The organism is Secundilactobacillus odoratitofui DSM 19909 = JCM 15043, from assembly GCF_001434895.1.
Taxonomy (GTDB): domain Bacteria; phylum Bacillota; class Bacilli; order Lactobacillales; family Lactobacillaceae; genus Secundilactobacillus; species Secundilactobacillus odoratitofui.
In genome coordinates, this window is the sequence record NZ_AZEE01000030.1 from 1 (window position 1) to 57,671 (window position 57,671).

The window sequence follows — 57,671 nt, forward strand, 5'->3', positions numbered from 1 at the left end:
AAGACCATGACGCAAACGGGTCCAGCACTTTCAGTTGATCCAAAGGATTACTACGTCATCACACCAACCAAAGACCCTGATGGTGGGACAACCATCACCAAGACCGATGGTTCCGGTGCAATCACCCAAATCGTCAAGAACTGGCCTGACGGCGACAAGACGGTAATCGACATCGATACAGATACGAACGTCGTTACCACGACTGAGACACCAAAAGGTCAACCAAGCTTGACACCAGTTAAGATCAACCCAGGCGATACAACTACGACTGGCAAGACCACGATTACCAACAATGAACCAACCAGTATCACGATCATCCACAAGACGACTGGTACGGACACAGAAGGTAATCCAACAACTGGTACAGATGGTGAGACGGTGACAACTCCAGAAGGAACGCGGACTTACAGCAAGTCTGGCAGTCCGGCACCTGTATTTACCACTAAGGACGGTTACTACGTCAACACCACAACCAACGATCCTGATGGTGGTACTACAATCACCAGAACCGATGGTGGCGGTGCGGTAACGCAAGTCACGAAGAACTGGCCTGATGGTGATAAGACAGTGGTTACGATTGATAAGACCGGTAACGCAGTCTTTACCGAGACGCCTAAAGGGAAACCAAGCTTACCTAGTCAAACCGTTGCGCCTGGTGGGACAACCACCATTGGCAAGACCACGTTGACGAACAATGAGCCGACTGGTGCGGTCACCTTAACGCATCAAACGACGACTGGTAAGACGATTGAAACCGTTGATCACGATGGTACTATTACGGTAACAATGGTGACTAATCCAGTTTCTGGAAATGGTGAGAACACCACTACGACTGGAACTGATACGGATACCACGACGACCAACAACGAAACCGGCACTGATGTAGACGGTGGCACCGCGGTTGCACAACCAACACAGACTACTGGTACTGAAACAACCGGTACTAAAGTTGAAGCAGGTCAAGCAGTCGCAGCAACCAACAATGATCAAACTGCTTCAGTGAGTGAGTCAAACGCAACTGTTTCAACTCACAATGCTAAAGCAACTGATCAAGGTAAGTTGCCACAAACTAACGAGCAAGAAGGTGCAGAGGGTGCAGTTATTGGCCTTGGCTTACTCGGCGGCTTGTTAGCAGCACTAGGATTGAAGCGCCGTAAGCGTGATGATGAGTAATCAACGCTAAACAATCTTCAATTTAGTAACACAAAAACGACTTATCGACATCCTATTCACAGGATGTTGATAAGCCGTTTTTTGTTTGAATATTGATTACTATTTGACCATGTAGGCACTCTTATAATCGTTCACGACACCACTGATATTATGCACAACACCGTTTAATTTGGCATCGGTGAGGTAGCTGTCGGCTTGCTGATAGAGTGGCGTGATGGCTTGCTGGGTCATCAGCAGCTTTTCTGCCGTTAGCATCTGCTCCCAACGGGTTTGGGCGTTGCCGTTTTGGCTATCACTGATTTGATCCACGAGCTCGTTATAGGTTTGATTTTGCCAATGGCCGTAGTTGTGACGGCTATTGTCCGTCATGATTTGGAGGAAAGTGAGCGGATCTGGGTAATCGGCACCCCAGCCACTTAAGAGTAGTTCATAGTGCCCCTGGGTGGCCTGTTTGGTCAGTTGCTTGGACGGGATGGTGTTTAAATTAATGGTGAGGCCGTTAAGCCGTTTCATTAACTGTTGCTTGATATTGGTACCCACTTTTAGACTGACGAGGTCGTTTGGAATCGTCAGCGTGAGGGTGAAACGAGATTGCTTGAGTTGGTTACAAGCTAGTTGCCATTCCTGCTTAGCGACACTGGGATTACCCTTGACGTAGCTTGTACCGCGCTGTTGATCAGCAAAATCTGAGTGGGTCAAATTATTCTTGCTCAGGCCAACTGTGACAAATCCTTTTGGTGGTAATGAAGCATTTTGCAAGGCGGTGTTGATCAGCAGCTTGCGGTCGATGGCGTGGGAGATGGCTAAGCGGGCATTACGATTATTGATCAGTTGCTTAGCCGACTTGTTGGCTGTGTTAAAATTGTAGTTGATGTCTCGCATCAAAGAGAAGGGCCGGACCACGTAATCAGTGCGGTCCTCATTGGCTGGAATCTGAGCGCCAATCAATTGTGTTTCAGCAATCTTACCCGCGTTAAATGCTTTGAGGCTGGCCGCTGGTGATTTTTGCGTGGTAATCGTTAATCGCTTAAGGTAGACGTGGGCCTTGTCCCAATAGTAAGGATTTGGTACCAGGGTTCGTGTTTTACTGTCCGCTTTCCAGTGAACCAGTTTAAATGGGCCACTGTAGAGTTGCGTATCAGCACTCATCCCGTAACGATTACCATATCGGTCGACCATCGCTTTGTGTTGCGGTGCGAACAGTGGGTAAGCCAGCAACGTTTCGAAGTAGACAATTGGGTGCGACAAGGTGACTTGCAGGCGGTGTTTTGATAACGCCTTGACACCGAGTTTGGAAACGGGTAACGTGCCTTTACGAACCTGAGTGGCGTTCTTGATACCCGTAAATAAACCGGCGTTCACTGACCGAGTTTTTGGGGCAACGCTGCGTTGCCAAGAATAGACAAAGTCACTAGCGGTGATTGGTTCACCGTCGCTCCAGCGTGCGTTTTGGCGCAAGTTGAAGGTATAGACCTTGGCGTTTTTACTGACGGTATAACTTTTAGCCAGTCCCGCATTGACATGACTGTTTTTCCCTAACCGAAACAGCCCTTCTGTGGAACTTCGCAGCTTAGTAAAACTGGCCACTTTTGAAATATCGACAGTGCTGAGTGGCGACTGTTCTGTAATCGTCACGGTTTGGTTTTGCGACATAATGCCTTTACTGTCAGACGTTTTATTTGAATTTGCGAGTTGACTGGTGCAGGCTGTAAGCGTCGTAAGCATGACCAGCAACCCTAAGAGTCCCAATTTGGATTTCAAGAAAACTTCCCCTCGCCTTCCGGATTCTATCTGACTTGATGATATAGTAGTCATGCAGATGGTGCAAGAACCGGCGAGCATTTTACACATCATTTTAATTACGAGAGGTGACGCGTTTTGCATGAATCGCAACGACTTTCCGCAGGTCAATTTGCCCAATTGCTGCAGATTGATCGACACGAATTAGATCACTTAGACGTTCTGGGGTGGTTCGTCCCAGCAGAGCGGGATAAAAATGGCAGACGGACCTATTATTTATCACAAATCAATGAATGGTTATCGCTGCAAACGACGCTCAATCTAAAACGAGATCTACGGCTAGACACGACGACTAAACCAAACGAAGCAGACCACTTAGCGGTGCTCAAACAACAACAGGCACTGGTTGATCAATTACTTGGACAGTTAAACGTGGCTCAGAGTCAAATTGCCCAGGAAATTACCGGCCATGAAACTGCACAGCGAGCGATTGCGGACGAAGTCACCATTGTTAATCGGCCAACGGTGGGACTGTTGACTACTGACGTACCAGAGGCGACGCCAACGTTAACCGCCGTTATGCAGCAACATGTGCAGCACGTGTTAAAAACAATGCCACAACCGCCCGTCAATTTAACAATTGGTCGGGTGCACCCGAAACACGCTTTAATGGAAGGGGATGCCGACCAGTTGACCACTTTGTACACGCCGTTGACGTTTGGTAGTCAGACGCAACCGGACCAAACTTTGACAACCGGTCGCTATGTGATTGCCTACCACCATTTGGATCAGCCACTATTACACGGGTATGATCAACTGATGACGTTCGCCAAGGCCCATGGTTTGACCCTGGGCGCTGCGATGTATGAGCAACCAATTATCTCAAGCTGGCAGGCTGCTGATCCTGCGCAACAGGTGGTTCGCTTGTTAATGGCAGTTAAGGAGGGGTGACGGCATGATTGAATGGTCACAAACTCAAATCAAGGCCTTCCGAAAAACGCTACTCGACTGGTATGACGCTCATGGTCGTGATTTACCGTGGCGCAGAGATCACGACCCGTACCACGTCTGGATTTCAGAAATTATGCTACAACAGACGCAAGTTCAAACGGTGATTCCCTACTATGAACGTTTCATGGCGACTTTTCCGACGGTTGAGGCATTGGCTGAAGCGGATGAAGCCGTGTTGATGAAAGCCTGGGAGGGGTTAGGCTACTACTCACGGGCCCGTAATTTACAACGCGCTGCTAAGCAATTGGTTGAGGACTACCACGGCGTCTGGCCTCAAACAGTAGATGGCTTGAAGGCCTTATCTGGTATTGGGCCATATACGGCGGGCGCAATTGCCAGCATTGCCTTTGATCAACCCGTACCAGCTGTGGATGGCAACGCCTTTCGGGTGTTTGCCCGCTTGTTAAAAATTGACGCCGATATCGCACAACCAAAGACCCGCCAATTATTCGAACAAGTGATCAGTCGCATTATTGATCCGCAGCGACCTGGCGATTTCAATCAGGCCATTATGGACTTGGGGTCCAGCTATATGACCGCTAAGCAACCTGATTCAGCCAATTCACCAGTGAAGGCCTTTAATCAGGCTTATTTGGACGGTGTTGAAGAACGGTACCCGGTTAAGGCCAAAAAGCCGAGACCAGTTAAGCAGTATTTTTATGGTCTCGTCATTCAACACGACCAACAGTTTTTGATGCAACAGCGGCCAAGTAACGGCCTATTAGCCAACTTCTGGACGTTTCCCTTGGTGGCGCAAGAAGAGGCCTTAAAACTAAGTGAAACGCCCGAATTAGTCACACCCGAGGAGCAACTTCAACTAGTCGAGCAATTGGTTCAACAATCGTATGGGCTAACTGTCCACGTTGTGCCGATGGGTGGCCGACCAGTAACCCATACTTTTACTCATCGTCAATGGCACGTGACATTATTGAACGCGACGCTTGATAAAGACGCTGACCTAAGTTATTTTCCAGGCAAGTGGCTCAGTCGAGATGAATTGGCGCAAATTGCATTACCCAAGTTACAGGAAAAATTGTTTAATCGAATCGATTCAATCACGAAAGCCTAGTAGATGACTTGTTTCTTTTTTAAGATGTGGTCTATAATAAGGTGATGTCTTTGTTAGGAAGCTAGCAAAGTACGGCCAATCACCGCCTTTGCGAGTAAAACAGACAGTCAGTAACCATTAGTTGGACGAAGATGTACAACTAATGGTCTACGTGGCTGTTTTCTTTTGGCAAGAAATTGCGTTAACAAGCACATAGTTTACGATTCAAAATTTATTTAAGAGGTGACACATATGGACAGCGAAGCACTTGAAACTGGTCGGCCAGTTGATCAAAACGGTCGACCGTATAATCGGTTAGCACTTGTGCTGACCCTTTTGATTGGGACGTTTAGTACCTTTTTAACATCAACCATGTTGACAACGGCGTTTCCAACTTTAATGAAATCATTTTCAATCTCAGCTAACACGGTTCAGTGGCTCACCACTGGATTCATGTTGGTGATGGGGATTGTGATTCCGATTACCGGATTTTTCTTACAACGATTCGATTCACGTAAATTGTACTTATCAGCTATTTTAATTTTCTTTGCCGGTACGGTTTTGTGTTATTTTGCGACGAGTTTTTGGACGATTTTGATTGGTCGTTTAATTCAAGCGTCAGGGGTGGGGATTACCGCGCCGGTTTATCAAACCATCATGACGTCGATTTTTCCACCATCGAAACGTGGTGCAGCCATGGGGTCCGCCGGGATCGTGATTGGATTGGCGCCAGCGATTGGGCCAACGTTTTCCGGCTGGTTACTGATTCACTATTCGTGGCAGATGCTTTTTTTGTCGATCATGCCAATCTCCATGGTTGTCTTGGTCATGGGCTGGTTTACACTGCGTAAGGTGTTGCCGACTAAAAAAGCCCCAATTGACTGGTTATCCGTTTTAATGTCAGTCGTTGGGTTTGGGTCAATGCTGTTTGCCTTCTCGTCAGTTGGTGATTATCAGTGGACGGACCCAATCGTCTACGTCACACTAACGGTCGGCGTGATTGTTGTCGGACTGTTTGTTTGGCGGTCACTCAAAATTAAGAACCCACTCTTGCAGTTTAAAGTTTTTGAACACCCTGAATTTACGTTGTCAGCGATCTTGGTGGCGGTATCGTTTATGTCAATGAACGGCTTTACGCTGGTGCTGCCGTTGTACTTACAAACGGTTAGAGGCGAGTCACCGCTGGCTTCTGGGTTAACGCTTTTACCTGGTGCCATCGTGATTGGGGCGATGAACCCAATCACCGGTCGCATTTTTGACCGCTTAGGGGCGCGTAACATGGCAATCACTGGTATGTTATTGCTGACGGTGACGACTGCAGCCTTCATTCCGATTACGGCAACAACGCCAGTTATTGATATTGTTTGCCTGTACACGGTTCGAATGTTTGGTATTTCGATGGTTATGATGCCAGTGACGACTACTGGGATGAACGCCTTACCCCTGACTTTGATTGGTGACGGAACGGTTGTCAACAACACTGCCCGACAAGTATTCGCTTCCATGGGGACCGCTGTTTTGGTTTCAGTCATGTCAAACGTCACGGCAAATCACACGCCGGAACAAGTTGTTGCACATGCAACACCAATTTTATTTAAGAAATTAGCGTTGCAAGCTAACGTGGTTGGGTTTCGGTACGCATTTGCGATTGCCACGGCTTTTGCAGTGCTTGGACTTTTGTTGACCTTCTTCTTGAAGGAACGTCGGGAGGTGAACTAAGATGGTCGCTATTTTACTATTTGTGGGGGCAATCTTATTTGCCTCAAGTATGATTTTTATGCACTCAGGTACGGCTAAAGTCGTCTGGGTCACCGTGGGCCTGGTGCTGACATTGGGCAGCATTGTCTTGATTATTCTCAATTATAATCAGTACCTGGGTATGAAACAGGTGACAACTACTACAACGGTGCCCTTAACGTCTAGTTCACCGAAGCAAAAACAAGTGTTGTTATACCGACAGTTAGGCACTAAAAACGAGCGGGTTTATCTGTACCGAACTAATCCACTTGATAAAACGATGAAACGCACGAATCCAGCGACTGGAAAAGTGATCGTTAAACATGGTGCACGCTATAATCGAGTGGTTATCAAGAAAACTTATCGCGTCTATCGCAACGAAGAGTATCGATTATTGTTTAGTGCAGGCGTTCCCAATCACCAATTTATCAGTCAAACTTGGCAGTTTAATTTACAGTCAGGTTGGCTGGTTAAACCGGTGTAAGTTAGTGTATAATGGGCTCAACGAAAATTAGGAATTGGAGGAGCCGTTGATGGATAACGTATTCGATGTACTAAAGATGATGACGGTCAATCACAATGGAATTGCAGGAACACAGATTGTGGTGACCGACCTTGAGGGAAAGCCCAATGGTCTGCTGACGGATCTTTTGAGAGACACAATTGGCAATATGCGTTTATTCATTGATATGGCTTCGGTAGATTCAGCGGATGAAGTTCTAGCTGAGTTGGGGGATTGCACACCGTTACCTGACGATGTTTTAGATGAATACGCTAAGATTTTGAAGGAACCAATTGCGGGCATTAATTTTGCGCCTCAAAAACAGATGATTGAAGTTTTGATTCGTTAGAAAAAGGTAATCAACGATTAATCAAATGATAATGAAAAACAGTTTGAATCTTGTGTGTGATTTGACGGTCAATCTAGAGATGAACGATGATGCTGAGAGCGCTTTACATCAAGTGGCAGTTGGTAAAACGTTCAACGTGAAAATTGATGGAAATGTCGATTTTTTGGTTGATAATGGTTGCACTTTTTGGGATTTGCTGTTATTGTAATGGTAATGTATTTATGCTTCGGATTAAGGTACAACGTTCTTTTTAGAATGGCTCCTTATTCAAAAGTTTCAAATGCAAAATTTATTTGCGCATGGCGCATGGAGGTTTCATTCTAATGGAACAAGGTACTGTTAAATGGTTCAACGCTGACAAAGGTTACGGTTTTATCACTCTTGAAAACGGCTCAGATGTATTCGTACACTTCTCAGCTATCAACTCAGAAGGCTTCAAGACTCTTGAAGAAGGCCAAAAGGTAACTTTGGACGTTGAAGACGGCGACCGCGGCCCACAAGCTGCTAACGTTACTGTTGCTTAATTTTAAATTAAGCCCTGAAAAAGCACCGATCATTTGATCGGTGCTTTTTTGTTGTGTTGGTGGTTTTGAGTTTTGAAAGTATGATGGCCATTAGGATGATAGAACGCTCAATTGGAGTCTCTCGCAAGTATGTTTTACTAGGTTTTGCAGTTCGGCTTTGACATATTAACAAGTCCTGCTGAGGTGTGTTATAGCCGTGCTGTCCGATCATAAACTTTTTAACCTAATAACACATTGTGAGCCGTAGTGCAGCTGGGATTTTTGGTCCGTAGCAGTGACAAGACCTTGTTAGCGCCTTTGGCGGTTACAAGGTCTGGACGACTCAGAGACTCACGGGCTTGGTGAGGCTCTGAGTCGAGGCGAAAGACGAGGCACTCGGCTGAAGCCGGTCCCACAGCAACGGACCAAAAATCCCGGCTGCCGGAGGCGGCAGAAAAACGCAATGAACTATTGAACTGAAACTTTACGGAAGCAATACAAGGACAACATCATTCCGTTACAAATTAAGGTTAGACTGTATTCGAATAGCAAATGGCCCTACGTGAGCGATAGGGGTGTCAACTTGCTATTTGCGATGGTTGGTCACTATCGTGCAATACTCTCCCTATATCCATGTTTACAGGGCTGAAATTAAGTTGCTTGATTTCAGTACAGCAAAAAGTGATTCGAGACTACCCGTTGTTGGTGATCTCGAATCACTTTATGTCTATCACGTATAAAGGTTAACTTTCCGGAATTGCGAGGTGATGTTCTAACGCAGTTTGTCCAATCGTGATCAGCCAGCAGAAGAACCAGTAAATAATGGCAATCATGATGTAGATGGTCATGTAGTCTTGATTGGCACCAGCAACGATTTTGGCTTGCATAAACATCTCACTCACCGTAATCATGGCAGCTAATGACGTACCTTTGAAGAGGTCTAATAAGATGTTGCCTAACGCTGGAATTGCAATTCTAAAGGCTTGTGGAAAAATGACGCGTCTAACCACCTTTGAATACGGCAACCCCACGGAATAAGCCGCTTCCCACTGCCCCTTATCAACTGCTAAAAACGAGGAACGAAAGACCTCGGATACAAATGCGCTACAGTTGACCGTAAACGAAATAATGGCTGCAGGCAACGCATCGGTACCGAAACCAAAGTAAACGATGAACAGAACTACTAGCATTGGCACACCACGCATAAATGAGATAAAGGCCCGTGCAGGCCAGTGCAACAGCTTGAAATGACTCATCTGCGCCAAGGTTAAGAACAGGCCTAAGATCAGCGACAGAATGAAGCTGATTGCAGTCAGACCAATCGACATTGGAAAACCCATCAAAATCTTTGGAATCGACGAAAACGCTAAAGGTGCGTTAAAAAAATTGGGAATCGAAAAATGACTTAAAAACGACATTTAATCGCCTACTTTAGCGTTTGATGGTGAAGTTTTTCGAAATCTTCACGTTGGGTTGCTTGGAGACGTCAGCACCGTAGAATTTTTCAGAGATTTTCTTTAAAGTACCATCTTTTTTGAGACTGGCCAGAGCTTGATTTACCTGTTTAGCCAACTTTGTGTTACCTTTTTTCATCAGTATCCCAACACCTGAACCATCTTCGTTGGTGGTGAAGTACATGTTCTTTTGAATTGTTAAACCACTGTTTGGCGTAGCAGCCAGAGCGAGTTTTTGGAGATAATAATCGTTCATGATCAGATCAGTTTTACCGTTCTTGACGTCTTTTAAATAAACATCGTTTGAAACGTTGTCGTAGTTAACGACTTTAGCGCCAAGTTGCTTGGCTAATGCTTGGTAATTGGTGCCAGCTTCACCGGCTGCCTTTTTACCTTTAATATCTGCCCATGAGTGAATACCAGAATCATCCTTTTTACGCACAATGATACTGTTGAATGAATGCTTGTAAGGCGTTGAAAGGGTGTATTGTTTCTTTCGAGCAGGGGAGATACCAAAGTCATTCGCAGCCATGTCGGCCTTACCAGTTTTAACCGCTGTTAATTGGCCATCCACGTTCATCTCGGTGAACTTGACCTTGCGACCTAGTTTTTTACCAACGGCCTTGACGATTTCAACATCAAAACCAGTTAACTTGTCGGTCTTTTGATCATGATACGAAGTGGGATACAACGTACCCGACGTTGCCACCACAATTGGTGATTTATCTGCGGATGAAGAAGACTTCTTTTGACCGCACGCAGTTAACACCAGACCTAATACCAAAACTAAACCAAATAATTTAACCCAACCTAAGTTCCGTTTAATCATAAAATTAAACTTCCTTTCCCATAGAATAGTCTAAGTATAAGTTTGTGAAAACGCTTTAGCAAGCAAATGTTGCGCGTTAAACGATTAAAAAATGATGTGAATGAAAACAGCGTGCATCAAGCGTTACGCCACGATTAACTTGTGATAAGATGAAAATAATTGAAAGTAAGTATGTGAATTTTAGGGAGGTTGGGACAATCAAAACACTCGTTGTGGTAGGACACCCGCAGTTGGCAGATTCCGGTACTCAGCAATTTTTAAAGGTGGCCGCTGAATTACCCTTAGTTACTTGGCACCCAGTATCAGAGCCAGTGGCCATTGAACAAGAACAGCAATTGTTACAACAGGCTGACCGAATTATTTTGCAGTTCCCACTATACTGGTACAGTGCGCCAGCGTTATTGAAGAATTGGTTGGATCAAGTGCTGACTCGTCAATTTGCCTATCCAGCTGCAGGGGGGAACTTGGTTGGCAAGTCACTCGGCATTGTGGTCACTTTGGGTTCACCAGCTCGACAATTTAAGGCGGGTGGTGACGAGCAGTTCACCATTTCAGAGCTCATGGCACCGTTTCAGGCCTTGGCTAATAAGTTAAAAATGAACTATTTGCCGACTTTCGTGGTTGATCAGTTTGGTTATCAGTCAGAAACTGAAAAGGCTAAATTATTGATCGACTACCAACGTTATTTAACGCAGGCACCTTTGGGGCATTTTAAAGCTAAAAGTGACTGGTTGATTGAACAATTGCGTTTGCAGTTGGCGGTTGCGCCAGCCGAACAGCAACAACAACTTAACCTGATTTTGACGCAATTGCAGTCGAATCAGGATGAACTTGATGATTTACAAGCCAATTTAAAACTCGTACAGGATATGGAGGACGACTAATGGCAGAACAGACGTGGGCAACACAGCAGTTATTATCATTGGCGGCCCAGACGCCACAGTTTAAAACGCGCGCGCTTTACCTCGCACTTGCAGAACTCAGTGAAGAGCAACAGCGGCGATTGACGATTGCCCAAAATGAGTTGGACGGGCGCACTTGGAATCCCTCCCGGTGGTAATTTATTTTCACCCAACGGGCTATTTCGCGTTACACTAAAAGTAGTTAACTTTGGGAGAAATGGGATGGTATCTTGGCGTTAGGATATGGCTTTTTGGTGGCAGCAATTGTCTTTGAAATTATTAGTAGCTCTTTGCTGAAGGAAGCGGATGGTTTTCGACGCTGGCGGCCAACGGTCCTGCTGGTGATTGGTTATACCATTACGCTGTTTCTTTTCGCCAAATCACTGAATTGGCTCGATTTGGGCGTTGCATATGCACTCTGGGGCGCTGTTGGAACGCTATTTACAACACTTATCGGCATTTTGTTTTTCTCCGAACAACTTAACCGCACCAAAGTAGTCGGTGTGTCCTGCATAATCGTTGGCACCGTGCTATTAAACGTGTTGTGAGGAGGAATTGACATGCTAAAATACTACGTAGCTCTCGGTATCGCTATTTTAAGTGAAATTGCCGGGACCTTATCACTGAAACTTTCAGTTGGTTTTACTCGTTTGAGTTGGACATTATTTAGTATTGGACTGTATTTAATCATGCTGTATTGTCTTTCCTACGCAATGCGGGTGGTGCCACTAAGCGTTGCTTACGGATTGTGGACTGGCAGCGGGACTTTTTTGACGGCTATTTTAGGCGTCGTGGTTTTTCACGAAACTCTGACGATTGGCCAAATTTTTGGGCTTGTGCTACTTGTGATCGGTGTAGTTGCGCTAAACTGGTCTGGTGAGGCTGAAGAAGAACTCGATTATGAACAACTCCAAATCGACGAAAAATTCGATATCCGCTAAATAACTGGTAGTGTGTACATACCCGCCTTCGGCCGCCAGTTGACTTTTTGGCTGAGTAGCTGTGGGGCCGACTGCAACCGCTTCGCGTTTTCCGTCTCGTCTCTGAGCCTCGAAACCCGCGAGTCTCAGAAACGTCCAGTACCACTAAGTGCTTCGCACAAAGTGGTACTAGTCACTGCTACTCAGCCAAAAAGTCAACTTCTGGCACTGCGGCTACATACTGGTAAAAGTTTCTTTTGGGTCGATGCAAAAAACGATAAGCTGATGACGTCAAAGAACTGGTCAAAATTTAGCATTTTGTAACGAGAACGGAAGGCAATGTGCTTTTTTAGTTGCAGTGACAAGTTCGAGTTTGCGGTTTACCGCTTACTCGAACTGGACGTTTGTGAGACTTCGGGTTGTGAAGGCTCACAAACGAGGCGGAAGACACGTGGTTTTCGTGGCTGAAGCTGGTCCCACAGCAACTGAAAAAGCGCATTGCCTGGAGTGGCAGTGACATCCAAAAACGACATGATTACTAACATTCACGAAATAAAAAGCTCAGTCAACGAACCAGTAGTGGTTGTTGACTGAGCTTTTTAACGGATTAGACCGAATTATATTTGTTCCTGGGCTGCCCAGTGGTTAATTGGGCCAAATTTATGACCGACGTCGATTGGGGTTCCAATCGCAATGTTCACAAACCGTTTCGCTGTTCGGATGGCTTCTTCAACGGACGCGCCCTTCGCCAGTTCAGCCGCAATGCAGGCTGAGAGTGAATCGCCGGTACCATTGACGCGATCAGTATGGTGATAGGGCTCAGTGAGCCAGAAACCGTCACCAGATTCCAGTAGCACGTAATCGCGGACTTCACGTTGATTTTCATCTTGGTGATAACCTTTAGCAATCACGTTTTTGGCGCCTAAATCTTGGAGTTTATGGGCCGCTTTAACCAGGTCATCGTCACTTTTTAGTGGCATTTCGGCTAGTTTTTGCGTTTCATAAAAGTTAGGGGTGAGCACCGTTGCCAGCGGAATGAGCTCAGTCCGCATGGTTTCAAATGCAGCTTCTTCTAAGAGCATGTTGCCATGCTTAGTCATGATGACCGGATCGACCACCATGGGGCCGAAGTCATACTGGTTGTAGTTTTTGACGACGTTTCGAATTAACTCGCTATCAGCAAGCATCCCCGTTTTACAAGCGCCGACTTTAAAATCGTCAGCGATGTCCTTAAATTCTTGATCAATAAAGTCAGTTGGCAATGAATGGGCTGCGTGAATGCCGTATGAATTTCCTGCAACACACGCCGTCATGACAGAAATACCGTAGACGTCACGCGCAAAAAAAGTGTGCAGATCAGCTTGCATCCCGGCGCTACCATCACTGTCAGAACCGGCAATTGTCATTGCTTGTGGAAAGGTATTTACCATATTCTCACTCCTCTGGATGTTATGCAGACAGTTATCTGTTTTAGAATACCACGCTTTCACTAAAAATGGGGATTTGATGTGAGTCTAGTTAAGACTCGCTCGGGTTACGTTAAGAGAGTTGCGCATCACCGTTAAAGCGGTTGACGTCGACCGTGTTGCCAACGACCGAAATTAAATCGTTGAGCTGCAAGGTATCGGTTGCTTTGGGTGAGAGGTTAACTTTGCCATCGGTGGTAATTGCAATGATGTTAATGTGGTATTTGTTTCGAACGGACAACTCGGCAAGTGAGTGCCCGATGAATGCCGGGTTATCGACCTTAATTTCAGCCATGGTCACTTGATCGTTTAAAATGAGGTAATTCACGATATTAGGTTGGAGCTGGTGAAAGACAATTCGGCGTGCCATATCGCGTTCCGGCCGGACAATTTGATCCGCGCCAATTTTTTCAAGCACCCTGGCATGACTTTCGTTTTCGGCCTTGCAAATGACGTCCTTGGCACCAAGTTCTTTGACGAGTAGGGTGGCCATAATGCTGGCCTGAATGTTTTGGCCAATGGAGATGAAAACGTGGTCAAAACTACCAATTTCAAGTTCTTTTAACGTGTCTTCATCCTGAGCATCAGCAATCACCGCCCGCGTCACGATGTTGGTGAAGTCGTTGACCTTTTCTTCATCGAGATCGATTGCCAGCACTTCTTGCTTCGCTTCAACTAACGACTGACAAATGGCGCTACCGAACTGACCTAATCCGATCACGGCGTAGTTTTCACGTTGCTTTGGTTTAACCAATTAAAACACTCTCCTCTGGATACCGATAGCCAGGTTGCTGACGATCGGCGTTTAAAATTGAGAACATCACGGTGTAGAGACCAACACGACCAATAAACATTAAAAACATGATGATGAGTTTACCTAGGATGGTGAGGTGTGGTGTGAGCCCAAGTGAAATACCGGTGGTCCCGAACGCGGCTAACACCTCAAACGTCACGTATTCTAAGCCGCTATTTTTGGGAATCGGTTGCGTCGCACATAAAATGAGTGTGGCGGATGCCAGGATAATCAGTGCGACGAAAATCAAGGTTAGTGCTCGAAAAACGTTGTCTTGTGTAAAACGACGGTGGCCAAAGGTGGCATCCCGTTGACCCCGAAGAGTTGCGAGACTTTGAATCGTCAGTAAACCAATCGTCGTGGTCTTCACACCACCAGCGGTTGATCCGGGTGTCCCACCGATAAACATCAGCAGCATGGTAAAGGCGATCCCCGCAATTGAGAGGTGTTGGTAGGGAATCGTAATCAGGCCAGCGGTTCGCGGCGTTATTGCCATAAACACGGTATTAACGAGTCGTTGGAAATAGGATAATTTACCACTGAGTTGAGCCAAGTTGTTTTCACTTAAAAAGTAAACAATAATGGAGAGCCACATGATGGTGCTACCAGTGCCTAGGGCTAACTTGGTGTGTAGTGACAGTCGGCGGCACTTGGGGAATAGCAGAAGGTCTTGCCAAACTAAAAAACCGAATGAACCGGCAATAATCAGGACCGCCATCACGCTGAGTAAATAGGTATCGCCGGCATAACTTTCAAGACTGTTACCAAATAAATCAAAGCCGGCGTTACAAAAGGCCGAAACTGCGTGGAAAATACTGAACCAGAGGCCTTTACCAAATCCGAAGCGTGGATAAAAGTCGATAAATAAGAGTCCAGCACCCGTTAATTGAATAATCAACGACAGTAATAAAATCAGTTTGATGACGTTGAGTTGCGACAGGTTTTCAAGGTTTAAAGATTCCTGAGCTAACAACCTGGTGGAAAGCCGCATGCGACGTCGCATGAACAAGAACAGCATGACGGTAAAGGTCATAAAGCCAAGGCCACCAATTTCCATTAACAATAAAATCACAGTCTGACCGAACACAGACCAGTGTAGCGCGGTGTTGACCAGTGTCAGCCCCGTAACACAGGTCGCACTGGTCGCTGTAAACAACGCATCCAGTGTGGAGGTTGCGTGCCCGCTTTGGGTGGCCACAGGGAGCCGCAGTAAGAGCGTGCCAATCAAAATGATCACTAAGAACCCCATTGTCAGTGTTTTGGGGAGTGAGAGATGACGTTTATAGATACTGAACACGGCTGGGCCTCTTTTCCGAAAGTAATCTTACGATAACTATATCAGATATCTTTGTGGAATTAAAAGCAATGTGCAGTTGGTAACGATATTGTGTTTGTTACCCCACCGGATAATCGGAATGAAGGTGGGACATAACGGGTTACTCAAATTAAACAGATGTTTCAGATAAATACACCGTTGCGCAATGTTGCAATGCATAGTGTTATAATTAAACTATCTAAACTAATTCGTTGGAGGTAGTAAGATGCTGATACGGCAAGTGTCAATTGAAAACTCGGAAACGTTGAAAGACGTACGAATTGAAGATGGCAAATTTAAAGAAATCGCGGACCACATTACACCTGGACAAAGTGAGGGCTTAATTGACGGTCGCGGTAAGTTGCTCTTACCGCCGTTCGTTGACCCACACGTTCATTTGGACGCAACGCTGACTGCTGGGGATCCGGAGTGGAATCAGTCAGGGACGCTGTTTGATGGCATTCGAATCTGGTCTGCCCGGAAGCAAAAGTTAACGATTGAAGACGTTAAATCGCGTGCTACTAAGGCGCTTAAGAAGCAAGCCAGTCATGGTACCCAGTTCGTCCGTTCACATGTGGATGTCACTGACCCAGACCTCACCGCGCTCAAGGCGCTGCTGGAAGTCCGTGAAGAAGTAAAGGACTTCATCGAGCTGCAGTTGGTTGCCTTTCCTCAAGAGGGCATTTTATCGTTTCCTCATGGTAAGGAGCTGATGACTAAGGCGGCTGAAATGGGCGTCGACGTTATCGGTGGTATCCCACACTTTGAATTTAACCGTGAGTATGGGGTGGAATCATTGCACTTTGTGAGTGATTTAGCCGAAAAATACAATAAGCTCATCGACGTTCACTGTGACGAAATTGATGATCCAGCCGCCCGTGGCCTCGAAACATTAGCGACACTGGCTTACGAAACCGGGATGCATGATCAGGTCACGGCCAGTCATACAACCGCACTGGGATCTTACAATGATGCGTACGCGTACAAGCTGTTCCGCTTACTGAAAATGTCTGAGATTAATATGATTGCCAATCCACTGGTGAACACCTTCTTGGGTGGCCGTTTTGATACTTATCCGAAACGCCGTGGTATGACACGGGTTAAGGAATTAACTGAAGATGGTATTAACGTGGCCTTTGGTGAAGATGACATCAAGGATCCGTGGTACCCAATGGGTGACGGAAACATGCTTGACCCATTACACCTTGGCCTGCACGTGGCGCAAACCATGGGCTACGACCAAATTATGAAGTCATATGAATACGTCACTAAAAACGGTGCCCGGGCCATGCACATTTTGGACCATTACGGCATTGAAGCTGGCAAGGAAGCTAATTGCATTATCCTAAACCGCGATAACTTCTATGATGCCTTAAATGAACGTGCCGAAGTATTGTACTCGATTCATCATGGTCGAGTCACTGTTAAGACCCAACCACAAGAGGTTGAAACCTACTTTAATTAACTCAAAAAGGCCGCGTCCCAGTACTACGGGTGACACGGCTTTTATTATGGATTATACCTTTAGAAGGTCAAAAGAACCGACTCCTAACAGGAATCGGCTCTTTTAGACAACTTATTTAGTGGCTTTTTTCTTCGGCCGGTGGGCAGCTTGCTTTGCCTCCAAGGCTTTTTTCTTAGCTAAACGCGCTTTGTGAAGGTCGCGGAGCTGGTCTTTGAACTCTTCAATTTCATCAGCGTGATTATCCTGCCAATCTTTGAAGGTAAACTGGCTATCGGTATCGCCGGGTTTAAGGCCGGTTTGAAGCCAAAATAGTGCTTGAGTCAAACTGGAAAAGTTATGCATCCAAAGGGTTTGACCATTTTCTGAATCAAAGGCTACGTATGACTTGTAGTGCTTTTTCAGGAAAATGTGCTTACGAATTTTGAACGCTTCCCGTTTACGAGTCAGTCGGTAATCTGGTAGGATATATTGACCGGTCAATGTGAGTTCTGGGAATGATTCATTGGCTTGTGTATGTTGCTCTTTTAATAGGGCGTGGGCTTGGTCGCTGTTTATGAGCTGGGCGCGGATTTCAGACATCGATGTTCCTCCTCTAGTGGACATCAAAACAATCAGGTATGAAAGTTTGGTTGAATTCGTTCATAATTTAGAATACATTATAAATTTTAGCATAATATACCTTAAATGAGAATTATGACGAGCCGAATTATTTGGATTGTAATAAGATATTACTAAACTTAAACAGAACTTAATTTTATGAAGTGAGGCGCATCATGGGAAAGTACTACGCAGTGAAAAAAGGACGCAAAACCGGCATTTTCACCAGTTGGCCGGAAACCCAACAACAAGTGACGGGGTTTCCAGGTGCTGTTTTTAAAGGCTTTAAAACGCAGGCAGAGGCCCAGCAGTTTCTAAGTGGTGATGTCCAACCGGCGAAACACTTATCAAAAAGTGTTGCACATACAGACAATGACAGTTTAATTATCGGCTATACAGATGGTGGTACTCGCAATACTGGTAACGTTAAGGGCGGTCACGTCAAATCGACTGATAAAGCGGCCTGGGCATTTCGCCTTGAATTACCCGATGGTGTCATCAGTGATTCTGAAGGGGAGTGGGGCGCTACCAATAACCGGATGGAGATCATGGCCCTCATCAAGGCCCTTGAAGCATTGATTCAACGTGACCAGCAGCAAGCCGACATTACCATGGTGTTGGATTCCAAGTACGTGCTAAATGCAATTGAGAAGCACTGGCTGGCAGGCTGGAAACGTCGTGGTTGGCGTCGTAGTGGTGGTGAGTTATTAAACGCTGAACTGTGGCGACGGCTAGACAGTCTATTGTCACAGTTTACCCAGCTGTCATTTGTTTGGACCAAGGGGCACGCTGATAATGACGGCAACGTCTTTGTTGATGAGTTACTTAACAAAACCATGGACCACATGAAGCCCGGTGTCGCACAAACCAAACATGCACCCAAGCATTCAACGGAACTTAGTCAACAACCAAGGGTGAAAAAGACGCCAAACCAGCCGGCCACAACAAAGGCAACGCCATCAACGCCTAAAATGACCACTTCAGAAACAAAGCAATCGGTTAATGACATTCAAAAAGCACTCGAACAACTCGACCTCTTCAAAGATCTGTAATTCGAGTGCTCGGCTTAGTTTTTATGAGCCACTTTTCTAAAGCGTCGTTCAACTTCCTTACTCCAAAAGCCACCAGACATTTGTGTGGGTTCATTGACCATCACAAAGGCGTCGGGTGCGAGCTCATGAATCAGCGTCATCAGTCGATGGTCAGCCTTTCTAGGCGCCAAAATATTTAAAATCAATCGTGATCCGTCACGACCATAACCCCAAGTTTCCGTCACACCGTAGCCGTTATCACGCAGTGTTTCTGGAAGCTTTTTATTATGTTCATAGTCTGGATCACCTTGGTCAATTTTAACGGTGACTTGAAAATTAACGTAGCCTAAGGCAACGTGATCTTCAATTAAGATACCGAGGTAAATCCCGATCCCAAAGCCGACGGTGTAAGCTAAAACGTTAACTGGTGAGTTGATATTTTTTAAGGCAATCGCTAAGGCAATCACGTACACAAATTCCTCTAAAACGGCTAGCAATGGCGCCCATAACCGCTGACGTCGCACAACTAGCATGGTCCGAAAGGTATTTAAGGTAATGTAACAGGCATTGAGAATAAAAATCGTTAAAGCAAGTTTCAAACAAATCGCCCCTTTCCCAAATTAACAAGATAACACCTCCAGTTTAGTGCAATTATATTGAGATGAAAGTAATTCAACTCGCTGGGTCGGATTATTGGCATTCGTTAGTGATAGTTGCTATAATTTTTTTGGCCAGTAAATGGTTAATTAAAATAGAAGGTTAGTACAGGATATGATCATTTATTTTGATGAATTCCGACAATTTATCAGAATTTAACGCCAATAACGTTTAAACCAGTGACTTTTAAGTATAATAGTCATACTGAAATAGTTGTTCATAAATTGACCAATCTTTTTTGAAATTATCCAAAAGTTTACCGGCTCATATGTAAAATGTGTGGTATAATGTATTTACTCATCGCAGAGATGTGGTGATTAACTAGATTTATCCCCGTACTTGTCAAATCTGGTCAAGAAGTCATCTTATTTAATCCCCCAAGATGAAAAGATACTTCTCTGTTGGAGATCCCCTAGAGTCTCCAAACGATTTATACAATCCTAACTCAGTTAAGTAGATCCCCCATTATAATCTGCTTAACGCTTGCTAGTTGATCCTGTTGGAGAAACAGATCAGTTAGTGATAAAAACACAACCATCGTTGAGACGGTTGTGTTTTTATTTGGCCTTTTTTAACCCATGGCCATTTGTGCTATGCTAAAAGGGAAGAAGGAGCGTGCAATATGACAACAGAACGAGAGAAGATGACTGCCGGTGAGCCATACCAGCAGTTTGATAAAGAATTGATTGACCGGCGGGTGTACATTCGCCAGCAGCTAGAAGAAATTAACCACATCACGGATAATCAAAATCGTAATGACCGGTTTAAGGCCTTATTGGCGGATGTTGGTGATGACTTTTTCGTGGAAACCGACTTTAAGTTTGATTACGGCTTTAACATTCACATTGGTGATCACTTCTATGGCAATTACGATATGACCTTTTTAGATACTTGTCCGATTACGATTGGTGAGCATTGTTACTTTGGCCCTAACGTTGGCCTATACACCCCCGTTCATCCCTTGGACCACGTTCAACGGGATGCGGATGTCGAGATGGGTAAGCCCATTACGATCGGTAACAGTGCTTGGCTGGGTGGCCGCGTTACCATTTTGCCCGGAGTCACTTTAGGCAATAACGTCGTCGTTGGCGCGGGTTCAGTGGTTACAAAATCATTCGGTGATAACGTTGTGATTGCCGGTAATCCGGCTCGTGTCATTAAAACTATAGATTAATATGAATTCACTTATCATTTAACTTGATTTTACTTATTATCTCTACGGTGTATAATAGAAAATGTAAATTCAATCGGGTTACTTTGGAAGTGGCAATTTGTTGCAGAAAACGCTGTTGCAGGTGGTCTTGGACGATCTCAATGGCGTTTTTGCGTTCTCTTTGCTAACCTGACTGAAAATACGCTGAATTTTATGAAAATACGTCTGTAAAATTTCAGTATGTAATATTATAAGAGGAGGATTATTATTTTAAGAAGCAAGTTAATCAACAAGTGGGTCTTTGTACCGACTGTGGGATTATTCTTACTGGCAACATTGGTTTTAATGGTTGGTGGACAGGGGCTTCAAGCGCCGCTGTCTAGCCTGTTAAGTTGGATGAATCTCAAGTTGGGTTGGCTGTACCTTGGTATTTACATTGTCAACTTTGTCTTCTTAATCGGATTGGCATTTAGCCGATATGGGAAAATTAAAATTGGAAAACCTGATGACAAACCAGTATACAGTGGTTTTAAATGGGGTGCGATGGTCTTTGCGACCGCAATCGATGCAAGTATCATGATGTTATCGATTACGGATCCACTGACAGTGATCCAAAACCCACCGTTTCACTTCAAAGCCTATTCACACGCGGCGTACATTTCCGCAACGATGATGGGTCAGTTTAACTGGGGGCCAATGGCGTGGATGATGTTTGCGCCGGCTGCCGTTTTGATCGGTTACCTGATGTATCGTAAGGGGCAACCAGTTCAAAAGTTAAGCGATGGCATTGGCATGTTGGACGGTGAAAAGCACCAAGTCATGAAGCGTTTCTTTGCCGGATTGATCAACGTGCTCGTTGTGGTTGGTATTATTGGTGGTGTTGGCTCCTCAATTGGGATGGAAGTCCCAATTACAGCGAAGGCCTTCTCCAGCGCAACGGGTGTTAAATACGGGCTACCGCTCGAAATGGGCTTGTTTGTAATCTTGTTCATTTTGTTTGCGGTCACCGTCTTTAAAGGATTAAACGGTGGTATTGATCGTTTAAGCATGGCGCACATCTGGTTAGCGATCGGTTTTCTGGTGTTAATTTTATTCTTTGGCCCAACCCGCTACATTATTACGAATGAAGCACATAGTTTAGGGATGTTGGTTCAAAAATTCGTCCCAATTGCAACGAACGCAACGCCAAGTACGACCCAACAAGATACGATCTTCTACTGGGGCTGGTGGTTATCATACATGCCTGTCATGGGCTTGTTCATCGCCAAAATCTCTCGTGGTAAAACGATTCGTCAAATGTTGATGGGAATGCTCTTATACGGGTTTACCGGGTGTGCCTTGTTTTACGCCGTCATGGGTGGCTACGCACTTTGGCTGCAACAAAATGGCGTGATCAATTTGGTCCACATTTTGAATACGCAAGGCCAGGCGGCTGTAATTGCAACCGTGATTGGGACGCTGCCAATGAAGCAGGTTATGACATTGCTATACTGTGTGTCATGCTTTATCTTCTTGGCCACAACCATTTCAGGGTCAGCCTACATTCTATCGTCATTTACGAGCACGCCGTTGAAGCATCGTGAACCAACTCGCTTTAACCGGATGACTTGGGTAGTTGTCTTTATGATTTTTGCCTTCTCACTTGTCATGGTGGGTGGCTTCCAAGTTATTCAGACGATTTCAGTTCTAGCTGGTTTTCCACTGATTGGTGTTTGTGCGGTGATCTTGATGTCGATTAGACGATTGGTCAAGCACGATCACGAGTTAGTCTTTACGCCAACACCTGCTGTAGTTGCCGAGTCAGAACGGCCAGCAACGGTTGAACGTAAATCGGCAATTCGGGGTAAATTGATTTTATCACCGAACCACTTTGCTTAATTGAATTTATAAAATTAAATGCATAAACGATGATTCCAGAATTGGGACCATCGTTTTTTTGTGGGTTATTTTAGTTGTTTTGTGTTATGCTGGAAATGAGAATGAAAACGTTGATATATTAACGTTTATAGCACATCAAATGTTATAACAATTTCATAATTGTGTTAAAAAAGGGGGTAAACAGAGTGCTAGCTTGGGCAATTAGACTTGTAACTTTTATCATCAATAGTTTGCTACTGACTGGGTTTGCGCTCATCTTTACCTGGCTTGGTAGCACTGATTTTTATCACGCAGCTAAACTGAAACTTCGTGGTTTTAATCAAATTATTTTAACCATTGGCTTTTTAGTGTTATTCCATGCAGCTTCTGAGTTACGGATTATGCAGCAACACTATATTACCGGCTATGGGTGGAATTATCTGAATTTTCAGATTGGTGTGATCATGTTTGCGGTACTCTTTAAACAAGGCCGATGGTTGCTGCTTAGTTTGACCGCTACCCTCTTTGTTTGGTACTGGTGGCTACCCAATGTAACCCATTGGCCCATCTTCTTTGCCATGTCAGTTTTGTTGATGTGGGCAGCCGGACATTTTAACCGTGAATTAACGGCGCATCGGTGGCTTTACTACCCGTTCAGTCTACTGTTTGCCTTGCCCTTCATGTGGGCTAATCTAGTTTCGTTGCGTGGCATTGATGTTGGTTGGTGGTGGGAGATTGGGTCTAGCGTTGCCATTGACTATTTGATTTGGATCATTCAAAAACGGCTGAAACAGCAACATCGCAGACGCATTATTTTAATGCAGGAAGCTAACACAGATAATTTAACCCACCTCAATAACTTTCGGGTGTTTAACGAAGATTTAATGACGGCCTTTAAACAGTACCAAACACAAGGTGTCGCCTACCTGGTCTACACCTTTGATATTGACCACTTCAAGCATGTTAACGACCAGTACGGTCACTTGGAAGGCAACGTGGTTCTCGAACGGGTCGCGACGCAATTGGGACAATTAGTTAAGGGCATTAGCACTGATGCCAAGGCTTATCGAATTGGCGGTGAAGAGTTTAGCTTCATTGTTTTTGATCGAAATGGTCAATTTGAAGAGACTAGACAGGTTGCCAACAATGTCCGCAAATCGATTAGCGAGTTAATGTTCATGACCAAAGCCGGCGAAAAGTTTCAGATTACGGTTTCGCTTGGTCAGGCAGACGTTTTGCCAGAAGACCAGAACTATATGGAAATTTATCGGCGTGCGGATCAGCAGTTATACCGAGCAAAACAATTTGGCCGCAACCGGGTTTCGGTGCTGGATGACTGAGTCAGGTCTGCAGGCTAGAACTCGTTTCGTGTTAAAATAAAGCTATTCTGAAGCGCGGTCCATAAGAAAGGAAATGAACATGCAAAAGATAATTATTCCAGAAGCAGCTGATGCACAAACGAATCACTATTTAGCCCAAAAAGGTTACGATGTCATCAAGGTTGCCAATCCATCCAAGGCAGACCTGCTGGCTCACCCAGACGTAGCTGGTGCGATGGTTTATTTGTCACCAATGCCTAATGACCTGTATGATCAATTACCTAACCTAAAAGTCTTGGCACGATATGGCGTTGGTTACGATAATATTGACGCTGATTATGCTGCCAAAAAGGGTGTCTGGGTAACCAACACACCGGGCGCCAATGCCGTTAGTGTTGCAGAAGCTGCGGTGACAGACATGTTGTTGCTTGCTAAGCAGTCGATTCCGATTGCCGCTAATATGAAGACGAATGGTTGGACGCAAAAAGAGTCCATTGTTGGTCGTGAACTGACCGGCGCTACCGTTGGCATTATCGGATTTGGGGATATTGGCCAAACGGTGGCCAAGCTATTAACTGGCTTCGGGTGTCGCATTTTGATTTATAACCGGACCCACCGGGATACGCCTTATGGCACCTACGTTGATTTAGAAACGCTGTTAACCGAAAGTGATTTTGTGTCAATTCATATTGCTGCGGTTCCGGCAACTGAACATTTAATTGATGCTCAAGCACTGAAACTCATGAAAAAATCGGCTTACCTTGTGAACATGGCGCGTGGTGCCATTGTTGATGAACAAGCGTTATATGATGCACTTAAACAACACGATATCGCCGGGGCTGGGTTGGACGTATTTGAACACGAACCGCTGCCGAAGGATGATCCACTGATGAGTTTGGATAATGCCTATTTAACGCCTCATTCAGCAGCAATTACTCATGAAGCCGGGTACAATATGGCCATGGGGGCTTCCAAGATGATTGACGCCGTGTTATCTGGTCAGACGCCTGAATGGGCGGTTAATCAGCCGGTGAAGTAGGGTGGCGTTGTTAAATATCAAATTATCGGTGAATGATAACATTCATCGATTTTTTTATGATAGGAAATAACCAAGGGATAAAATTAGTAATTGCTTAAATTAATCAAGTATTTTCCAAACGAGGTTCTTCCCACAATTTGAGCAAGCTAAACCCTTTGTGATTGGTTTTTCGCGTGCTAAACTACAAGCACCAAAAACAAAGGGGGATCCCAATCATGGCTATTGATGGATCGTTGTATCATACTGAAGCGGTAAATGAAAAAGGTTTGAGTGGCGTAAGTTTTATTCGGGGGAATGAAAGTCTGGCACTAGGTGTAAGCAGTTCGTTGGTGAAGGGTGCAGGTACTAACCCAGAGCAACTGATTGGCTTGGCAGTCAGCACCTGTTTTAACGCAACGATTGAGATTATCGAACGGATGCATAACTTACCCCACAAGAGTGTCGTCCACACTGGTGTTGATCAGTTGAAGGACGATACTGGGTACCAGTTTATCGTCCGGATTCAAATCTTAATGGCGGGCGTTGAGCACGACCAGGCACGAGCACTGGTTGACGAAGCCAAGAACTATTGTCCGGTGGCTAAGTTAATCAAACAAAACGCCAACGTGACGTTTGAAGTCGTTGATCAATTTGAATTTTAACGAAACAATCATGTCCAGACGCGTCTGAATCTCAGCATGACATTAAAAAGGATTGCAGCCTCCAGGTTTTGGAAGTTACAATCCTTTTGTTGATTAATATTGACTACAAGCGTTGATGTTTCAGTCGTGCGAACACATATCGATCACTCAGTGCGATAAACGTCCCTGAGAAAAATAGGGCGACAAAGGTCCCAATATTGACCGCCCAAACTTGGTGCTGAATTGAGAAAGTCACTAAAATAATGATTAGCGGTGTCAAGTACGCAACCAGCGATGCCGTTACGGCGTTTCCATGCAAAAATTTAAATCTAATAATCTGCATTAAATCATCGTTTGGATGCAAAATTAAATTGATTCGCTGGTAGATGGAGATGCCACAACCGATAAACATGACGCCAACGATATCGAGTATCACGGCGGGAACCAGCGGCAAGTGTTGAATGCCAAGCATTAAGAACAGGTGGGTGATCCCACTGACGAGGTAACTGAAGGGCACCATGAATAACACGTTACCGAGCATCCGGTGCCAGTCAAAATGTCGTAATAACAGGGCGTTAGCTAAAATAACCGCAACTCCCTCTAGTAGCAACATGTTACCCAGGTTCATCTGGAATAGATGAGCTAAGTTTACTGCTGATGCAGTCCACAACGCACTCCCTAAATTCAGAGAGACTGTCAGTGCGTTTCCCAGTGAATTGATTATAATAGAAATAACAAGTAGGATACAATCACCTAAAATGGTTGGTTTACCGTTTGGTTGGTACATCGTCGTTTAATCCCTCCATAACGGTATTAATTATACGGGAATGGTTTGAAAATTAAAGGCTATTTTCTTAATTTGAGTGAGGTGGCACAAATGTCAAATTTTGAGCAATATTCGGGGGCGTTATTTGATTTACACGGTGTCATTGCGGATACTTCTAAGTATCACTTACAGGCGTGGCATCAATTGGCGACTGAATTAGGCGTGGAATGGACGTCGACGTTAGCGCAATCAGTAGTCGGTATGAGCCGAAGCGATGCCGTCACTGCGATTTTACACGCAGGCAATTTGGAGCGTCAGTATTCTGTGCAACAGCAAACGGCACTTGGTGATCATAAGAACGAAATGTACCTCAAGTTGATTGCGCATATGTCACCAGCAGACATTTTGCCAGGCGTAATTGATTTTTTGAACGATCTACAGCAGCATCATTTTGGTATCGTGTTGGCTTCCGCTTCAGTTAATGCACCACTTGAAATTCAACGAATGGCGCTTGAAAGCTATTTCCCGTTGATTGTCGATCCGGCAACGCTAGCCCATAATAAACCAGCGCCGGATATTTACCAACAAGCTGCAGCGATGTTAAACCGATCGCCTCAGCAATGCTTGGGGTTCGAAGATTCCCAGACTGGGTTGGCAGCTTTGAATGCTGCTGGTGTTATATCAATCGGCATTGGTGAGGAAGCCGAAATTGCGACCGCTCAAGTTAAGCTACCCAACACCAGTGCGTTATCCCTAGCAAACATTGCTCAAATGATTGGGTAATTCAAGACTTAAAAAAGACCGCTTAGTTGAAAACATCAGTCAATTGGCTGATAGGTTCAACTAAGTGGTCTTTTGCGATAAAGTTAATTTTGGTGAGTCTCAATGTAGTCTTTGAGCACAACGGCCTGGTTGTGGGTCTCATCCTTAGCGCCATATAGTAAAATGACGTTACCTTGTGCCAAATGCTCAGCAACTAGGTTTAAAAAAGATTCTCGGTCAGGGTTAGTGTCCAGCTCTTGTTCGTAGCGGGATTTAAATTCCGGATATTTTTCGGGCACGTGGCCAAACCATTGTCGCAGCTCCTTGGTCGGGGCAATGGTTTTAAACCATTCATCCAACGCAGCTTTTTCCTTCGAGATGCCACGGGGCCACACCCGGTCAACTAAGATGCGGTAACCGTCCATATCAGCGGGTTTAGTATAAATTCGTTCAATTTTAAGTGTCATTATTGTCCACCTCTTCTATAATTACAATATACCATAGTTATAAAAGTGGGGGTGGAAGATGGCTTATGGATACAATCACAGCATTTTTTAGTGGCAAACCAACGGAACAAATAACGCAGAATGTGTTAGGGAAACTGTTGAGTTATCAGTCACCAAGTGGGCTGGTGAGTGGCTACATCGTAGAGGCTGAGGCTTATTTAGGCGCTCGTGATTCAGCCGCCCATGCATACCAAGGCCGGCGAACGGCTGCCAACGAGGCATTGTACGGTGCACCTGGTACAATTTATATCTATACGCTACACGGCCAGTATATGTTTGATATTGCCGTACAGCCTAAAGATGAGCCGCAAGGAATTTTAGTTCGAGGACTTGAACCCGTTGAAGGTATTGACATTATGACCAAAAATCGGGGCAAAACGGGATCAGAGCTGACCAATGGTCCTGGCAAGCTGATGAGTGCTTTTGGCATTCATGATAAGCAGTGGAATCTCACCATGATCAATGCGGGCCCCATTAAGATTGACTTAACAACTGGACGGCAACCGCGACAAATCGTCAGTTCAGCTCGTGTCGGGGTCAGTCGACGCGGAGATGCAACGGATGCACCATATCGATACTACGTTAAGGGTAATCCATACGTATCTGGCATGAAAAAGCGGGATGTTGATCTGAAGACCCATGGTTGGGCGGATGAACCATTTGACAACTAGTTTCGCCAATAGTCAATAAACGACATCGTTGATTCAGTTAGAATCAGCGATGTCGTTTATTTTGATTGCTGTCGATTGCACGGAACCAACCGGGGGGTAGATTAATTAAACGGCCGCATACCAAGGTGCAACGTGGCCGCACCTAAATCAAAGGTTCGGTAAGAAACGCCAACTAGCCCGGCGGCTTCAAACATCTTGACCAGTTCCTTGGCGCTCACAAAGGCCGCCGTTGTGTGTTGCAGGTAAGCATAATCTTGATAATTACGGACCGCTAATTTTGTCATCATCGGCACAAGTTTGAAGTAAGCTTGCCAACCTAATTTGATGATGGGTTGCGTTGGCTGTGATGTTTCCAGACAGGCAACTTGACCGCCAGGATGAACGACGCGGGTCATTTCACGCAACACTTGGTTGGCATCTGGCACGTTGCGTAGGCCGAAACCGATGGTAGCGACATCAAACTGGTCGTCATTGTATGGCAGTGACATGGCATCGCCTTGAATTAAAGTGACGCGGTCTTGGTACCCTGCCTGAGCAACTTTTTGTTTGGCAATGGCTAACATTTCATCGCTAAAATCTAAACCCACAACTCGACCGGATGGGCCCACTGCTTTAGCGAGTGCTAAAGTCCAGTCACCAGTTCCACAGCAGAGATCAATTGCGAAGCTGCCAGGCTTGAGGTTGAGCTGCTGCATTGTCACTGTGCGCCAGTGCTTGTGTGTGCCAAGGGTAATGAGATTATTCATTTGATCATAATTGCCAGCAATTCGGTTGAAAAGCGAGGCAACTTGATGTTCAGGGGTTTTATTTGTAAGTGACACTGCCGATTCCTCCTCTAAAAATACTAACTTCATGATAACAAAACAATGACTTAAACGTACAGTTGTAAGTCATTAATATGTAAACAACGCCATGCAACCGACCAGTTGGCGGGCTCATGACGTTGTTGATTGACCATTAGACATCGTTACATTAAAGGTACTTTGCGTCCATTTCAGGATCCTGTGAAGTTAAAATCTTAGGACCGTCCTTAGTAATCACCAAGGTGTGCTCGTATTGCGCCGAAGGTGAACCATCGGCTGAAGCGTAGTATTCCCAGGTGTCACCAGGAATTGGCTTTGAGACGATCTGCCACGTACCCAGGTTGACCATTGGTTCGATCGTAATGGTCATCCCTTCGCGTAGCCGTAATCCCTTACCCTTTTCACCGTAGTGAGGCACGTTTGGTTCTTCGTGCATCGTTGGTTGAATGCCGTGACCAATCAGTTCACGAACATCACCCATGTGGTTTTCGTCTTCAACGTAGTGTTGAATTGCGTAGCCAATATCACCAATGCGGTTACCGATCACGGCCTGATCAATACCAAGGTAGAGGGCCTTTAAGGTAACGTCCATCAAGTGTTGCTTTTCTTCGCTGATTTCACCAACTGCGTAAGTCCAGCAAGAGTCACTCATGAAGCCGTCTAAATTAACGACGAGATCAACGGCAACGATGTCACCGTTTTTGAGTAACAAATCTTTACGAGGCGTTGCGTGAGCCACTTCATCGTTGACGCTGACGCAAGTCGCGTACTTGTAGCCTTCAAAGCCCTTTTCTTCGGCCTTGGCACCGTGTTCTTCAATGTAGGCATTTGCAAATTTTTCAATATCCCAGCTTGAGATACCTGGTTTGATAATGTCACGCAGTCCTTTGTGCACACCAGCTAAAATGGCACCAGATTTGCGCATCATGTCAATTTCACGTTCTGATTTTAATGTAATCACGAATTTCGTGCTCCTTTTGAATTGATTTCAACACTTACAATGTTACACCTTGTCACTGATTTCACCAAGTCTGGCAACCCAACTGGGTGTGTGTTCGTTAGGTACGCACGGTTTTTCAATGAACCGTGCGAACAGAATTTTATTTCTGTAAACAAAAAGCACAGCTAGTGATAACTGCGCTCAAATGTTAACTGAGGGTGGTGATTTCACCATCGTCAATTGCTTTTTGAATTTTTTTGGCCTCATCCAACCGTGATTCAACGATGTATTTCATCGTGATATCGTTGTCGGATTCGGCTTGGTTAAATTGTTCAGTTAAAAAATCGATTTGATCTTTCAAATAGGAAACTAAGTCCATCTTTCTCACCAACCTTTTGACGTCTTACTTGCCATTATAGGCCAAGTCGGCTTAATTGTCGTCACGATTTCCGCCAAAAAGAATGATTAACCGGAGGAGTTGAAGGAAGGTGGCCAGAGCAGCTGCCACGTAAGTGAGTGCGGCTGCCGTCAATACCTTGCGAACCATTGGTACTTCGGCTGGTGTCAACAAGCCACCGTCACTTAAAATTTGAAGCGCTCGGTGCGAAGCGTTGAATTCAACTGGCAACGTGACCAGTTGAAAGAGAAGGGCAAATGAAAACAGAAAAATACCCAAGTGAATTAAAGTTGCGTTCATACTCATCACAACGCCAATTAAAATCAGTGGGAACGACAGTGTCGAGCCTAAGTTGGCGATTGGTACAATAGCAGTTCGAAGTCGCATTGGGAGGTAGTTTTTAGCGTCTTGGACAGCGTGCCCGCATTCGTGAGCCGCCACGCCAATGGCAGCGACCGATGAAGCATTGGCTGTCGCTTCAGATAAGTTCAGGGTTTTGTTGCCACCGTTATAATTATCGGTGAGGTTGCCGGCGATTGGGTGGACGGTGACGTCAGTGATGCCAGATTGTTGCAAAATGTATTCGGCAGCGCTCGTTCCCGTAACGCCGCTTTGAGCACGATAGCGATCGTACTTAGCAAACGTTGAATTCACGTAGCCAGAAGCAGCCATGGATAGGAGCAGACCAATGATAACCAGAATATAGGTTGGATCAAAGAAAGCGAAAATTGGTGATGTCATTTACATCCTCCTCATTATTTTGTTGATAAACATTGTAGCAAGGTTGTTTAAAATGTACAACCAACGACGTTGAATTTTACAGCGCTGGTTGAAATCACTATGATAGAAGGGTAAGGGGGAATTCGAATGCAACAAGCACCAAGTTTATCGGGACGTCGTCGTTTTTGGTTTGTCACAACGCTGTTAATGGGCACCTTTACCATGTCCATCAGTCAGTCAGCGTTGTCGACAGCATATCCGACGTTAATGCGTTATTTTTCAATTTCAGCGTCAACCGTTCAGTGGTTAACGACTGGCTTTATGCTAATTATGTGTATCATGATGCCAGTTAGTCCGTGGCTGTTGAACAATATTGGCTTCAAAGCACTTTTTCTGGCGGTGTTGATCATGTTTGATCTGGGCACACTGCTCATTATTCTTGCACCTAATTTTCCATTGGTATTATTCGGCCGTGCGTTGGAAGCCATTGGCGTTGGTATCTTGTTTCCATCGTACCAGACAGTGTTACTCACCATTACGCCTAAGCAAGAGCGTGGCGGTGCCATGGGCGTCGCCGGCCTGGTGATGGGTTCAGCATTGGCAGTTGGCCCAATCATCTCAGGCATCGTCTTGAAATTCACGAGTTGGCAAGGCCTGTTCGTCGTCTTTATGATAGTCATCACTTTGGTGGTGTTACTGGCTTTAAAGACCATTCAAAACGTGATGCCGAAGCAACCATCACGACTTGATTGGCTGTCAGTTGTCAGCCTGGTTGGCTTTATTGGCGTGTTGTACGTCGTGAACTTAGTTGGACAACACGGCGTTAACTGGACCAGCGCGATGGTGATTTTGGTCATTAGTCTGCTACTGGTCGTCTATTTTGGGATGCGACAACTTCGATTACCGGAACCACTGCTTGATTTACGGGTCTTTAAAGTCGCACAGTTTAACGCAGCAGTTTGGCTTACCGGGTTATCTTACATTGCACTCATCGTTGTGACGATCGTGTTCCCACTCTACTACCAACTGATTTTAGGTGTTAGCCCGTTTATCTCAGGTATGGCACTGGTTCCAGGTGCGATTTTCCTAAGTCTCTTAAATCCGTTGACGGGTCGCTTAGCTGACCGAATTGGGTTTAAGCGGGTTCTTTTGATTGGAATGAGCATGATTTTAATTGGCTGGGGGATTTTGGCAATTATCCCAGTGACTTTTTCACTTTGGGCCATGATGCCAATCGCGATGTTGATTGAAGGGGGTAACGCCTTTGTGATGATGCCGGCGGTTACTTTGGGCGCCGATGCCTTACCAAAGGATCGGATTTCACACGGTACAGCGGTTATCACGACCATGCGTCAGCTACTTGGGTCGACTGGTGTTGCCGTGGCAACAATTATCCTGTCATTGGGTGGCGCCACCACAATCAAACAGTTCCACTGGGTGTTTATCACGTTCTTTATCCTGGAAATTATTGGCTTACTGTTAGCAAGTCGTTTGCATGAAAAACGGGCTTAATCAAAATAAACCGGTTAGGGCGCAAAATAGAAGCAAAAAGCAAGCGTGGATACCCGTTTTCAGGGATTTCACGCTTGCTTTTGTTTATGATCGAATTTGAATTTGTCACGGTGTAAGGCTAAATAACAGTACGAAATCAGTTACCCATTAATTTCGTACTGAAAAACTAGTTCGTTACTAACGTTGACCATTTGATGGGGTTACCTCATTGATCGGCCCGTTGCTTTAAACGCTGATGAAGTTGTGCGACACCAACGTCATCAAGTGGCGCATGAGGTTGTTTGGTGGTTTTTTCAACCAAAACCATTAAAGCGACGACAAATTGGTTTGCGTCATCAAACACCGTTCGATTAATCCGCCAAGCGTTGTAATTGATTGCAAATGGCTTGAGGGCGGTCATAATAACCCAGTGTGAACGACCAGTCATGCGTTCGACCATATCTATGTAGCGGTTGGTTCTAAGTTTTAAGTGAATCATGAAAACCAGTTCCCTTGCTTTGATAGATTAAGTTTACCGCAATTAATTTGATTGTTTCAAGGTGAGTTATCATTTTAAATTTAACATTTTTGAAAATTGGGTGTTTATTCCAACAATTTTTAAAAAATTGCTTTATTAATCAAATAAAAATCTTTCTAATTTTCATTAATTAAATGAATGATGAAAGCCCGCTATGACAACGACAAGAAACATTTATTAAAATCTCATTTTCTATTTTCGTTCGTGTTTTTTTAGGCTACAATAGGAGCAAGGCATTGAAAAGACCTTGGAAGGAGAATTACCCTATGACTGAGTCACATAAAGTTGAAACGGCTGCATTATACATGAATTCCGCCAGAGATGTTGCAGTGATTAACTACAGCAGTAAGTATATTGGCGACATTTTTACCTTAATTAACAGTAAAGAACTTGCTGAAGTTGTTCGTTTATTCTTAGAACACAGAGGCCACACCACCGAAAGCAAACGTAACTACTTTGAGGATGCTGATGCTAAAACCTACATTGACACCATCAAGGCAGTTTTATTAGATCGAGAAGACGCCTTCGCTACATATAAGCGCGAAGAAATTTTAGATAGCATTGAAGATTTATATTCATACTATCGGTCATACCTACGAATTGGCGTGATGAACTTGCATAGCAGTGAAGCAACCGCCAAGACCTTCATGCAATTGGACAACCAATTCAATGAAGTTGTGATTGAAGCCTACCGGACAATTGAAGAAAAATTGCAAGGCTTCCGGAACAAGACCTATCGTCAGGTTAGCGCCGGTACTTCGGCCTGCGTGTTGACGCAATCATTAACTTGGCCAACCCCAAGAGGGTATGAAGCCTTGAAACCAATTCGCTTCTTAGATACCTTAATGTTACGGCCACCAATGATGATGACCACGCCGTCTAATAAGCGTGAGGGGACCTTCACGGCAGTTGACGATAACCCAATCAATAAGTTCCACGGGTCTCGTGACGAATGGTACTGCTTCCCCGCTAAAATTGGTGAAAGTCTTGCTTACATTTACTTCCATCGGGATTACTTTGTCAGCGGTATTTCATTGGCCAACTTGTTTGAAGTTGCCGACGCCAAAGAGATTGCTGGTCACAAGCCTGACCTCATCTTGCTCTTCGGTCTACAGGAAACAGAAGGTGGCGTGAGTCATTACTACCACGATGAAGAAAACGACATCTGGGTCGGCGAAGTGCCATACAACGACAAGACCACTTATTTCGGTTACATGAAGAAGATGTGCTTGACGCTTCACAATCTGCACATGATTTACGAAAATCGCTTACCAATTCACGGTTCAATGGTTCGAATCAAGTTTTCTAACGGTAAGAACAAGAACGTGGTGTTCTTCGGTGATTCCGGTGCCGGTAAGTCTGAATCATTGGAAGCCTTACAAGAAATTGCTGACGATAAGATTTTAAGCCTTGAAACGATTTTTGATGACATGGGCAGCTTCACTTTGACTGATGACGATTTGTACGCCCAAGGAACTGAGATTGGGGCTTTCGTTCGATTGGATGATTTAAGTTCTGCCGTGGCCTTCAACAACATGGACCGTGGTGTGTACTTGAACCCGGATCGTAAGAACGCGCGGGTTATTATCCCAGCCGATTCGTACCGTCGCGTCGTTGCTCACCATGGCATTGATATGTGGGTTTACGCCAACAACTATGATAAGGAAATTGGCATTCACCAATTTGAAAACAAGGAAGACGCTAAGGCAACTTTCATTGAAGGCAAACGTTTCGCACTTGGCACGACCGATGAAGTCGGCATGAGTACGACTTTCTTTGCTAACCCATTCGGGCCAGTTCAAGAAGAGGCCAAGACCCGTCCAATTATCGACAAGGTCTTTGACCGGTTATTTGATCAAGGTACTTACGTGGGCGAAGTCTATACCCACCTTGGGACCGATAAAAGTAAGGATAGCTTGAATGAAAGTGCACAGGAATTGCTTGATGTGCTGATGAATTCGTAATTGCTCAGTTATCCTTTGATACAACAGTTAAATTGTTAATCGTGAGTCTGCCATTCGGCGTAACGCTGATGGCGGGCTTTTTTGCTGCTTTTAAGTCAACAGTTCGGTTAAGATTGAAATTTAAGCAAAATCACAAGTGAGCTAACATTTGCCGAATTGTTTTAGATTCTCTAAAGTCAACGGTTGAAAACTTGTGTCATCCTAAATAAGGCACTATACTGCTCAAAAAGATTGAATTGGAGATGGTGGTATGCAGTTTTTGCTGACAAAATTACTTTGGTCGACACTGACGATTACAGGCTTGGTTGGGGCCATAGTGGGCTTTATTTTGCCAGTAATTCCAGGCATTCCATTCCTGATTCTGATGATTTATAGTCTTAAAAAACTGTCGCCTAAGTTTCATCAGTGGTTGAGTCAGACTTGGCTGGCAAACTGGCTGAGAGAACATCAACCAAAATTAGCGAAGTGGTTAATGAGTTAAGCACGGTGGTGTAGCACATGTTAGTTTGTCGACAGGTTCTAAAAAGTCCAGTTTGACGCTTTAAACGTTCAATTTGAAGAATAGAAAACTTAATCCCTGATAAATAGATCTATCAGACAAAAAAGTCCCACCATGATAAATAATCATGGGGGACTTTTTGCTGGCAAACTGCGATGGAGCAGTTCTAACATTATATGAGGGGAATGCTAGAGGAGAGTTAATCTACCAGTTTGCCAAGTTGTGTTCGATTAGTAATTAAGGTTTAATAATTCTGCTTGTTTAATGTCATCAATGGTCTTAGTACCAGCTAATTGCATGATGATTTTCAATTCGTCATTGAGGTGGGTGAAGACGGAAGCCACACCCTCAGCACCGCCAAGTGCTAAACCGTAAATGGCTGGACGACCAATTGCGACAAGGTCGGCACCTAATGCGATGGCCTTAAAGACGTCAGAGCCACGACGGACACCAGAGTCAAAGATTACGGGCACTTGATGGTTCACGGCCTTAGCAACACTTTCCAAAACGTCAAAGCTGGCTGGACCACCATTTAACTGACGGCCACCGTGGTTGGAAACGTAAATGCCAGCTGCACCAGCGCCGATAGCGTACAGTGCATCTTCGGCTGATTCAACACCTTTTACGATAACGGGTAAGTCAGTGTAATCAATGATTTGTTGTAAGTCGGCAGGACCAATCTTTTGGGCAGCTGCGGCGTAGATTTCGCCGATGCCCTTACCCTTGCCATCGCCTTCACTAAACTTAGTTAAGTTAGCCATTGGGATTGGAAACTGGAAGTTATTAATAATATCAGCTTCACGGTAACCATCCACAGTTGCATCAACGGTCAGGATGATCGCCTTAACGCCAGCTTTTTTGGCTTCGTCTAAAAGTGATTTGTTAAATTCCCAGTCTTTGCTCATGTAAAGTTGGAAGAATTGAGGGGCGCCTTCACCAGCTGCTGCAGTGTCAGCAATCGAAGTTGATGAATAGGTACTTTGAGCCATTAAGCCACCAACCTTAGCGACACCCTTAGCAGTATCAACTTCGCCCTTAGCGTGTGCCAAACCCTGAGCAGCTGCAGGTGCCATCATGATTGGTGTCTTTAAGTTCAGGCCAAACACCGTGGTATCTGTTTGAGGATTTTCGATGTTGCTGAGCGCCTTTGGTACGATTTGGCGGTGTTGGAAAGCGGTACGGTTTGCACGTAACGTCCATTCATCTTCTGAACCACCAGAAATGTAACCAAATCCGCCAGTTGGAATAATCTTTTTAGCGTCAGCCTCCAATTGCGGTAAGTTCAAAATGTCCAGTGCTTGTTCGTTTTCGTTTTGTTCGTAACCATTTGTCATTACCATAATGAATTCCTCCAGATAAGTTGTTTTTGATTCAATGTGGCCATCATACTTACTTTTTGTAAGTGAGTCAAGATAAAATACTTACTTTTTGTAAATGAATTTGAAGTGAGTGTTTTATTTATGACAGTTTTATAGATACAAAAACGCCCATCAATTCCGGTATTTCGGCAGTAATTGGCGTTCATTTTTTTCATAATTGATTTTAGCCAACAATACGAAAGGGGGGGATTTCACTAATTCAGTCGATACTGTTTGAAGGCGGCATAGTCATCTTGTACCTGCTGGGTGTAATCAGCGGACCACTTGGCAATGGCGTCGTCAAAGTGACTGGAATGACCTACATAACCTAGAATTAAGCCTGAAGTCGGGCTTTGCGCATGGCTAATGCCTAATACCCAAGCACAAGTTTTGGCGTAGGCTTCGAATTGGTCCCAATCTAATGCAGACAGATCGATCGAAGCTTTCATATCCCGGAACTGGCGAACATAGAAGCTCTTAGTGGCAGTGGCAAAGTAGCCGAGGAAGGGATCGGTTGCTGATTGGAGAATTTTTTGACAGTCAACGATTCGTTTACCTTCATTTTGCTCAAATTGCGCGTTTTGATCATCCAGTTGATCCGCCAATTGACGGTGCGGTAGTGCCTCTTTAATTTGTAAGACTAGGTGACTATCATCAGTGCCCGTCAGCAATAGGAGGTAGCACAGCGATCCAAAACTGCCGACGCCAACACTGTGTCTCACGATATCAGTTACCTGATATTGTGAGAGCATTAAGCTCACGTCTGGTTGCAAGGTTTGTCGGTAACGTTCCAGATACTTTTTGAGGTGGTTGGTGACGTTATCCGTGACGTGACGGGTTCGCGGTGCGTTTTCTTTGAAGGCAATATTGCCTTGAGAATCCGTAATCGTAAATTTACGAACGACTTGTTCAGAGTCGCGTTTACCGGCTTTTTCAAGGAACTTATGCAACTTATTTGTATGCCATTCTTTAGCGGGAATGGTGTCCAGAACCGTTTCGACGTTATTAACGGGATAAAAGCGATTTAAAGCAGTCCGTTCAAACATGGCGTTAAGACTTTCGCGGTAAGTTTGGCCAAGCCCAGTTAGGAGCTCGGTCAACTTGGCGCTTTCGAAGTCGTGTTCTTGCCCTGCTAAGAGGGTGCTTACGGCCAGGCGTTTAATATCCCATTCAAACGGATTGATGTCAGCTTCATCAAAGTCGTTCAAATCAAATAACAGGTGACGTTCAGGTGAACCGAAAAAACCAAAGTTTCCGACGTGAGCATCACCACAGATAACGGCATGAATCGGTGAATTCTTTTGGTTGGCTAAATCGAATTCCATCAATTCGGCAGTGCCACGGAAAAATGAAAACGTTGACTGACTCATTCGTTGGGTTCGTTCTGGCAGCAATTCCGGGATAAGTATCGACCGAACTTCGTCCATTAAATGGTTTGGATCACGTTTAACCGGGACGAACTCCCCCAAATCAGCGAAAGAAAATCCGTCACGGAGCTTTTTGCCCATTTTTTTCTGCTTTTTCAACGATTGCGTTACAAACAACTGACTAAAGTTAATTGGTTTAACAGCCATGTTGACCCCTCCACGTATCTTCGTAATTGCTTTAAGTGTACCACTTCGCTTAAATTCAACAATATGAAGGCGGATATCATTTGTTAATGGTATTGGCCACCAGTTAAAGGTAATCGACGACCAAAATCGTTAAAGCTTTCGTGCAAGAAAATGGTTGAGATGGTAAAATTGAAAGGGCATTCAAACAAATTGATGTCAGCACTTAAAATTCTTTAGTAAAATTTTTACTCTTTTTCCTAATTTCGCGTTATACTGAAAGCGGAATTGAAAGTAATTCGAATAATCAATCAAACAATTAGAGGAGTGGCGATTCAATGACTTGGCAAGAAAACTATCAAGTATGGCAAGACTATCAACAACTCGATCCAGCGTTAGCACAGCAGTTAGCTGAAATGGCGGGTGACCAAGAGGCACTAGAAAACGCCTTTACGAAACCGATGGCGTTTGGGACCGCCGGCATGCGGGGATTGATTGGACCAGGAATAGGTCAAATGAACCTATATACCGTCGGCGCCGCTGCCGAAGGATTAGCACGGTTTATGGATACCTTAGATGATGCGACTAAGCAGCGTGGTGTGGCAATCAGTTTTGATTCACGGTATCAATCGCGTGAATTCGCACACCACTCAGCTCAGGTGTTGGGTGCACATGGTATTCCAAGTTACGTCTTTGACGATATCCGGCCAACGCCAGAGTTGTCGTTTGCGGTCAGACATTTACACACCTATGCTGGTATCATGATCACTGCCAGCCACAACCCTAAACAGTACAATGGCTTTAAGATTTACGGGCCAGACGGTGGCCAAATGCCACCAATTGAGGCTGACAAGATTACTGAGTATGTTCGCGGGATTGAAAACATGTTTACCGTAGCGACGGTAGCGGAACCTAAGCTACGCCAACAGGGTCTCGTCCACATCGTTGGTGAAGACCTAGACGAAGATTATCTAGCTGGTGTCAAAGCAGTGTCGGTCAATCCAAAGCTAATTGATGAAGTGGGTAAGGATATGACACTGATCTATACACCACTCCATGGTACCGGTCGCGTTATTGGTTACCGTGCCCTAAAGGATGCTGGCTACGATCACTTCACGATGGTTAAGGAACAAGCAATTGCTGACCCTGAATTTCCAACGGTTGAACACCCTAACCCCGAATTTCCGGAAGCCTTTAACATGGCAATCAAGTTAGGTAAACAGGAAGGGGCCGACCTTTTGGTAGCCACTGATCCAGACGCGGATCGTTTAGGCGCAGCAGTTCGGATGCCAAACGGTGATTATCAGCTGATGACTGGGAACCAAATTGCTTCGGTATTGCTGAATTACATTTTAAAGGCGAAGCAAGATACTGGCCAGTTACCTGCAGACGGCATGGTCGTTAAATCAATCGTGTCGACTGAATTAGCAACGAAGATTGCGGAACACTATGACGTCAAGATGACCAACGTTTTGACTGGCTTTAAGTACATTGCCGAACAAATCAAGCTGGCTGAAGAAAATCACGATCACACCTTCTTATTTGGGTTTGAAGAGAGTTTTGGCTACCTCATCAACCCATTCGTGCGTGATAAGGATGCGATTCAATCAACCATCCTCTTAGCCGAAGTTGCGGCATACTATAAGCAACAGGGCTTGACACTTTACGATGGGATTCAACAGCTCTATAAGGAATATGGCTACTTCAAAGAAAAGACGACTGCTAAGGAATTTGGTGGTGTTGATGGCGCTGACAAGATGGCGGCCATCATGAAATCATTGCGAGAAAATCGCCCAACCGAATTTGCGGGTGTTAACGTCGAAACGGTCGATGATTACCAAACGCAGGTGGCAACTCACGCGGATGGTACCACCGAGAAGCTGACTTTACCTAGTTCAAACGTTTTAAAGTATTGGTTAAGTGATGGCACTTGGATCGCCGTTCGACCTTCAGGAACTGAACCCAAGATCAAGTTCTACATTGGCACCAACGCTCAAACTGAGGATGAAGCCACGACTAAGCTCAACCAGTTTGAAACAGCCCTTAGTGACTGGGTAAAAGATTAATCAGAAGTTACTAAAATATGACGCAATAAAGCGACCAAGCCGTATTCGTACGGCTTGGTCGCTTTTAATGTCTCAAGATTTTTTAAGTTTTTTCTATGATAGTCAATCTGCGCAGTTTGTAAAGTTGGATGCTGTTGCATGAGTAGATAAACACTTAATTGTAAGAGCTAGTAGCAAAATTCAATATAACGTCAATATAACGTGAACGGAGAGCTAGCGGGCTTTTTTGGTTGCAGTGACAAGTACCACTTAACGCTTTAGCGTTTAGTGGTACTGGACGGTTCTGAGACCCACGGCCTTGGTGGGGCTCAGAACCGAAGCGGAAGACACGACTTTGTCGTGGCTGCAGCTGGTCCCACAGCAACCAAAAAAGCCCGCTAGCACGTAGTGGTAGTGACCGGTACAGACAATGAGGTATATAAATCGTAACGAATTAATTTCAACGAGGTCGCGATTGTCTAACAAGCAAAATTAACAATATAATCCTGTAACAACAGCAAAGAAAACGATTACAACATCTGTTGACAAGCTGAATTTTTTAGCGTATGTTAGACACAGTAAAAGTTTTAGTAAAATAACGGAGGCGCGAACATGAATTATCAAAGTTTAATGGACGAATTTAACACGGCGTTTGGTTACGCTGGCGAACGAGTATATTTTTCACCAGGTCGGATCAATTTAATCGGTGAACATACTGATTATAACGGTGGTAACGTGTTCCCATGTGCCATTAGCATGGGGACCTACGGCGTATATGCTGCCCGCGATGATAACAAGGTTCGTGCGTATTCCGCCAACATGCCCGATGCCGGCATCGCCGAATTTTCAATTGATGATTTAGATTTTGACAAAAATGATGGCTGGGTAAAGTTCCCACGTGGGGTGATGTTTGAACTTGCTAAGCAGGGTAAAACGGCCAACCACGGGTTTGACTTATTTGTTCACGGTGATTTACCAGATGCTTCTGGGTTATCATCATCAGCTTCAATTGAATTATTGATTGGCAACATCTTAAACAGTGAATTTAATTTCGGCTTGGATCAACTGACTTTAGTTAAAAACGGTCAAGCCGTTGAAAACGACTACCTCGGCTTAAACACCGGGATCATGGATCAATTTGCCATTGGTATGGGTAAGAAGGATCACGCTGTATTGCTGGATACCAACACACTGAAGTACGAATACGTGCCAGTTGAACTTGGTGATAACGTGGTTGTGATTATGAACACCAACAAACGTCGTGAGTTGATTGATTCTAAGTACAACGAACGTCGTGCCGAATGTGAAGAAGCCTTGGCTCGAATCCAAAAGGGCGGCGAAGACGTTAAGACATTGGGTGACCTTTCTCAAGAAGATTTTGATAAGGACGCTTATCTGGTCAACGACGGCACTTTAATCAAGCGTGCGCGTCATGCCGTGATTGAGAATCAACGGACGTTACGTGCTAAGAAAGCCCTGACTGAAGGCAAGCTTGAAGAATTCGGTAAGTTAGTTAATGCTTCACACGTGTCATTACACTTTGACTACGAAGTAACGGGTAAGGAACTTGATACGTTAGCTGAAACTGCTTGGAAGCAACCAGGTGTCCTGGGTGCCCGGATGACCGGTGCCGGCTTTGGTGGCTGCGCAATCGCAATCGTTAACAAGGCTAACGTCGATGATTTCATCAAGAATGTCGGCGATGTTTATAAGAAGGAGATTGGCTACGAAGCCAGCTTCTACGTTGCTAATATTGCAGACGGTCCTAAGGAAATCAAAGCTTAATTAAAAAACGCATCATTAATAAAAGCGCAACGCAACCTAACTTGCGGCGCGCTTTTATATCGAATATGATTATGTCGCATAAGAGAATAAATGGAGGTAAGAATTATGACAGTTGTTGTTTTAGGTGGTGCCGGCTATATCGGCTCACACACAGTAGATCGGCTCGTTTCTAAGGGCTATGACGTTGCAGTAATTGATAATTTGATTACTGGTCACCGTGCTTCGGTTAACCCCAAGGCCCGTTTTTATCAAGGTGATATTCGAGATCGGGCTTTCTTAGATGAAGTTTTTGATCAAGAAACCAGCATTGAGGGAATCATTCACTTTGCCGCCTTTTCAATCGTGCCAGAGTCAATGAGTAATCCACTGAAGTATTTTGATAACAACACTGGTGGTATGATTACCTTACTCAAAGCGATGAAAGATCATGATATTAAGCGAATCATCTTTAGCTCAACCGCTGCAACGTATGGCGAACCAAAGCAGATTCCAATTAAGGAAACTGATCCACAAGTACCAACCAATCCATATGGTGAAAGTAAGTTAGCCATGGAAAAAATTATGCACTGGTCTGACGTTGCTTATGGCGTTAAGTTCGTCGCCCTTCGTTACTTCAACGTTGCGGGTGCTAAAGCGGATGGCTCAATCGGTGAAGATCACCATCCCGAAACCCACTTAATTCCAATCATTCTACAAGTGGCCGCTGGCGAACGCGATGGCTTAAAGATCTTTGGGACTGATTACCCAACTAAGGATGGGACCAACGTTCGTGATTACGTCCACGTTGTTGATTTAGCAGATGCCCACATTTTAGCGCTTGAATATCTGAAGGATGGACACGACAGTGATGCCTTCAACTTAGGTTCTTCAACTGGTTTCTCCAACAAAGAAATCTTGGAAGCTGCGCGTAAAGCAACTGGGCAACCAATTCCCGCTGAAGATGCTCCAAGACGTGCCGGTGATCCAAGCACCTTGATTGCCGCCAGTGATAAAGCCCGCAAAGTATTGGGCTGGAAGCCACAGTATGATGACGTTGAAGAGATTATTAAGACGGCCTGGAATTGGAAACAAACTCATCCAAAGGGCTACAACGATCGGGGTGAAGCTTAACATGTTAGAAACAGTTAAAGCTTTTGTTGATGCGATTATCGAGAGTGGCACGTATCAACCCTTAGACCGAATTTACGTCACGAACCGGGTGCTTGGCTTAGTTGGTGATGCGCCCGCAGTTGACGCCAAAAGTGACGATTTACTCGATATTTTGGATGCATTACTCGAAACAGCGGTAAAAAACGGCAAAATTGAAGATGGTCAATCAGACCGAGATATCTTGGAAGCAGAGTTAACAGACTTGTTAACCCCAACGCCAGCTCAGACTAATCAACAATTTTGGAATAAGTATAACGACTCACCAGAAGCCGCTACTGACTTCTTCTATAATTTAAGTCGCAAAAATGATTACATTAAAACCCGCGCCATTGCCAAAAACTTGGCTTTTGATACACCAACGGCATATGGCGACCTTGAAATCACGATTAACTTGTCGAAGCCTGAAAAGGATCCCAAGGCAATTGCGGCTGCTCGTAATCAAAAAGCGAACACTTATCCACTTAGTCAATTAGCAATCGAAAACGAAGGCTACCGTGGTCGTTTAGGTTACCCAGCTCGTTCAAATCACCGGGTTATTCGCTTAACGCTTGGTGGTGAACCTTGGGGCTTCCAGTATTCGCCATATGCCTACTTCAGCGAACACGCGATTTTTCTACTCCAGGCGCACCGCCCAATGGTGATTAACCAGCATACTTTCAGTAACTTACTCGAAATTGTGCGGGTCTTGCCACACTACTTCGTTGGGAGTAACGCAGATTTACCAATCGTTGGTGGTTCAATGCTGGCTCAAGATCACTATCAAGGTGGGCGTCATGACTTTCCAATGATGAAGGCCGCAGTGGACCGGTCAATCTCAATCAAAGGGTTTGATGATGTTGATGCAGGTATTGTTAAGTGGCCGATGTCAACCATTCGTTTAACCAGTGAGACGCCAGAATCATTGATCAATGCGGCCACCACCATCGCTAATAGTTGGCAGCACTATGATGATGAGTCTGTTGACGTTCGAGCCTACACTGATGGTGAACGTCACCACACCGTGACACCGATTGCTTATCGTCGTGGCACTAAGTTTGTGCTTGATATTGTTTTGCGGGATAACCAAACTTCAGAACAATATCCAGATGGCATTTTCCATCCACATCAAGATGTACAACACATTAAGAAGGAAAATATTGGCCTGATTGAAGTTATGGGTCGCGCCATTTTACCTGCTCGTCTAAAAGATGAGATGCAAGAAGTTAAGCACTACATCTTGGGTGAAGCGAACGACATGCAAGATTACCATAAGCAATGGGCGGATGAATTGAAGGCTTCTAACAATTTTACTGCCGACAACGCTGATGGTTTGATTGATCAAGCCATTGGTGAAGTTTTTGCCCGCGTCTTACAGGACGCTGGGGTCTTTAAACGCGATGAGGTTGGCCAAGCAGCCTTTGATCGGTTTATTGCGCAACTTTAAAAGTACGTTTAGCTGGTTGAAAGAGTAGTGAATTAAAAATTAACGAAGTGTGATACGAGTAAATGATTCAGGTATTCTTAGTTGGGTGCCTGAATCATTCGCTTGTATTTGGCGCAATGTGTGGTTTAATTCACTTTTAAAAAGGGGGGGACATCCATGAAAGTTACCTTAAAAGATATCGCGCAAAAGGCGGGTGTTTCCTTGTCGACCGTTTCGCGTGTGCTGAATTATGACACAACGCTTTCCGTGAGTGAGGACACCCGGCAACGAATTTTTGAAATTGCGGAGGAACTCAACTATACGAAAGCAAAGCGGGCACCGAAGCAACCAGATACGTATCGAATCGCAGTTGTGCAGTGGTACTCAGAAAATAAGGAACTCGATGATCTATACTATATGGCGATTCGCATGGGGATTGAAAAACGTAGTCAGGAATTACAAATTCAAACAAGCCCGGTGTTTCAAAATCAGGTATCAGAAATCAGCAAGGATGTTGATGGCATCATCGCGGTTGGTAAGTACAGTGACCCACAAGTCCAACAATTAAGTGCGTTGACTCAAAATTTGATTTTTGTTGACTGGAGTGGCATTGAACAGGGATTTGATAGCGTTGTGACGGAGTTCAAACCACCAGTTCGTCAGGTTGTGTCGTATTTGAGTGAAACGAGTGATGATATCGGCATCATTTACGGTTCCGAATATACAACAGATCGAATTCTAAAAATTCCAGATCCTCGTTACCGTGCCTTTAAAGCGGAGATGATGGCTCGTAAACAGTTCAACGCGAAATTTGCGTTTGAAGGCAATTATACGAACCAATCCGGTTATGACACTATGAAACGTGCAATCGCAGAATTGGGAGACGAGTTACCACACGCCTTTTTCGTCAGCAATGACCCAATGGCAATTGGTGCACTTAAGGCTTTAGGTGAAGCCAACATCGCAGTTCCTGAGCGGGTCAGTTTGTTTAGTTTCAACGATACATCAGTGGCAAAATACGTCTATCCAGAATTGAGTGCTGTGCATGTCGATACGGATCAGATGGGCATTAGCGCAGTTGATATGATGAAGAGCCGCCTTGAAAACGGGCGAGTTGTACCCTTAAAGGTAGTTGTGGGGACCAAGCTCATGATTCGTAAGAGTACCAGAGATCAATAAGTTGTTGGTTTGAGGCTAATTTTATTTCGTAAAAAGCGTCTGAGATTCGAACGTGGAATCTCAGGCGCTTTTTGACGGATAGCAGTGGGACCGACTTCAACCGCATTGCGTTTTCCGTCTCGTCTCTGAGCCTCGAAACCCACGAGTCTCAGAAACGTCCAGTACCACTAAGCGCTATCGCGCAAAGTGGTACTTGTCACTGTTACCCGTCAAAAAGTGGCTTCTGGCACTACGGCTTAGATTGTGGGAATAACAAAACCCCGTTTAGGTAGTAGTGACGAAACAAAGCATGTCGTGAGTAAGATCTTTAAACTTATCAATCTACGTAGCGAGAACGGAAGGTAACCTGCTTTTTCGGTTGCAGTGACAAGTCCGAGTTGGCGCTTTAGCGCTTACTCGGACTGGACGTTTGTGAGACTTCTGTATTTTGAAGGCTCACAAACGAAGCGGAAGACACGTTTACGTGGTTGAAGCTGGTCCCACAGCAACCGAAAAAGCAGGTTACCTGGAGTGGCAACAACGCAGTCACAATGGTCATAATGATTCAATCACAAAGTTACACAAACTAACTTGAACAAAATAAACGTGATGTTTAAAAAAATAAATCAAGTAACCGCTACCATTAACCGGCTCGTGAAGAAGCTTGCAAAGAAAAATACGCTATGTTAGATTATATGTTCGTGATAGTGACGGTCTATTTTAACGTTTGTAAAATAATCATTTTAAAAATTTAAAAAATATCGTGATTTTTTTAAAAAAGTTAACATTTTCGGTCAAAATGCGTTATACTAAATGTGACCTTAAGAGCAAGAACTGTTCTTGACTTAATATGGTGCTTCTATGGTACGTAATTAGGATTGACTGAAAGGAGATTGTCTCATGTTAAAAAAACACCGGAAAGTATTACTCGTTGGTGACGGCGCCGTTGGTTCTTCATTTGCATTCTCATTATTACAAAACTGTGGTATTGATGAATTAGTTATTGTGGATATCGCTAAAGATCACGCAGTTGGTGACGCATTGGATCTTGAAGACTTGACACCAATGATGATGCCAGCTCAGATTAAAACGGGTGACTATGCGGATGCATCAGATGCAGATATCGTTGTGATCACTGCGGGTGTACCTCGTAAGCCAGGTGAAACGCGCTTAGACTTGGTTAACAAGAACACTAAGATTTTAGAGTCAATCGTTACGCCTGTTGTAAACAGCGGCTTCAGTGGTTGCTTCGTTGTTTCAGCCAATCCAGTTGATATCTTGACTTCATTAACGCAACATATCTCAGGTTTCCCAAAGAACCGGGTCATCGGGACCGGGACATCGTTGGACAGTGCGCGTCTACAAGTTGCTTTGGGTAAGGCACTTGATGTCAGTACGAGTGATATTGACGCTTACGTTCTTGGTGAACATGGTGACAGTTCATTTGCAGCTTATAATGAAGCAACGGTTAGTGGACGACCATTATTAAGTCTTTCGAATGCTACTGACGAGATACTGTCAGAAATTGAAGAAGACGTTAAGAAAAAAGGCGGTCAGATCATTGGTAAGAAGGGCGCTACTTTCTACGGCGTTGCAGTTAGCTTAATGAAGATCTGTCGTGCGATTTTGCTGGATGAAAATTTGGTTATGCCCGTATCTGCACCATTGGATGGTCAGTATGGCTTAAAAGATATTTATTTAGGCACACCAGCAGTTATTAACGCTAGCGGCATTCGTCAAGTGATCGAAGTCAGCTTATCTGATGAAGAAGCTGCCAAGATGCAAAGCTCTGCTCGTAAGATGAACGAGATTTTATTAGCAGCTGAATAGTTTTAATTTAAATGTGGTAAGATGAATCAAAATAGCGAGACTGCGTTAGTCGTTTTAGGCTAATTCAGGCTCGCTTTTAATTTGAGGTGACTAATTTGAAATTTGTGACAAGTGACCACGTGACGTTAACATATAGCGACGCTGGCAGTGGTCGGCCGGTATTGTTATTGAATGGGATTGGTAGTTATCGGGAAATTTGGCAGCCAACGGCCCAATTTTTACTGGCTGAGGGCTACCGTGTAATTTGTTTAGATGCCCGAAACCAGGGTGCCTCGCAGCGAACGATAAAGGGGCGACGCATCAGTCGTCATGCGGTTGACGTGGCTGAACTGATTGGGCAGTTAGGGCTAACCGATGTGATTGGGATTGGTAATTCGATGGGGGCCTCGACGCTATTTGCGTACGTGTCACTTTTTGGCACCAAACCTTTTAGTGCAATAATCGACATCGATCAAAGCCCAAAGATGATTCGCGATGAGACTTGGCCATATGGTTTTAAAGATCTTTCCTGGGCAAACTTCCCTGATTATTTAAAATTACCATTTGGGTCAGCAACGGCAACGCCAGTTGATTCGGCAGTTCGGCAAAGTGTTCAAGAGGCACGAGCAGCCCATCCCTATGAGGTCAGCGAAAATGAACCGTGTCTCGTGGACCACGCCTTTCAAGATTGGCGCGATATTATCTTAAAATTGGACGTGCCTTTGTTGGTTGTTGCTGGTGCGCAATCGCCCTACTTTGATTCGGCATTTGCGGCGGCTACCGCTAAATTGGCGCCAAAAGGGCAATCAGCGGTAATCAAAAACGCTGGCCACATCGTTATGACGGAGCAACCAGCGTTGTTTAATGATCTGATTAAAAAGTGGCTTAAAACCGTTTAGCTCATTTCGAGCAACACTCGGTTAGCGACGGATTCATTGGTGACAAAATCCGTAATTAAGCCCCCACGGAGGGCCCCTAGTAGTGCACGACCCTTAAACTTACTTTTAACGACAGCCATTCTGTGGGGCACCGTTAAGATTGCGTCCAATGAGGAGCCGAACAGCTTGTCATGGTCTGCGTTCAAGATATTGCCGTTAATGTCATAGGGGCGACCATAAAGCATACCAGCGACATCATCGGGTTCGATATCACCTAAAATATCGTGACGGTGATTACGCCAGAGTGGAATTGAATCTACTGATGCTAACGTGCCAATTCCCGCGAAGAGTAGGTCCATCTTAGCCATGGTTGTGAAGGCCGGAATTAACGCTGGTTCTTGTTGCAGTGCAGATCGGGTTGCATCATTAATAATATAGAGTGGGGCAGGAATTGTCCGGAAGCTGGCGCCAAACTTGGCGGCGGCTTTTTGGACGAGTGGTGTAGCGCCTAAAGTCGAATTGTACTTAAGGTTATCACCCATGTACTGAGTAAAGACGAGATCGTCTAAAATTTCGGTTTGGAAGTGATTGATCACGTTGGCAACAGTGCCACCCCAACCAATTCCGATGACGCTGCTACGGTGCAAAACAGCTTGAATCTGCTCGGCAGCAAAGGCAACGATATTTTCGTAATCTTCATTGGTCGTATCTGCATCTTTAACAATGAAGGCATTTTGTAAGTTGAACTGTTTTTTAAAACGGGCTTCCATCTCCATGTTTCGATCGATTGGGGCGTTAATGGATATCTTGACGAGACCGGTACTCATCGCGTCGTCCAGCGCCTTTGTAATTAAGTAACGACTTAAGTCATACTTTTTTGATATCTGAGAAATTGTTAATTTAGATAGGTAATAATCACGGGCAATGTTAGCTAACTGTTCGCGAGATTTCATATCTTCCATACGTCAGGGCCTCCTTGGTCACGCTTGTTAAGATCTGCACTCTTATCATATCAAGTTTTCACTTAAAACGGGCGTTATTTTTGAATATCTTTATCATAACAGAAAATTGAATTTAAAAAATAGCAAATATCTTGAATATATTTGAAAAAGTTAAAAAACCGGTGTACACTTAAGTCGTTAACAAGATTGCTACTAATTACACAATTAAAATTTGAAGGGAATGGTGCGATTGACAGATACAGATGAGATTTTGAAGGTTCACGAGAATCACACGGGTGTCTTGGATATACAGTCAGATTTGAGTGTGCATAATAAGACCGATTTAGGCAAGGCTTACACACCTGGCGTTGCCGTAATCTCAAAGTTAATTGCGAAACATCCTGAATTAAAAAATAAGTACACGGTGAGCGGTAAGCTGGTTGCTTTGGTTACCGATGGTTCAGCCGTTTTAGGTCTCGGTAATATTGGACCAGCAGGAGGCCTACCCGTCATTGAGGGTAAGGCTTTACTGTATAAGGATTTGGCCAATATTAACGCCATTCCGATTGCCGTGAATCAGGTATCACCTGATGAGATCGTTAATACGATCAGTAATATTTCACAGTCATTTGCTGGGATTCACCTTGAAGACATTGCTGCCCCGAAGTGTTTTGAAATCGAGGAGGCTTTATCTAAAAAGCTGAATATTCCGGTTTATCATGATGATCAAGAAGGTACTGCAATCGTGGTACTGGCCGGTTTGATCAACGCTGCCAAAGTGGTTGGTAAGTCACTTGACTACCTGCACGTTGTCATCAATGGTGTTGGTGCGTCAGGATTAGCCACTGCAAAGTTACTCTACGCAGCTGGCATAAAGCACTTGACCCTGGTTGATGTGTACGGTGTGATCACGTCTGATGACGATCGTTATAATCGCTATCAACGACAATTTGCGGCTAAATTAAAAACACCCGCTAACTTAAAAGATTCACGGTTAACGGATGTCATTGACAACCAAGATGTGTTTATCGGGTTATCCGACCAACACCTATTGAGTCAACATGACGTGGAGCGCATGGCCAAAGATCCCATTGTTTTCGCACTTGCCAACCCAGTTCCCGAAATCGAACCAACTGATGCAGCCGCTGCTGGTGCCAAGGTGATTGCCACTGGTTCAAGTCAACACCCTAACCAAGTTAACAATATTTTGGCATTCCCAGGGCTGTTCAAAGGATTGCTTAACAGCGATTTAACAAAAGTGGATGCTACGTTACAGTTAGTCGTCGCCAAAGCTTTGGCCAGCGTGGTTAAAAAACCAACGGCACAAGAAGTTGTGCCGGGCGTCTTCAATGAAGCGGTTGTGCCAACCGTTAGCCAAGCTGTTGCAGAGTTCGCTAAAACGCAACCAGCTTTGGAGGACTAGCATGGATAATCAGATTGTTGATCTATATTTGAAAGACGCCGCAACGAAGCATGACTGGCAAGCCTTTCTTGAAAGTTTGGGCATCAATAACTTTGCGGAACGTGAAGTTGACCAAATTGATTTTACAATTGGGATTTACCAAGCAGGTGAGTTGGTTGCCACCGGTTCCGTCGCTGGTAACGTCCTAAAGTACATCGGCGTTTGCAACAAAGGTGTCACAAGTGGTGCACGGTTCAATACCATTGTGTCTGAGTTAGTCAATCGCATGTTTGCTAAAGGTGTTTATCACTTGTTTGTGTTTACGAAACTCAAGTACAGTGAGAGCTTTCAACACATTGGCTTTAGTGAATTGACGCATTCGGATGAGGCGGCTTTTCTTGAGACTGGCAGTCCGGATGTACATGATTTTTTAGCCGATGTCCCAACCGTTTCTGATCAAGCACACAAAAAAGTGGCTGGCATCGTCATGAACGCCAACCCGTTCACCTTAGGCCATCGTTATTTAGTTGAACAAGCGGCTACCGAAAATGACTTAGTTTACGTTTTCGTGGTCAACACTGATTTATCGCTCTTTAGCACGGCTGAACGGGAACAGCTTGTTCGGGCGGGCACCAGTGATTTGTCAAACGTCATCGTCGTCAATGGCGGTGATTACATGGTAAGTTATGCAACCTTTCCGGCTTACTTTTTACCTTCAAAGGATCAGGCGATTACTTATCAAACAACCCTTGATGCACGAATCTTTCGTGACGTCATTGCACCTGCCCTTCACGTTACGACGCGGTATCTGGGAACCGAACCAACTTCACGGACAACCAGTCAGTACAATCAGGTGCTCAATCAAGAACTACCACCGCGAGTTGCGGTTAAAGTAGTTGATCGACAAGTGGCAGCGTTATCGGATCAACCCGTTATAACTGCTACTGAAGTAAGACAGTTCATCAAAAATGGATCATTGCAAGATTTAAAGGCGTACGTGCCCGACACGACCGCGCAATTCATCCAAAATCATTTAGTAACCCTACAAACACGGATTCAGAAAGGAATGAACATTGATGGAAATTAAAGAAACAGCTGTTGCTGGCACTTTGGAATCATCAGATATTCAAATTATGATTTCTAAAGCGGCCGACGGGATTCAAATTGATTTACAGTCTGACGTTGAAAAACAATTTGGTGATCAAATTCGCTCAGTCATTACCACCACGTTAAATGAGATGGGTGTGACGGCTGCAAAAGTTAAAGCAGTGGATAAAGGTGCGCTTGATTGTGTGATCAAAGCACGTGCGATTGCAGCAGTGCAACGTGCTAGTCAAACCACGGATCAACCAGCTTGGGAGGTACTCTAAAATGGCTGAAAATGAAGAACGATTACGCCGGACAATGATGTTTGTTCCTGGTAACAACCCAGCAATGGTGAAGGACGCCGGTATTTACGGTGCCGATTCTATTATGTTTGACCTTGAAGATTCCGTTTCAATGGCTGAAAAGGACGCTGCTCGGGTATTGGTTTATGAAGCCCTCCAAACCCAAGATTACGGTGACGCCGAATTAGTCGTTCGGGTGAATGGTCAAGATACACCATACTATGAAAACGATGTTAAGGCGATGGTGAAAGCGGGTATCGATATTATCCGGTTACCAAAGGCTGAATCACCAGAAATGGTACAACAATTGGAAGCAGATATTATCGCTGCTGAAAAGCAATTTGGCTTACCAGAAGGCTCAACTGGTTTGATGGCAGCCATTGAAAGCGCTAAGGGTGTCATGAACGCTTACCCAATTGCTTCAGCTTCTAAACGGATGATGGGAATTGCGCTTTCTGCTGAAGATTACACCACTGATATGAAGACCCACCGCTATCCAGATGGTGCCGAATTGGAATTTGCACGTAACATGGTGTTGCACGCCGCTCGTGCAGCTGGTGTTGCAGCCTTTGATACGGTGTTCACTAACATGGACGATACTGAAGGTTTCTACCGCGAAACTGAATACATTCACCAACTTGGTTTTGACGGCAAGTCACTTGTTAACCCACGTCAAATTCCAATGGTTAACAAGGTCTACGAACCAACTGAAAAGGAAATTCGCAACGCTAAGAACGTGATTAATGCGATTGAAGAGGCTCGTTTAAAGGGGTCAGGTGTTATTTCAATGAACGGCCAAATGGTTGACCGTCCCGTTGTATTACGTGCACAACGTGTGATGCGAATTGCAAAGGCTTCAAACCTAGTTGATGAGGAGGGTAATTACATTGAAAAATAGTGTTGATCGCGACTTACCAGAAGACGTTATGAAAGATTTAAACTACCAACCATTTGAAAGCACTGAAATTGGTCACCCAGAGATCCAACGGGTTGCACCTAAAGTGCACGTTTCAACTGGTGATGACAAGGTTGTCACTTCAATTAAGGCTGTCGTAAAGGATACCCTTAAAGATGGCATGACCATTTCATTTCACCACCACTTCCGAAATGGTGACTTTGTGTTCAACGAAGTCATGCGTGAAATTATCGATGCAGGCTACAAGGACCTGACGTTGGCACCTAGTTCATTAACCGGTGTGATGAATGACATGGTGATCGAAGCAATCAAAGCTGGGACCATTACCCACATCACGAGTTCTGGGATGCGTGGATCACTGGGTGACTTCGTTTCACACGGTGGTTTGAAGAACCCCGTCATTTTCCGGTCACATGGTAACCGTGCTCGGGCAATTGAACACGGCGATATCAAAATCGACGTTGCTTTCTTGGGTGTACCAAATGCGGATGCCTTAGGTAATGCTAACGGGATGGCCGGTGACGCAGTGTTTGGCTCATTAGGTTATGCTTTGATGGACGCCCAATACGCTGACAAAGTTGTTTTGTTAACGGACAACATCGTTAAGTATCCAAACACACCAGCTTCAATTAAGCAAACGCAGGTTGATTACGTGGTTAGAGTTGATAAAGTCGGTGACCCAGACAAGATTGGTTCAGGTGCCACTCGATTCACGAAGGACCCTAAGGAATTAAAGATTGCGTCGACTGTTAATGACGTCATCGTGAACTCGCCATACTTCAAAGATGGCTTCTCATTCCAAACTGGTTCTGGTGGTGCTGCTTTAGCCGTTACCCGTTACTTACGTCAAGCGATGATCGATAACAAGATCAAAGCTTCATTTGCCTTGGGTGGTATCACTAAGCCAACCACTGACCTCTTAGCTGAAGGCTTGGTTGATAAAGTGATGGACGTGCAAGACTTTGATAAGGGTGCTGCTGATTCAATGCACACCAACGCTAACCAACAAGAAATTGATGCGTCATGGTATGCTGATCCAGATAACAAGGGTGCCATGGTTGATCAATTAGACGTTGTCATTTTAAGTGCCCTTGAAATTGACACGAAGTTCAACGTTAATGTCATGTCCGGTTCCGACGGCGTTATTCGTGGTGCCATTGGTGGTCACCAAGACGCTGCAACGGCTAAACTCACCATTATTTCAGCACCATTAGTTCGTGGCCGAATTGCAACAATCGTGCCAGACGTCACGACTGTGGTGACGCCTGGTGATTCAGTGGATGTGTTGGTTACGGAATACGGGATTGCAATCAACCCTAAGCGTCAAGACTTAGTGAAGTCATTAAGTAACTTACCCGGCGTGCCAGTTTACACGATCGACGAACTTCAGCAATTAGCTGAAAAGAAGGTTGGTAAGCCAAAGCCACTTGAATTCACTGACCGGACTGTTGCTATGATCGAATATCGTGACGGTTCAATTATTGATACAATTAAAGAAGTTAAGGATTAAAAACGTTCGCGCAACGGAGGGATACGGTTATGGGGTCAATTTTTCAAACTGGCGAGCCACAAGTGATTAACGATGTACTTCAAAATCGTGATCAACGGGTTGCATTACAACAACACCTGTTATCGCGGTTTCCCAAGCATACGTTAATTGCGATTAAGTTAAACGTACCGGGACCAATCAAAAATAACGCACAGTTACGTCGCCTATTTGAGACGGGGGTCGCCCGTTTTTATGAGCAGCTTAAAACGCTGACTCGTGACTTCCAGACGGTGGCACAGTGGGATAAACCGACTGGTAACGAGTTGTTTATCACGACGACTTTGGCACCAGTTACAACCAAAAAATTGGCCGTTTCATTTGAAGATCACGATACCTTAGGCCGATTGTTTGATGTTGATGTTTTAACCGCAGATCAACAACGCGCACTGTCACGTTCCGACTTTTCGATGCCCGTTCGTAAATGTTTAATTTGTAACCGAATTGCCAAGGACTGTGCTCGGTCACGGCGGCATTCGGTGACTGACTTGCAAACCAAAATCAGTGAGCTCTATGCCACAGAATTTGAACCCGGTGGAGGACCCGAACCATGGTTGAATTAGCCCAAAAGGCAATCGTTGATGACGCGTTACGTGCGTTGTTATACGAAGTCAGTGTGAACCCTAAACCAGGGCTTGTGGATCCAGTTTCAAGTGGGCCACATCCTGACATGGACGTGTTTACGTTTATCGATAGCACCGTGAGCTTACGCGAGTATTTTACGACCTGCGCTACGACTGGCGCTTCGTTTACGGGTTCAGCCTTACCTGAATTGTTTACTGCGATTCGACCAGTTGGGGTTGCGGCAGAACGTTCGATGTTTGCTGCGACGAAGGGTGTGAACACCCACAAAGGGGCCATCTTTTCGTTGGGCATCTTGGTCACGGCAGCTGCCTATCAATTAGAGCATGATCAACTGACACTGATGTCAATTGTGAAAGCGATGCTCGTTGGACTAACTACCCATGATTTTGATCATTTGGCTGATAAACCCGATACAGAATTAACGGCTGGTGAGCGTCAATTTTTACAATTTGGCATTACCGGTATCAGAGGCGAAGCCGAAGCCGGTTATCCGACCATTATGACCGTTGGGTTACCCGCTTTAAAGCGCAGTAAAGGCACAACTAATCAGCGTTTGTTAGATACCTTAATTGCGATAATGGGGCATTCGGTTGATACGAATCTGGTCAAGCGAGCTAAGTCTAACGAAATCGTGGCTTGGGCTCATCAGCAAGCCCAGCACTATTTTGAACTAGGTGGTAGTCAGACAGCTGAAGGCATGGCGTTTCTTGCTGAACTGAACGAAACCTTCTTACAGCGCAATTTAAGCTTAGGCGGTTCGGCGGATTTGCTGATCCTCACCATTTTCCTAGGCTTGCGTGAACAGTTGTTATAAAACGAATTATGATTGAACACAAATAAACCGGTAATTGCCAACTTTGGCAGTTACCGGTTTTTTGCGCATTGCTGAGACTTTTAAATTAATGATGAAGCTAGGTTCAATTCATGACCCAAAGTGTGGGCATGGCTGAATTTACCAAATTTTAACGCGGTCTGCTGGTGCTTTATACATGCCATCGCCAGGTTTCACATCGAAGGTATCAAAGAAGTCATCCAGATTTTGAACCTGCACGTTAGCCCGTAGTTTAGCAGGAGCGTGGACATCGATTGCTAATAGTAGTTGTTCGCGTTCTTGGGTGGCTTTTTGACGCCAAATAGCTGCCCAGTTTAAGAAGAAGGCACGCAGATCAACGTCTGGTTCACCTTTAGCGGCTTCCAGTGCGCAACTTAGGCCACCAGCATCAGCAATGTTTTCGGATACGGTCAGCTTGCCGTTCACGGTTTGGCCAGCATAGGCCAGTCCGTCGAACTCGTCAATCATGTTTTGGGCGAGTTCGTGGAAGTGCTTGTTGTCCGCCTCTGTCCACCAGTTATTCAAGTTACCATACTCGTCAAACAGCGAGCCATTGTTATCGAAGGCATGCGAAATTTCGTGGGCAATCACTGCGCCGATACCACCAAAGTTTTGGCTGGATGATTGCTTAAGGCTATAGAATGGGGCTTGTAAAATCGCAGCTGGGAAAACGATGATATTGTGGAATGGATGGAAGTACGCATTAACAGTGTGTGCGCTCATTTCCCAACGGGTCCGATCGACTGGCTGGTTCCAACGAGCAAATTCATCCAGGTTACGGATTCGGGTGAAGGCCATCACGTTACTCAAGACACTACCGCCTTTACTTGCGGGGGTAACTTTAAACTGTTTGTAAAGGGCGTCAATCTGGTCTGGGTACCCAACTTGAATGCCGAGCTTATCGAGTTTTAAAACAGCCTTATCACGAGTCGCTTTTCCTAACCAAGTGTTGTTTGCTAAACGTTTCTTGTAAACATTTACCATTTTAACAACCATGTCATGCACATCTTGTTTAGCTGCTTCGCCAAAATACTTACGACCATAGTAGTCACCGACAACTTGATCAAAGACACCAGTCGCTAGGTCATAAGCGGCTTTTTTCTGGTTACGGGCTTCCTTACGTCCACTCAGCGCACGGCCATAGATGGTACTGGTTTGCCGCTGCTCTTCAGTGAGGTAGCTTGAGAGGCCCATGACGGTTTTGACCAATAACCAACTCTTCATGGCTGCAAAGTGATCATCACTCAAAATCTCATTAAGTGCTTCGAAGTAGTCAGGTTCAGGGGTGATAATCACCTCTGGTGTGCCGTTGACCAACGTCGTAATCGCAGTTTTAAGGTCTAATTGGCTGGTACTTGCAGCAATTTGGTCAAGGGTGCGTGGGTTGTAC

56 protein-coding genes and 1 pseudogene (1 of these 57 running past the window's edge) are annotated in these 57,671 nt (G+C 44.8%); 38 read left to right on the forward strand and 19 right to left on the reverse strand.

Annotated elements, in window-relative coordinates; translation table 11 throughout:
• A partial coding sequence (locus FD04_RS10205) for an LPXTG cell wall anchor domain-containing protein (RefSeq protein ID WP_156660453.1) occupies nt 1-1,173 on the forward strand: 1,173 nt, incomplete at its 5' end.
• A 99-nt stretch (nt 1,174-1,272) separates the two neighbouring features.
• Here the strand turns inward: FD04_RS10205 and FD04_RS10210 are convergent.
• A complete protein-coding gene (locus tag FD04_RS10210; protein WP_054700501.1) occupies nt 1,273-2,934 on the reverse strand; it encodes a peptide ABC transporter substrate-binding protein in 1,662 nt (553 codons plus the stop codon).
• Between the two features lie 117 nt (nt 2,935-3,051).
• Between FD04_RS10210 and FD04_RS10215 the strand changes: the two genes are divergently transcribed.
• From FD04_RS10215 to FD04_RS10240, 7 genes are all read left to right on the forward strand, one after another.
• Complete coding sequence (locus FD04_RS10215; protein ID WP_054700504.1) at nt 3,052-3,864, forward strand: MerR family transcriptional regulator; 813 nt, start codon at nt 3,052-3,054, stop codon at nt 3,862-3,864.
• Nucleotides 3,865-3,868: 4 nt separating this feature from the next.
• The gene (mutY, locus tag FD04_RS10220; RefSeq protein ID WP_054700508.1) at nt 3,869-4,993 is read left to right on the forward strand and encodes an A/G-specific adenine glycosylase; all 1,125 of its coding nucleotides are present in this window, start codon (nt 3,869-3,871) and stop codon (nt 4,991-4,993) included.
• A 231-nt stretch (nt 4,994-5,224) separates the two neighbouring features.
• Nucleotides 5,225-6,691, forward strand: a complete 1,467-nt coding sequence (locus FD04_RS10225; RefSeq protein ID WP_056948675.1) for an MDR family MFS transporter — start codon at nt 5,225-5,227, stop codon at nt 6,689-6,691.
• Between the two features lies 1 nt (nt 6,692).
• Nucleotides 6,693-7,193 (forward strand): DUF4811 domain-containing protein, encoded by a 501-nt coding sequence (locus FD04_RS10230; protein WP_054700511.1) that lies wholly within the window; start codon nt 6,693-6,695, stop codon nt 7,191-7,193.
• A gap of 49 nt (nt 7,194-7,242) precedes the next feature.
• Nucleotides 7,243-7,560: a hypothetical protein gene (locus FD04_RS10235; RefSeq protein WP_054700514.1), complete on the forward strand. Its 318-nt coding sequence runs from the start codon at nt 7,243-7,245 to the stop codon at nt 7,558-7,560.
• A 31-nt stretch (nt 7,561-7,591) separates the two neighbouring features.
• Nucleotides 7,592-7,768 carry a hypothetical protein gene (locus FD04_RS12825; protein WP_235805690.1) on the forward strand — a complete coding sequence of 59 codons (177 nt, stop codon included), beginning with the start codon at nt 7,592-7,594 and terminating at the stop codon, nt 7,766-7,768.
• A 115-nt stretch (nt 7,769-7,883) separates the two neighbouring features.
• Nucleotides 7,884-8,084 carry a cold-shock protein gene (locus tag FD04_RS10240; RefSeq protein ID WP_034528790.1) on the forward strand — a complete coding sequence of 67 codons (201 nt, stop codon included), beginning with the start codon at nt 7,884-7,886 and terminating at the stop codon, nt 8,082-8,084.
• Between the two features lie 722 nt (nt 8,085-8,806).
• Here FD04_RS10240 and FD04_RS10245 read toward each other — a convergent pair.
• Together FD04_RS10245 and FD04_RS10250 are read right to left on the reverse strand one after the other, a co-directional pair.
• Nucleotides 8,807-9,481, reverse strand: a complete 675-nt coding sequence (locus FD04_RS10245) for an amino acid ABC transporter permease (RefSeq protein ID WP_056948677.1) — start codon at nt 9,479-9,481, stop codon at nt 8,807-8,809.
• A 13-nt stretch (nt 9,482-9,494) separates the two neighbouring features.
• Nucleotides 9,495-10,346 (reverse strand): transporter substrate-binding domain-containing protein, encoded by an 852-nt coding sequence (locus FD04_RS10250; protein WP_056948679.1) that lies wholly within the window; start codon nt 10,344-10,346, stop codon nt 9,495-9,497.
• A 173-nt stretch (nt 10,347-10,519) separates the two neighbouring features.
• Here FD04_RS10250 and FD04_RS10255 point away from each other — a divergent pair, with 173 nt between their 5' ends.
• The 4 genes and pseudogenes from FD04_RS10255 (at nt 10,520) to FD04_RS10265 (ending at nt 12,189) form a co-directional block, all read left to right on the forward strand.
• On the forward strand, nt 10,520-11,230 hold the full coding sequence (locus FD04_RS10255) for an NAD(P)H-dependent oxidoreductase (RefSeq protein ID WP_235805691.1): 711 nt from the start codon (nt 10,520-10,522) through the stop codon (nt 11,228-11,230).
• Entirely contained in the window at nt 11,230-11,406 is a 177-nt protein-coding gene (locus FD04_RS12505) for a hypothetical protein (RefSeq protein ID WP_156660454.1), read from the forward strand. The genes FD04_RS10255 and FD04_RS12505 overlap by 1 nt, the downstream gene beginning before the upstream one ends.
• Before the next feature lie 66 nt (nt 11,407-11,472).
• Nucleotides 11,473-11,796 (forward strand): annotated as a pseudogene (locus FD04_RS10260) (DMT family transporter); the annotation flags it as partial.
• A gap of 12 nt (nt 11,797-11,808) precedes the next feature.
• Nucleotides 11,809-12,189, forward strand: a complete 381-nt coding sequence (locus FD04_RS10265; RefSeq protein WP_056948682.1) for a DMT family transporter — start codon at nt 11,809-11,811, stop codon at nt 12,187-12,189.
• 596 nt (nt 12,190-12,785) lie between these two features.
• Here FD04_RS10265 and thiD read toward each other — a convergent pair.
• The 3 genes from thiD to FD04_RS10280 all read right to left on the reverse strand — a co-directional run bounded on the left by thiD (nt 12,786) and on the right by FD04_RS10280 (nt 15,676).
• On the reverse strand, nt 12,786-13,598 hold the full coding sequence (gene thiD / locus FD04_RS10270) for a bifunctional hydroxymethylpyrimidine kinase/phosphomethylpyrimidine kinase (protein WP_056948683.1): 813 nt from the start codon (nt 13,596-13,598) through the stop codon (nt 12,786-12,788).
• A gap of 109 nt (nt 13,599-13,707) precedes the next feature.
• Nucleotides 13,708-14,388 (reverse strand): potassium channel family protein, encoded by a 681-nt coding sequence (locus FD04_RS10275; RefSeq protein ID WP_056948685.1) that lies wholly within the window; start codon nt 14,386-14,388, stop codon nt 13,708-13,710.
• On the reverse strand, nt 14,381-15,676 hold the full coding sequence (locus FD04_RS10280; protein ID WP_056949076.1) for a TrkH family potassium uptake protein: 1,296 nt from the start codon (nt 15,674-15,676) through the stop codon (nt 14,381-14,383). Before FD04_RS10280 ends, FD04_RS10275 begins: the two co-directional genes overlap by 8 nt.
• A 292-nt stretch (nt 15,677-15,968) precedes the next feature.
• On the opposite strand from FD04_RS10280, the gene codA reads away from it, so the two are divergent.
• On the forward strand, nt 15,969-17,207 hold the full coding sequence (codA, locus tag FD04_RS10285) for a cytosine deaminase (RefSeq protein WP_056948686.1): 1,239 nt from the start codon (nt 15,969-15,971) through the stop codon (nt 17,205-17,207).
• A 111-nt stretch (nt 17,208-17,318) separates the two neighbouring features.
• On the opposite strand, the gene FD04_RS10290 is transcribed toward codA, so the two are convergent.
• Entirely contained in the window at nt 17,319-17,786 is a 468-nt protein-coding gene (locus tag FD04_RS10290; protein ID WP_056948689.1) for a hypothetical protein, read from the reverse strand.
• Between the two features lie 194 nt (nt 17,787-17,980).
• On the opposite strand from FD04_RS10290, the gene FD04_RS10295 reads away from it, so the two are divergent.
• Nucleotides 17,981-18,856, forward strand: a complete 876-nt coding sequence (locus tag FD04_RS10295) for a ribonuclease H family protein (RefSeq protein WP_056948691.1) — start codon at nt 17,981-17,983, stop codon at nt 18,854-18,856.
• 14 nt (nt 18,857-18,870) lie between these two features.
• Here FD04_RS10295 and FD04_RS10300 read toward each other — a convergent pair whose 3' ends face one another.
• Nucleotides 18,871-19,434: a DUF2179 domain-containing protein gene (locus FD04_RS10300; protein WP_056948693.1), complete on the reverse strand. Its 564-nt coding sequence runs from the start codon at nt 19,432-19,434 to the stop codon at nt 18,871-18,873.
• Nucleotides 19,435-20,114: 680 nt separating this feature from the next.
• Between FD04_RS10300 and FD04_RS10305 the strand changes: the two genes are divergently transcribed.
• From FD04_RS10305 to FD04_RS10325, 5 genes are all read left to right on the forward strand, one after another.
• Nucleotides 20,115-20,666, forward strand: a complete 552-nt coding sequence (locus tag FD04_RS10305; protein WP_056948695.1) for a sugar O-acetyltransferase — start codon at nt 20,115-20,117, stop codon at nt 20,664-20,666.
• A gap of 264 nt (nt 20,667-20,930) precedes the next feature.
• Nucleotides 20,931-22,523: a BCCT family transporter gene (locus FD04_RS10310; RefSeq protein ID WP_082603223.1), complete on the forward strand. Its 1,593-nt coding sequence runs from the start codon at nt 20,931-20,933 to the stop codon at nt 22,521-22,523.
• Between the two features lie 185 nt (nt 22,524-22,708).
• Complete coding sequence (locus FD04_RS10315) at nt 22,709-23,842, forward strand: GGDEF domain-containing protein (protein WP_056948697.1); 1,134 nt, start codon at nt 22,709-22,711, stop codon at nt 23,840-23,842.
• A 79-nt stretch (nt 23,843-23,921) separates the two neighbouring features.
• Entirely contained in the window at nt 23,922-24,860 is a 939-nt protein-coding gene (locus tag FD04_RS10320) for a phosphoglycerate dehydrogenase (RefSeq protein ID WP_054700531.1), read from the forward strand.
• Between the two features lie 215 nt (nt 24,861-25,075).
• Nucleotides 25,076-25,501 (forward strand): OsmC family protein, encoded by a 426-nt coding sequence (locus tag FD04_RS10325; RefSeq protein WP_056948699.1) that lies wholly within the window; start codon nt 25,076-25,078, stop codon nt 25,499-25,501.
• Between the two features lie 103 nt (nt 25,502-25,604).
• Here FD04_RS10325 and FD04_RS10330 read toward each other — a convergent pair whose 3' ends face one another.
• Nucleotides 25,605-26,267 carry a YczE/YyaS/YitT family protein gene (locus FD04_RS10330; protein ID WP_054700534.1) on the reverse strand — a complete coding sequence of 221 codons (663 nt, stop codon included), beginning with the start codon at nt 26,265-26,267 and terminating at the stop codon, nt 25,605-25,607.
• Nucleotides 26,268-26,357: 90 nt separating this feature from the next.
• Between FD04_RS10330 and pgmB the strand changes: the two genes are divergently transcribed.
• Nucleotides 26,358-27,029, forward strand: coding sequence for a beta-phosphoglucomutase (pgmB, locus tag FD04_RS10335; protein ID WP_054700537.1), 672 nt, complete (start codon nt 26,358-26,360; stop codon nt 27,027-27,029).
• An 83-nt stretch (nt 27,030-27,112) separates the two neighbouring features.
• On the opposite strand, the gene FD04_RS10340 is transcribed toward pgmB, so the two are convergent.
• Nucleotides 27,113-27,475, reverse strand: coding sequence for a DUF488 domain-containing protein (locus FD04_RS10340; protein WP_054700541.1), 363 nt, complete (start codon nt 27,473-27,475; stop codon nt 27,113-27,115).
• A gap of 65 nt (nt 27,476-27,540) precedes the next feature.
• On the opposite strand from FD04_RS10340, the gene FD04_RS10345 reads away from it, so the two are divergent.
• Nucleotides 27,541-28,185, forward strand: coding sequence for a DNA-3-methyladenine glycosylase (locus FD04_RS10345; RefSeq protein ID WP_056948701.1), 645 nt, complete (start codon nt 27,541-27,543; stop codon nt 28,183-28,185).
• Nucleotides 28,186-28,286: 101 nt separating this feature from the next.
• Here FD04_RS10345 and FD04_RS10350 read toward each other — a convergent pair whose 3' ends face one another.
• From FD04_RS10350 to FD04_RS10360, 4 genes are all read right to left on the reverse strand, one after another.
• Entirely contained in the window at nt 28,287-29,006 is a 720-nt protein-coding gene (locus FD04_RS10350) for a demethylmenaquinone methyltransferase (protein ID WP_056948703.1), read from the reverse strand.
• A 151-nt stretch (nt 29,007-29,157) separates the two neighbouring features.
• A complete protein-coding gene (map, locus tag FD04_RS10355; protein ID WP_054700544.1) occupies nt 29,158-29,949 on the reverse strand; it encodes a type I methionyl aminopeptidase in 792 nt (263 codons plus the stop codon).
• A 187-nt stretch (nt 29,950-30,136) separates the two neighbouring features.
• Nucleotides 30,137-30,307, reverse strand: coding sequence for a hypothetical protein (locus tag FD04_RS12700; RefSeq protein ID WP_169790172.1), 171 nt, complete (start codon nt 30,305-30,307; stop codon nt 30,137-30,139).
• Between the two features lie 51 nt (nt 30,308-30,358).
• On the reverse strand, nt 30,359-31,066 hold the full coding sequence (locus tag FD04_RS10360) for a zinc metallopeptidase (RefSeq protein ID WP_054700546.1): 708 nt from the start codon (nt 31,064-31,066) through the stop codon (nt 30,359-30,361).
• A gap of 126 nt (nt 31,067-31,192) precedes the next feature.
• Here FD04_RS10360 and FD04_RS10365 point away from each other — a divergent pair, with 126 nt between their 5' ends.
• Entirely contained in the window at nt 31,193-32,557 is a 1,365-nt protein-coding gene (locus tag FD04_RS10365) for a DHA2 family efflux MFS transporter permease subunit (RefSeq protein ID WP_054700549.1), read from the forward strand.
• 205 nt (nt 32,558-32,762) lie between these two features.
• Here the strand turns inward: FD04_RS10365 and FD04_RS10370 are convergent, their stop codons facing one another.
• Nucleotides 32,763-33,035 (reverse strand): hypothetical protein, encoded by a 273-nt coding sequence (locus FD04_RS10370; RefSeq protein ID WP_056948705.1) that lies wholly within the window; start codon nt 33,033-33,035, stop codon nt 32,763-32,765.
• A gap of 305 nt (nt 33,036-33,340) precedes the next feature.
• Between FD04_RS10370 and FD04_RS10375 the strand changes: the two genes are divergently transcribed.
• Nucleotides 33,341-35,038, forward strand: a complete 1,698-nt coding sequence (locus FD04_RS10375) for a hypothetical protein (protein ID WP_056948707.1) — start codon at nt 33,341-33,343, stop codon at nt 35,036-35,038.
• A 250-nt stretch (nt 35,039-35,288) separates the two neighbouring features.
• Nucleotides 35,289-35,519 (forward strand): DUF454 family protein, encoded by a 231-nt coding sequence (locus FD04_RS10380; RefSeq protein ID WP_054700555.1) that lies wholly within the window; start codon nt 35,289-35,291, stop codon nt 35,517-35,519.
• 248 nt (nt 35,520-35,767) lie between these two features.
• Here the strand turns inward: FD04_RS10380 and FD04_RS10385 are convergent, their stop codons facing one another.
• Both FD04_RS10385 and FD04_RS10390 read right to left on the reverse strand, forming a co-directional pair.
• A complete protein-coding gene (locus tag FD04_RS10385) occupies nt 35,768-36,877 on the reverse strand; it encodes a lactate oxidase (RefSeq protein WP_056948709.1) in 1,110 nt (369 codons plus the stop codon).
• A 233-nt stretch (nt 36,878-37,110) separates the two neighbouring features.
• On the reverse strand, nt 37,111-38,469 hold the full coding sequence (locus tag FD04_RS10390) for a DUF2252 domain-containing protein (protein ID WP_056948711.1): 1,359 nt from the start codon (nt 38,467-38,469) through the stop codon (nt 37,111-37,113).
• A 314-nt stretch (nt 38,470-38,783) separates the two neighbouring features.
• On the opposite strand from FD04_RS10390, the gene FD04_RS10395 reads away from it, so the two are divergent.
• From FD04_RS10395 to FD04_RS10425, 7 genes are all read left to right on the forward strand, one after another.
• Nucleotides 38,784-40,511 (forward strand): phospho-sugar mutase, encoded by a 1,728-nt coding sequence (locus FD04_RS10395; protein WP_054700561.1) that lies wholly within the window; start codon nt 38,784-38,786, stop codon nt 40,509-40,511.
• 591 nt (nt 40,512-41,102) lie between these two features.
• Nucleotides 41,103-42,275 (forward strand): galactokinase, encoded by a 1,173-nt coding sequence (locus tag FD04_RS10400; protein ID WP_056948713.1) that lies wholly within the window; start codon nt 41,103-41,105, stop codon nt 42,273-42,275.
• Between the two features lie 105 nt (nt 42,276-42,380).
• Nucleotides 42,381-43,385, forward strand: coding sequence for a UDP-glucose 4-epimerase GalE (galE, locus tag FD04_RS10405; protein ID WP_054700564.1), 1,005 nt, complete (start codon nt 42,381-42,383; stop codon nt 43,383-43,385).
• A gap of 1 nt (nt 43,386) precedes the next feature.
• Entirely contained in the window at nt 43,387-44,847 is a 1,461-nt protein-coding gene (locus FD04_RS10410; RefSeq protein WP_056948714.1) for a UDP-glucose--hexose-1-phosphate uridylyltransferase, read from the forward strand.
• Between the two features lie 156 nt (nt 44,848-45,003).
• Nucleotides 45,004-46,005: a LacI family DNA-binding transcriptional regulator gene (locus FD04_RS10415; protein ID WP_054700565.1), complete on the forward strand. Its 1,002-nt coding sequence runs from the start codon at nt 45,004-45,006 to the stop codon at nt 46,003-46,005.
• 879 nt (nt 46,006-46,884) lie between these two features.
• The gene (locus FD04_RS10420; RefSeq protein WP_056948715.1) at nt 46,885-47,814 is read left to right on the forward strand and encodes an L-lactate dehydrogenase; all 930 of its coding nucleotides are present in this window, start codon (nt 46,885-46,887) and stop codon (nt 47,812-47,814) included.
• Nucleotides 47,815-47,918: 104 nt separating this feature from the next.
• Entirely contained in the window at nt 47,919-48,692 is a 774-nt protein-coding gene (locus tag FD04_RS10425; protein ID WP_338055722.1) for an alpha/beta fold hydrolase, read from the forward strand.
• Here FD04_RS10425 and FD04_RS10430 read toward each other — a convergent pair.
• Nucleotides 48,689-49,633 (reverse strand): sugar-binding transcriptional regulator, encoded by a 945-nt coding sequence (locus FD04_RS10430; RefSeq protein ID WP_056948716.1) that lies wholly within the window; start codon nt 49,631-49,633, stop codon nt 48,689-48,691. The genes FD04_RS10425 and FD04_RS10430 overlap by 4 nt on opposite strands.
• 220 nt (nt 49,634-49,853) lie before the next feature.
• Between FD04_RS10430 and FD04_RS10435 the strand changes: the two genes are divergently transcribed.
• The 7 genes from FD04_RS10435 to FD04_RS10465 are packed head-to-tail and all read left to right on the forward strand — an operon-like array spanning nt 49,854 to nt 56,263.
• Complete coding sequence (locus tag FD04_RS10435) at nt 49,854-51,035, forward strand: NAD(P)-dependent malic enzyme (RefSeq protein ID WP_056948719.1); 1,182 nt, start codon at nt 49,854-49,856, stop codon at nt 51,033-51,035.
• A 1-nt stretch (nt 51,036) separates the two neighbouring features.
• Entirely contained in the window at nt 51,037-52,101 is a 1,065-nt protein-coding gene (citC, locus tag FD04_RS10440; RefSeq protein WP_056948720.1) for a [citrate (pro-3S)-lyase] ligase, read from the forward strand.
• Nucleotides 52,091-52,384 carry a citrate lyase acyl carrier protein gene (gene citD, locus FD04_RS10445; RefSeq protein ID WP_054700571.1) on the forward strand — a complete coding sequence of 98 codons (294 nt, stop codon included), beginning with the start codon at nt 52,091-52,093 and terminating at the stop codon, nt 52,382-52,384. The genes citC and citD overlap by 11 nt, the downstream gene beginning before the upstream one ends.
• A 1-nt stretch (nt 52,385) precedes the next feature.
• Nucleotides 52,386-53,300, forward strand: coding sequence for a citrate (pro-3S)-lyase subunit beta (gene citE, locus FD04_RS10450; RefSeq protein ID WP_054700575.1), 915 nt, complete (start codon nt 52,386-52,388; stop codon nt 53,298-53,300).
• On the forward strand, nt 53,290-54,828 hold the full coding sequence (gene citF / locus FD04_RS10455) for a citrate lyase subunit alpha (protein ID WP_054700578.1): 1,539 nt from the start codon (nt 53,290-53,292) through the stop codon (nt 54,826-54,828). Before citE ends, citF begins: the two co-directional genes overlap by 11 nt.
• Nucleotides 54,829-54,857: 29 nt before the next feature.
• Complete coding sequence (citX, locus tag FD04_RS10460) at nt 54,858-55,427, forward strand: citrate lyase holo-[acyl-carrier protein] synthase (RefSeq protein WP_056948722.1); 570 nt, start codon at nt 54,858-54,860, stop codon at nt 55,425-55,427.
• Nucleotides 55,415-56,263, forward strand: coding sequence for a triphosphoribosyl-dephospho-CoA synthase (locus FD04_RS10465; protein WP_054700580.1), 849 nt, complete (start codon nt 55,415-55,417; stop codon nt 56,261-56,263). Before citX ends, FD04_RS10465 begins: the two co-directional genes overlap by 13 nt.
• 138 nt (nt 56,264-56,401) lie before the next feature.
• Here FD04_RS10465 and FD04_RS10470 read toward each other — a convergent pair whose 3' ends face one another.
• On the reverse strand, nt 56,402-57,671 hold the 3' portion of the coding sequence (locus tag FD04_RS10470; protein ID WP_056948724.1) for a M13 family metallopeptidase. Its footprint extends 650 nt past the window's final position; the window shows 1,270 of its 1,920 coding nt (coding positions 651-1,920); its start codon lies beyond the right edge, outside the window; the stop codon is at nt 56,402-56,404.

Excerpts from the sequence above, each read along its gene's own strand:
- mutY (WP_054700508.1), top strand. The coding sequence starts at position 3,869 with ATGATTGAATGGTCACAAACTCAAATCAAGGCCTTCCGAAAAACGCTA.
- FD04_RS10225 (WP_056948675.1), top strand. The coding sequence starts at position 5,225 with ATGGACAGCGAAGCACTTGAAACTGGTCGGCCAGTTGATCAAAACGGT.
- FD04_RS10230 (WP_054700511.1), top strand. The coding sequence starts at position 6,693 with ATGGTCGCTATTTTACTATTTGTGGGGGCAATCTTATTTGCCTCAAGT.
- FD04_RS10235 (WP_054700514.1), top strand. The coding sequence starts at position 7,243 with ATGGATAACGTATTCGATGTACTAAAGATGATGACGGTCAATCACAAT.
- FD04_RS12825 (WP_235805690.1), top strand. The coding sequence starts at position 7,592 with ATGAAAAACAGTTTGAATCTTGTGTGTGATTTGACGGTCAATCTAGAG.
- FD04_RS10240 (WP_034528790.1), top strand. The coding sequence starts at position 7,884 with ATGGAACAAGGTACTGTTAAATGGTTCAACGCTGACAAAGGTTACGGT.
- FD04_RS10245 (WP_056948677.1), bottom strand. The coding sequence starts at position 9,481 with ATGTCGTTTTTAAGTCATTTTTCGATTCCCAATTTTTTTAACGCACCT.
- FD04_RS10250 (WP_056948679.1), bottom strand. The coding sequence starts at position 10,346 with ATGATTAAACGGAACTTAGGTTGGGTTAAATTATTTGGTTTAGTTTTG.
- FD04_RS12505 (WP_156660454.1), top strand. The coding sequence starts at position 11,230 with ATGGCAGAACAGACGTGGGCAACACAGCAGTTATTATCATTGGCGGCC.
- FD04_RS10265 (WP_056948682.1), top strand. The coding sequence starts at position 11,809 with ATGCTAAAATACTACGTAGCTCTCGGTATCGCTATTTTAAGTGAAATT.
- thiD (WP_056948683.1), bottom strand. The coding sequence starts at position 13,598 with ATGGTAAATACCTTTCCACAAGCAATGACAATTGCCGGTTCTGACAGT.
- FD04_RS10280 (WP_056949076.1), bottom strand. The coding sequence starts at position 15,676 with ATGGGGTTCTTAGTGATCATTTTGATTGGCACGCTCTTACTGCGGCTC.
- codA (WP_056948686.1), top strand. The coding sequence starts at position 15,969 with ATGCTGATACGGCAAGTGTCAATTGAAAACTCGGAAACGTTGAAAGAC.
- FD04_RS10290 (WP_056948689.1), bottom strand. The coding sequence starts at position 17,786 with ATGTCTGAAATCCGCGCCCAGCTCATAAACAGCGACCAAGCCCACGCC.
- FD04_RS10295 (WP_056948691.1), top strand. The coding sequence starts at position 17,981 with ATGGGAAAGTACTACGCAGTGAAAAAAGGACGCAAAACCGGCATTTTC.
- FD04_RS10305 (WP_056948695.1), top strand. The coding sequence starts at position 20,115 with ATGACAACAGAACGAGAGAAGATGACTGCCGGTGAGCCATACCAGCAG.
- FD04_RS10320 (WP_054700531.1), top strand. The coding sequence starts at position 23,922 with ATGCAAAAGATAATTATTCCAGAAGCAGCTGATGCACAAACGAATCAC.
- FD04_RS10325 (WP_056948699.1), top strand. The coding sequence starts at position 25,076 with ATGGCTATTGATGGATCGTTGTATCATACTGAAGCGGTAAATGAAAAA.
- FD04_RS10330 (WP_054700534.1), bottom strand. The coding sequence starts at position 26,267 with ATGTACCAACCAAACGGTAAACCAACCATTTTAGGTGATTGTATCCTA.
- pgmB (WP_054700537.1), top strand. The coding sequence starts at position 26,358 with ATGTCAAATTTTGAGCAATATTCGGGGGCGTTATTTGATTTACACGGT.
- FD04_RS10340 (WP_054700541.1), bottom strand. The coding sequence starts at position 27,475 with ATGACACTTAAAATTGAACGAATTTATACTAAACCCGCTGATATGGAC.
- FD04_RS10345 (WP_056948701.1), top strand. The coding sequence starts at position 27,541 with ATGGATACAATCACAGCATTTTTTAGTGGCAAACCAACGGAACAAATA.
- FD04_RS12700 (WP_169790172.1), bottom strand. The coding sequence starts at position 30,307 with ATGGACTTAGTTTCCTATTTGAAAGATCAAATCGATTTTTTAACTGAA.
- FD04_RS10360 (WP_054700546.1), bottom strand. The coding sequence starts at position 31,066 with ATGACATCACCAATTTTCGCTTTCTTTGATCCAACCTATATTCTGGTT.
- FD04_RS10365 (WP_054700549.1), top strand. The coding sequence starts at position 31,193 with ATGCAACAAGCACCAAGTTTATCGGGACGTCGTCGTTTTTGGTTTGTC.
- FD04_RS10370 (WP_056948705.1), bottom strand. The coding sequence starts at position 33,035 with ATGATTCACTTAAAACTTAGAACCAACCGCTACATAGATATGGTCGAA.
- FD04_RS10375 (WP_056948707.1), top strand. The coding sequence starts at position 33,341 with ATGACTGAGTCACATAAAGTTGAAACGGCTGCATTATACATGAATTCC.
- FD04_RS10380 (WP_054700555.1), top strand. The coding sequence starts at position 35,289 with ATGCAGTTTTTGCTGACAAAATTACTTTGGTCGACACTGACGATTACA.
- FD04_RS10385 (WP_056948709.1), bottom strand. The coding sequence starts at position 36,877 with ATGGTAATGACAAATGGTTACGAACAAAACGAAAACGAACAAGCACTG.
- FD04_RS10390 (WP_056948711.1), bottom strand. The coding sequence starts at position 38,469 with ATGGCTGTTAAACCAATTAACTTTAGTCAGTTGTTTGTAACGCAATCG.
- FD04_RS10395 (WP_054700561.1), top strand. The coding sequence starts at position 38,784 with ATGACTTGGCAAGAAAACTATCAAGTATGGCAAGACTATCAACAACTC.
- FD04_RS10400 (WP_056948713.1), top strand. The coding sequence starts at position 41,103 with ATGAATTATCAAAGTTTAATGGACGAATTTAACACGGCGTTTGGTTAC.
- galE (WP_054700564.1), top strand. The coding sequence starts at position 42,381 with ATGACAGTTGTTGTTTTAGGTGGTGCCGGCTATATCGGCTCACACACA.
- FD04_RS10410 (WP_056948714.1), top strand. The coding sequence starts at position 43,387 with ATGTTAGAAACAGTTAAAGCTTTTGTTGATGCGATTATCGAGAGTGGC.
- FD04_RS10415 (WP_054700565.1), top strand. The coding sequence starts at position 45,004 with ATGAAAGTTACCTTAAAAGATATCGCGCAAAAGGCGGGTGTTTCCTTG.
- FD04_RS10420 (WP_056948715.1), top strand. The coding sequence starts at position 46,885 with ATGTTAAAAAAACACCGGAAAGTATTACTCGTTGGTGACGGCGCCGTT.
- FD04_RS10430 (WP_056948716.1), bottom strand. The coding sequence starts at position 49,633 with ATGGAAGATATGAAATCTCGCGAACAGTTAGCTAACATTGCCCGTGAT.
- FD04_RS10435 (WP_056948719.1), top strand. The coding sequence starts at position 49,854 with ATGGTGCGATTGACAGATACAGATGAGATTTTGAAGGTTCACGAGAAT.
- citC (WP_056948720.1), top strand. The coding sequence starts at position 51,037 with ATGGATAATCAGATTGTTGATCTATATTTGAAAGACGCCGCAACGAAG.
- citD (WP_054700571.1), top strand. The coding sequence starts at position 52,091 with ATGGAAATTAAAGAAACAGCTGTTGCTGGCACTTTGGAATCATCAGAT.
- citE (WP_054700575.1), top strand. The coding sequence starts at position 52,386 with ATGGCTGAAAATGAAGAACGATTACGCCGGACAATGATGTTTGTTCCT.
- citX (WP_056948722.1), top strand. The coding sequence starts at position 54,858 with ATGGGGTCAATTTTTCAAACTGGCGAGCCACAAGTGATTAACGATGTA.
- FD04_RS10465 (WP_054700580.1), top strand. The coding sequence starts at position 55,415 with ATGGTTGAATTAGCCCAAAAGGCAATCGTTGATGACGCGTTACGTGCG.